A 56273-nucleotide genomic window follows, 5' to 3' on the forward strand; every position below is an offset into this window, starting at 1 on the left:
CCCCCCTTCCACAGGGGGGCGGCGCTCCGGCCGTCACGGGTCTCCTTCAGTCGCCGGCGGTCGTGATCCGGGCGCAGGCCTTCACGACCTCGTGGAGGTCCATGCCCTCGTCGCGCAGGGCGCGCTGGCGGTCCGCCCCGCCGCCCCGGGCCAGGTGCGCGGCGATCCCCTTGCGGGCCTCGTCGAGGTCGCCGGTGTCCGCCAGGGCCTCCTCCACGTGGGAGAGAAGGGCTTCGAACGCCTCCTCGGAGGGGGTCTCCCGCAGGGTGAGGGGGTGGAGGAGCGGTCCCCCGAGCCCGGACCGGGCGGCGCGCCAGGACGCGAGGCGCAGGAGGCCGGCGGAGACGGGGGCCGGGGGCTCGCCGTTCCGCCAGGCGCGGGCGGCGGTCTCCACCAGGCCCCGGGCGAGGGTCGCGACGAGCACGGTGGTGTCGGGCTCCAGGCAGACGTCGGCGACCCGGATCTCCACGGTCGGGTAGTTCGCGGAGAGGCGGGCGTCGAAGTAGATCATGCCGGAGTCCTTCAGGACGCCGGTCCCCACCATGGCCTCGACCTGCTGGTGGTACACGGCCGGGGTGCCGAAGAGCTCGTACGGGCCGGCCGACGGCCAGCGGTTCCAGACCCGGCTGCGGTAGCTGCTGTACCCGCTGTCCTCCCCCTGCCAGAACGGGGAGTTCGCGCTGAGCGCGTTCAGGAGGTAGAGCCAGGGCCGGATCCGGTCGAGGACGGCGACCCCCTCCTCGTCGGAGTCCACGGCCACGTGGACGTGGCAGCCGCAGGTGAGCTGCTCCTTGGTGGTGAGGGCGAACTGCTCGGCCATCCACCGGTACCTCTCGCCCCGGTGGCGGGACGGCTCGACGGGGACGGGCGAGGTCGCGAGGGCGGCGACGACCGCGTCGGACTCCCGGGCGTACCGCAGCGCCTCGCCCCGCCAGCGCACGATCTCCTTCCGCATCTCCCCCATGTCCGTCAGCGGCTGGGTGGAGAACTCCAGCTGCTCCTGGTGCAGCTCCTTCTCGAAGACCTCCCCCGCCTCGTCGCCGTGCAGGGCCGCCGACGCCAGTACCGCCGACGACACGGCGAACGGCTCGCCCGTCCTGGCGTTGACGAGCATCAGCTCTTCCTCGACTCCTACCGTGCGCATCGACTCTCCCCTACGTCAGTGGACGCTTATGTCAGTGGGCGCCCCGCGCCGCCGGCCGCCGCCGGAAGGGGCGGCGAGCGGGGCGGGGCGAAGAACTCTCTCCCGCGTATGCCCGCTTCCGCGTCCGTGACGCGCCTCGCGCCACCCCTCTCAGCAGGAGTTTTCAACTCCGCCGGTACGGAACCGAGTCGGGGGCGCCCCGGATCTCCGGACGCCCCGGAAACCGATGTCGCGGCGGCGCCGCGCCGTGCCGGAACCCGGCGCACGGCCCTTCGCTGCCCACGTCCCCTGCGCCCCGGTGACCGCGTCGGTGTCACCGCTCCGTCGAGCGGGGTCCCGAAGGAGCCGCGGGCGCGCCTCGACGTGGCGATCCCCGAGGTGCGGGAGTTCACGCTGGACGCGTCCGGCGGGTGGACCGGGCTGGACGCGGACGGGGACGTGGAGGCCGAGGGTCGCCTGATCGGGGGCTGCGTCGAGATGCTGTGCAACCTCGCGGGGACGCCCTGCCTCGACGTCCGGGAGTTCGCGCGGACCGAGTCCCCGGAAGGCCTCCCGGTGTACGTGGAGGCGGGGGGCGACGACGCGTTCGCCATCTGCCGGAACCTGCACGGGATGAGGCCGGCCGGGTTCTTCGACCCGGCGAACGCGGTCCTCGTCGGCCGGACCCCGGCGCCCGGCACCGCCTCGCTCACCCAGCACGAGGCCGTGCTCGACGCGCTCGGGCCGCTGGGCGTGCCGGTCGTCGCCGACGTCGAGCGCGGGCACGTCCCCGCCGTACCTGCCCTGGTCAACGGGGCGCGGGGGCGGGTCGTGCACACCTCGGCGCGCAGCGAGCCGACCCGGACGCCGGACCGACGCTCCGGGCCCCGGCACAGGCCGGGAGCACCGGCTCAGCCGTAGGTGACGGTGACCTTCTCGAAGCCGAGGGCGCGCAGGAGGCCCTGGAGCATGGCGGTGGTGTTGCGTTCCGACCGGGTGGTGAGGTCGCTCTCCTTCGCCGCTTCGCCGATGCGCTGGGCGGCCAGGACGTTCACGGCCTGCTCGCCCGCCGGGTTGTCGGAGAAGAGGTCGCCGAGCCGGTCGAGGAGGCCCCGCTGCTTGGAGACCGTGTAGGACCGCTCGGGGTCGAGGTACGGCCGGTCGAGCCGGGCGTGCGGCAGGCGGAGGGTGGCGGTGGTGCGCTCCTCGTCGACCGTGACGGCGTCCTTGGCGAGGCCCGAGAAGTCGACGTGGGCGCCGACGCTGCCGCTGGCGACGTACAGCGTGCGGGTGCCGCGGATCGCGTCGGGCAGGAACCGGGCGTCCTTCTCCAGGTCGACCACGACCTGGTAGGTGCCGACGGCCCCCTCGTGGCGGTTCATGTCCTGGATCGACTTCAGGACGGCGGGACCGGAGCGGTCCTTGGTCTCGCTCCCGAACAGGTCGCCCAGGCCCGGCGGCTGGAAGAACCGGCCCACCAGGACCAGCACCAGGATCAGGGCGAGGAGCGCGGCCGCGAGGGGCCACCCGCGGGTGGCGCGTCCGGACCGCCGGGGCTCGCGCGAGGGTCTGCTCTCCGTGTCGTGTTCCATGCGCGTCTCGTGCCCGCTGCGCTTCCGGCCATGCGGAACCCGGCCCGGTTCACGGCTTGTTGGGGTGTACGGGACGGCTGTGGCCCTTGTCGTGCCGGCCCGGCGCGCAGGGACATACGGGGCGCCTGTGGCCGTTGCCGCGCAGGCCCGGCGCACATGGGTTGCGGCGTCGCTTCCCGGGTAGCCGCAACCCCTCGGAGAGGCCTGACGATGGGGGCGGAACATGAGGACGTGGAGACGGGACCGGAGCGCGGAGGGAACGACGGAGAAGGGCGGTCCCGTGCCCGCCCCGCCTCCCGTGGCGCCCGAGCCGCCCCGGGAGGCGGAGGAGCGGCGGGGACCGGGCAGGGCGGTCCGGGTGCTGGTGGCGCTGGTCGGTCTCATGGGGATGGTGGCGTTCGCGATCGTCCTGGCGAGGCTCACCCTGAACGCGTCGCCGGCGTCCGTGCCCCTCACCCACAGCAATCTGACCCCGGGCAGTTCCATCCGGGCGTACCTGGAGCAGCCGGCGTTCCTGGAGACGGTGAAGCAGCTCGGCGGCAACGTCCTGCTGGGCGTGCCGTTCGGCGTCCTGCTGCCGCTGCTGTCGCGCCGGACCCGCGGTCTGGTGCGGGTGGCCCTGCTCACGATCGTGACGATGCTGTTCGTCGAGCTGGTGCAGGGCGCCCTCATCACGGGGCGCGCCTTCGACATCGACGACGTCATGCTCAACACCACCGGCGCGCTGCTCGGCTATCTGCTCATCGGCCGGCGCCTGGGCCGCGCGGTGCACCCCCGCGTCCGGCGCCGGTGGTGGCAGCGGCGCACCGTCCGGCGGAAGGGTGCCGAACAGGCCCTGGTCGCCGACAGATAAGTTCGCGGGCATGTCGGACGACTGGCGGAAGGACCGGATCGGGGCCGCGCTGCGCGGCGAGAACCCCACGGTGCTGCGGCGCCTCGACGCGGCCTTCGCGGTGAGCCTCGACTCGGCCTTCGCCGTGATCGGCGACGAGCCGGACCGGCCGCGGGCGGCGGTCTGACGGCCGGGATCAGGGACCGGTGACGAGCCGGCCGAGCCGCGGGGCCAGCCACGGCTTGCGGCCGCCGGCCCGCATCCGGCCGCTCGCCACCGCCTTCCAGATCGGCGTGCGCCGGAAGGAGACCAGGAGGAAGGCGGCCGGCGCCGCGACGATCCGGCAGTCGTAGGCGCGCGGCGGGGCGTCGCGGGTGACCGTCACGGTCCCGTCGTCGACGACGACCGCGAGGCGCGGGCCGCCCTTGATGGCGAGGTCGAACGCGATGCGCACGCCCCGCGCCCTCACCGGGTCCAGGGCCGCCGCCATCATCGTCGGCATCGACTGCCCCAGGACGAGGCGGGCCTCGTCGTCGCCGATCGGCCACGGGAGGCGGGCGCCGCGCGCGACGTCCAGGCCGTGGACGAGGGTCTCGCTGAGCAGCAGACCGGTCACCGTCGCCAGGGTGAACGGCACCTCCCCGTACCAGGGCGCGGAGACGGGGGTGTCCGGGGCGAGCCCTTCGGTGACGCGCAGGAACGTCTCGCCCCGCTCGGCGACGAAGTCGGGCACCTTCGCGCGGTCCTCACCGCCGAACAGGGTCACGGACCGCGCGTTCATGGCCGTGATCCGCTCGACGAACGTGCCCCCGCCGGACGTCCCCTCGCCGGAGGGCAGAACGCCGTCCCACTCCACCGCCTCGTCGGGCGAGACGAGGGAGGTGTACGCGAGGTACACGGCCGCCAGGTGGGCACCGACGTCGCCGACCGTCCACTCGGGGACGCCCGACCCCGCGTCCGGGTCGGGCACGGCGCGCAGCAGCGCGACCAGGCGCGGGACCGCGGCGGCGAGCGCGGCGCGGGTCCTCTCGTGCTCGGTGACGGGATCGAACGTCGTGACGGTGCCCATACCACTCCCCCAAGTCGTGGACGGAGCCGCACATTACCGCCGAGTAGCACGGCTGCGACAGTCCTCGCGCACCACGGATCCCGCGTCCGGCCCGGACACCGGCCACGCACCCTTCGGACACCGGCCACGCACCCTTCGGACGGCGGCGACGGCGGCAGCGGAGGCGGGGGCGACCGGGGCGTGTCCCGCGGATCGGCGGATCACGGTCCCGGCCACCCACCGGGCACGCCCCGGGGCCGCCCTTTCGGCCCAATGGCGGTCCGGCCGGCGGCGCGGCGCCGCCCGGGGCCGGAGCGCCGGGTCCGGGCGGCGCCGCACCGGCGCGGGCCGCGGCCGGAGCGGTCCCGGCCGACTGGCGGGCGGGGCGGGCGGAGAGATGATGGAGGTCCGGCCCCGTGCAGCGAGGAGCCCGGTGTGACATGGAGGAAACGCTCAAGGTGAGCCCGCGCGGGGATGCCGTGTCGTGTGAGGGAGGCAGAGCACGAGGTGGACGACGAGATCCCGCCCTTCGCACCGGAGTACCGGGGGCTGCCCTTCGCCGGTGAGGCCGCAGGGGCTCTGCTCGACGCCGGGGGCAGGATCATCGGGTGGACGCGCGCGGCGGAGGAGCTGCTCTCCCTGTCCGCCGACCGGGCCTGCGGGCTGCACATCGGAGACCTGCTGAAGGACCCGGACACCCGGCACGTGCCGCCGTCCGACCGGTGGCCGGAGGCCTGGTCCGGTGTGGCCGTGACGCTCACGGGCACCGGCGAGGAGCTGAGGGTCGACTTCCAGGTCCTGCCGCTCACGGACGCCGGCGCGTGCGCCGGGGCGTCCCGGTACTTCGTCCTCGCGGCCCCGGAGGGGACGGCGGCCCGGTGGCGGCAGGACCAGGCGTTCACCACGGAGCTGTTCCTCCAGGACCGGCTCGGCCTGGCCGTCTTCGACCTGGACCTGCGGCTGGTCAGGACCAACACCCACCTCCTCCCGTACACCGGGCTCGCGCCGGACCTGCGGGGACGGCGGCTCATGGACTTCCTGTACGCGGAGGACGCGGCGGCCGTCGAGCGGCAGCTGCACGAGGTGCTGCGGACGGGGCTGCCGCTCGTGCGGGCGGAGCAGACGGTCCGCACCCTCCAGGAGCCCGGGGGCGGAGCGGTGATGGCCATCTCCGCGTTCCGGCTGCAGGCGCCCGACGGACAGGTGTTCGGGGTGACCGCGCTGTTCACGGACGTCACCGAACTGCGCCGCACCAGCGAGCGCCTGTCCGTGCTGCACCGCGTGACCGCGGCGGTCGGCGGCTCGCTGTCGGTCGTCGGCACCGCCGAGGACCTGGCGGCGGCGCTGGTGCCGGCGGTGGGCGACCTCGCCGTGGTGGAGATCGCGGAGGAGGTGTTCACCGGCGAGGAGCCCACCCCGGCCCCGGACGGCAGCATGCCCCTGCGCCGGACCGCCGTGGCCGGGCACAGGACGGCGGAGGCGCCCCTCGACCACGTCGTCCTGGCCAGGCCCGACGCCCCCGCGGCACCGGCCGACCCGCTCACCTCGATGACGGTCGCGCTGCGTGCCCGGGGCAGCGTCCTCGGGCGCATGACCGTCCACCGGGACGCCGGGAAACCGCCGTACGAGGCGGCCGACCTGCATCTGCTGCACGAGATCGCCGGCCATGCCGCGCTCGCCCTGGACAACGCCCGCCGCTACACCCGCGAGCACCGCGCGTCGGTGGGGCTCCAGCGGAGTCTGCTGCCGCCCTCGGAGGCGGAGAACGTCGCCGTGACCACCGCCGGGGTCTATCTGCCCGCCGACACCGGGACCGGCGTCGGCGGGGACTGGTTCGACGTCATCCCGCTCTCGTCCGCCCGGGTCGCCCTGGTCGCCGGCGACGTCGTCGGCCACGGGCTCTCGGCCACGGCGATGATGGGGCGGCTGCGGACCGCCGTGCGCACCCTGGCCGACCTCGACCTGGAGCCGGACGAGCTGCTCGTGCACCTCGACGACCTGGTCTCCCAGCTCGGCGTGGAGACCGACGGGAGCGACGAGTCCGACGACGCGACGGGGCCCGCCCGGCCCCGGACCGACCCGATCGGCGCGACCTGTCTGTACGCGATCTACGACCCGGTGTCCCGGCGGCTCGCGATGGCCTCCGCCGGGCATCCGCCGCCGGCCGTGGCGGCCCCGGACGGGAGCGTCGCGTTCGTCCCCGTGAACCCGGGACCGCCCCTGGGCGTGAGCGGGCTGCCCTTCGAGATCGCCGAGGTCGACGTGGAGCCGGGGAGCATCCTCGCCCTCTACACCGACGGCCTGATCGAGAGCCGCGAGCGCGACGTCGACGAGGGCATGGCCGACCTCGCCCGCCGTCTCGCGGAGCCGGGCGTCTTCGACACCCCGCTGCGGAGGCTCGGGCGCGAGATCGTCGCCGGCCGTCCCGCGCACCACCTCACCGACGACATCACCCTGCTGCTCGCCCGCACCCGCGCGGTGCCGTCGTACGACCACGTCGTCTGGCCGGTGGACGCCGATCCGGCCGCCGTGGCCGAGGTGCGCGGGGCCGCGGCCCGGCAGCTGGACGACTGGGGCCTGACGGAGCTGGCCTTCACCACCGAGCTCGTCCTGAGCGAGCTGGTCACCAACGCGATCCGCTACGCCGGCGGTCCGGTGGAGGTGCGGTTGATCCGGGCGGGCCGGCTGGTCTGCGAGGTGTCCGACCCGAGCGCCACCCAGCCCCGCATGCGCCGGGCCCTGCTCACCGACGAGGGTGGCCGCGGCCTGTACCTGGTCGCCCAGCTCACCACCCGGTGGGGCTGCCGCTACACGCGGCACGGCAAGACGATCTGGGCGGAGCAGGAGATCCCGGACGGGGCGGACGCGGCGCGGTAGCGGAACCGCGCGGCGGTGGAAACGCGTGGTAGGGGTTGCACGTCAACCGGCCTTCCCGCGAGGGTCATTCACTCCCGAACTTATCCGAAACCGACCAAATCGCTGCTACCGTCGGGCGCTCGACAGCTCCCGGCGCGTGATCGGCGCGCCGGGTCCGACCCGGGAGAAGCGCACATGAAGGTACTGATCACCGGCGGGGCCGGGTTCATCGGCTCCACCGTCGCGGCGGCCTGTCTCGACGAGGGGATCGACGTCGTGGTCCTCGACAACCTGTCGGCGGGCCGCGCCGAGTTCGTCGAGGGGCGGACCTGGTACCGCGGCGACATCGCCGACGGGGAGCTGATCGACCGGATCTTCGCCGAACACCCCGACATCCACGCCACCGTCGGGTGCGCGGCGAAGATCGTCGTCCCCGAGTCCGTGGCGCGGCCGCTGCACTACTACACGGAGAACGTCACCAAGGGCCTGGCGCTCCTGGGACACCTGGTCCGCAACGGCTGCGAGCGCTTCCTGTTCTCCTCGTCGGCCGCGATCTACGAACCGGGGCAGGGCATCACCGAGTCCTCGCCGCTCCGCCCGGCGAGCCCCTACGCCCGGACGAAGGCCCACTTCGAGAACGTGCTGGAGGACGTCGCCGCCGGCACGCCGCTGCGCGCGGTCTCCCTGCGGTACTTCAACCCGATCGGCTGCGACCCCGAGTTCCGCTCGGGCCTCCAGGTCAGGCGGCCCACCCACGCCCTCGGCGTGATGATCGACGCCTTCCACGAGGGGCGCCCGTTCCCCGTCACCGGGACCGACTGGGAGACCCGGGACGGTTCCGGGATCCGCGACTACGTCCACGTCCACGACCTGGCGCGCGCCCACGTCGCGGCCCTCCGCCGCTTCGACGCGATCACGTCGCGGGACGCCGGCGGCACTCCGTACCGGCCCGTCAACCTGGGGACCGGGCACGGCACCACCGTCTTCGAGCTGATCCGGGCGTTCGAGAACGTCACCGGCAAGCCGCTGCCCACCGAGGTGGCGGGCCGCCGGCCCGGTGACAACGCGGGCGCCTACCCCGACATCGCCCTCGCCCGCGAACTCCTGGACTGGGAGCCGGTCCTCTCCGTGGAGCGGGGCATCGCGGACTCGCTGGCCTGGCACGCCCGCCGCGACCTCGTCCTCGCGGCGGACGCGGACGACTGACCCCCGGTCGCGGTCACGGGCGGCGCCGGCGCGCCGGCAGGAGCCGGCGCTGCTGCGGCGGGTCCGGTACGGGGACCTCGACGGCGCCCTCGTGGACGGCCCGTTCGGCCGTGTCGTCGTCGACGCCCGCGAAGACCAGGACGTCCCGGGCGACCAGCCGCACGCTCTCCCACACGGTGACCGTGGGGGTGAGTCCGGCGTCCGGGGCGTCCCGGACGGCGTCGAGGACACAGCGGGTCGCGTGCCGGCGGACCGCGCGGCTTCCGGGCGCCGCCGCGAGCGCGTCCAGGGCCCCCGACAGGGCCCGCAGCGTGGGGGCGAACTCCTGGCGGTGCCGGGTGTCCAGGGCGAGGGCGCGGCGGACGAGGGTGAAGCAGCTGTTGCCGAGCAGGTCCAGGTGGAGCGCGGTGACCGTCTCCCGGGTGAGGTGCTCCCTGCCGCCGCGCCGGTGGAGGGTGCGGCCGGCGACGGCGGCGCTGTCGGTGCGCGCCTGGCCCAGCTCGTCGAGCAGCGTGTAGACCGTGCGCACCTCGTCCCAGGTGCGGGAGGTCCGTTCGTCGTCCCCGGCATCCATCTCGCGCGCCGTGAGGCCGAGGGCGTCCGCCAGGCCGGACAGGGTGGTGGACTCGGCCCTCCTCAGCAGGGCGAGGGGGTGCACGGGGAAGAGGAGCTGGCTGAAGACGAGGGCGACGGCGCCGCCGATGAGCGCGTCCAGGACGCGGTCGATGCCGGCCTGCTGTCCGGCGGCGACGCAGATGACGGCGCCGACGGCCGCCTGGGCCATGGTGATGCGCCGGCCGTCGAGGACGAGCGCGACGAGGAGCGCGCACAGCACGGCCGCTCCGACGGTGACGGCGCCGTGGTCGTGGCCGAGGAGGGTGAAGGCGAGCTGTCCGACGACGACGCCGCTGATGACGCCGACCAGGACCCGCACGGTGTTGGTGCCGCGCCCGCCCAGGGGGGTGTTGAGGGCGACGAGCGTGGCGATCGGGGCGAACAGGGGGACGTGGTGGTCGATGAGGTCGTCCGCGATCCACCAGGACAGGGCCGCGGCCACGGCCTGCTGGAGCACCGGCCACAGGTTGTCCTCCACGCGCCTGCGGAGCTTGGCCATCGTCCCCTTTCCGCCCGTCTCCCGCCGGACCCTCCGGCGGGGTGCCGGTCCGTCAGTCGACGTCCTCGAAGAGGCGCCGTCCCGGCTGGTGCCAGTGCTCCAGCTCGGGGAGCCGGTCGGCCGCCTCCGGGCCCCAGGTGCCGGGGGCGTACGGCAGGGGCGGCTCGGCGGGGTCGAGGACGGGTCCGACGATCCGCCAGCACTCCAGGATCGTGGGGAAGAAGGCGAAGGCCTCGGGGTCGCCGACGACGGCGCCCCTGAGGATGTTCTCGTACGGCAGTTCCTGCCGCCCGAGGACCTTGGCGAAGTCGACGCCGATGGGCACGGTCACCGGGCGTTCCACGCCCTCCTCGGGCTTGCGGAGCATCAGGTCGGCCCGGATGCCGGTGTCGCCGTCGATGCGGAAGCGGATGAGGTTGGGCGGGGTCTCCGAGGCGTCGCCGCCGAAGAGTTCGAGGGGCGGGGTGCGGAGCTGGACGATCACCTCGGTGGCGGTGACGGCCAGGGCCTTGCCGCTGCGCAGGTAGAAGGGGACGCCGGCCCAGCGCCAGTTGTCGATGAACAGACGGGTGGCGAAGTACGTCTCGGTGGTGGAGTCCGGCTTGACGCCCTCGACGTCGAGGTAGCCCTCGTACTGGCCGCGGACGGTGGCGGCGGGCTCCATGGTGCGGGCGGCGTGCAGGACCCGCCACTTCTCCAGGCCCTGGGCGCGGGCGTTGGAGACGCTGGGCGGGTCCATCGCGAGGAAGGCGAGGACCTGGAGCAGGTGGTTCTGGACGACGTCGCGCAGGCAGCCGACGGCGTCGTAGAAGGAGCCGCGGTCGGCGACGTCGAAGTCCTCGGCGAGGGTGATCTGGACGTTGTCGACGTAGGAGCGGTGCCAGATCGGGGCGAGGAGGGTGTTGGCGAAGCGGGCGACCATCAGGCTCTCCACGGCGCTGTTGCCGAGGAAGTGGTCGACCCGCAGCAGGTGGTGGTCGTCGAAGCAGGTGTTCAGCTCCTCCTGGAGCGTGCGCGCGGACTCCAGGTCGTGCCCGAACGGCTTCTCGACCACCAGGCGGGCGTCGCGGTTCAGGCCGGCCTCGGCGAGGGCGCGGGCGACGGTGGTGAACAGGGACGGCGGGATCGCCAGGTAGTGGGCGACGAAGCCGTGCCCGGCGACGGCCTCGCGGAGCCGGTCGAAGGTGGCCTTGTCGGTGAAGTCCCCGGTGACGATGGAGAGGTTCGCCGCGAGCCGGGCGAAGACCTCCTCGTCGAGGTCCGGGACGGCGGCGGCGACCGCCTCCCGGGCGTGCCGGCGCAGTGCCTCGTCGTCCCAGTCGCCGGCGGCCACGCCGATGACGGGGACGGTGAGCCGGCCGTCCTCGACGAGCCGGTAGAGGGCGGGCAGCAGCATCTTCTTGGCGAGGTCGCCGGTGATGCCGAAGAGGACGAGGGCGTCGGCCGTCTCCAGGTCGGCGGGGCCGAGGAGGGTGTCGCTCATCGCGAGCGTCCTTTCTGCGGGGATGCGGTCCCCCGGGGGCCGTCGGAGCGGTCCGGGCGGTCCGGCTCGTGCTTGAAGCGGGCGTCGAGGGCCTCTTCGATCTGCTCGGGGTCGCGACCGCGGGTCTCGGGCAGGTACCGGCCGACGAAGAGGAACGCGAACAGGCAGATCCCCGCGAAGATCCAGAAGGTCTCGCCCTGGCCGATGAGGTTGGCCAGGGGCAGGAAGGCGAGGCTGACGACGAAGTTGGACACCCAGTTGACGGCGGTGGAGAGGCTCGATCCCTCGGCCCTGACGGACGGCGGGAAGATCTCGCCGATCAGCGTCCAGAAGACGGGGCCGAGGCCGCCCGCGAAGGCGGCGATGTAGATCACCATGAACACCAGGGTCAGTTCCGAGTTCATGCCCACGACGAACGCCAGTCCCAGCATGAAGATCGAGACCGTCATCAGGCCGAGCGAGACGAGGACCATGGGCCGTCGTCCCACCCGGTCCACCAGTCTGATCGCCACCAGCGTCATGACGAGGTTGATCAGGCCGATGAAGACCGAGTAGAGGATGGCGTTCGAGGCGTCGAGTCCGGTCTGCTGGATGATGGTCGGCGCGTAGTAGATGATCGTGTTGATGCCGCCGAACTGCTGTACGGCGGCGAGGGTGAGTCCGACGATCAGGGCCGGCCGCACGTCGGGGGCCAGCAGCCGCCGGGTCCCCTTCTCACCCGCCTGCTCGTTCCGCTTCTGCTTCTCGCGGTCCTCGGCCATGCGCTGCCGGGCCCGCCGGACCAGCTCGTCGGCCGTCGGCCCGTCGGTCAGGGCGGCGATCCCCCGGCGGGCGACGTCCTCCTGCCCGTGGGCGATCAGCCACTGCGGGGACTCGGGCAGCAGCCACAGCGTGGCGGCGATCATGAGGAGGGCGGGGATCGCGCCGACGGCGAACATCGCCCGCCAGGCCTCGCTGCTCGCGAAGGCGAGGTTGACGAGGTACGCGACGAGGATGCCGATCGTGATCATGAGCTGGTTCATGGTGAGCAGCCGGCCGCGGATCTTCGTCGGCGAGATCTCCGAGAGGTAGACCGGCACCGTGGCGGAGGCGGCGCCGACGGAGAGTCCGAGGACGATCCGGCCCGCCATGAGCGTCAGGTAGCCGTTCGCCAGGGCGGCGATCGCGGTGCCGACGACGAACACGACGCCGATGAGGCGCAGGGCCTTGCGTCTGCCGAGCCGGTCGGCGAGGCGGCCCGCCGAGGTGGCGCCGACCACGGCGCCGATGAGCAGGACGCTGACCACGCTGCCCTGTTCGAAGGAGTTGAGGTCGAAGTCCTCCTTGATGTAGAGCAGCGCGCCGGAGACGACGCCGGTGTCGAAGCCGAACAGGAAGCCGCCCAGCGCGATCGCGGCGGCCCAGAGGGTGATCCTCCGTATGCCCTCCGGCGCGACCTCGGTGAGCGGACCGTGGGTCCCCGGTTCTCTGGAAAATCCCTGGACCATGCGACGCCCTCGTCTCCCGGACGCACGCCTTCCCGACGCACGTCTTCTCGGTGGCCTTTGCGATCATCGTCACCGCGCGGCGGTGGTGGCGACATCTGTGCGGGCGATCGGGTGACGCGGGAAGGCGCCTCGCGTGTCGGTGGGTGGCCGTAGGTTGGGGCCGACCCGGCACCGACCGGCAGCACACGCGAACAGGACGATCCGCATCGTGGGAATCCCCTCCGCCGAGCACGGCGTTCCGCTGACCGACCGCGTCATCGCCTCCGTCCGCGCCGATCCCGGGCGGCCGGTGCTGGACCACGACGCGTGGGCGGGGCCCTGGCTGGCGGGAGCGGCGGAGCCGCTGGACGACGACGTGCTCGCGGCGGCCGTGTTCCCCAGCGGGCGTCCGCTGCCGCCCAGTCTGCGCCGGTGGCTGGCGTTCGACAGCGGTCTGCTGCGCCGGTTCGGCTGGTTCGACTCCGGGTCGGGCTTCACTCCGCGGACGCTCGGGCGGATCGGCCGGGACGAGTTCGGCGACGGCTGGGGAGCGCCGTTCGAGGCGCTGTCGGAGCGTTTCGACGAGTGCTTCCTGCTGCCCGGCGGTTCCGACTCCCGCCGGGTCCTCGCCACGGGTGAGCCGGACGCGTTCGGCGAGTACCCGGTGTTCGCGCTCGACGTGGACGACCTGCCGTGCGTCGAGCTGATGTACCCGGGTCTCGACGTCCACCTCGCGGACACGGCGGGCCTCGTCGCGCGGCCGGAGGGCGGCTACTCCTCGCTCGCCTCGGATCCCGTGTACGGCCCGAGGATGCGGGCCCACGCGCGGAACGTCTTCGCCGGGAGGTTCCACGAGGAGTGCCTGGACTGGCCGGACGCGTGAACCGGACCGGCCGGTCCCGGGCCCGCGCCTTCGGGACCGGCCGTGATCCGCCGGACGGGCCCTATCCGACGGCGGGGACCTGGGTGACGAGGCCGAAGGCGTTGTGGACGATCCGCACGCGCCTCTCGTTGTAGTCCATGGTGACCATCGCGCCCTCGGGGACGTGCACGATCTCCAGATCGGGCCGGTCGCGCAGGATCACCCGCTCGGCCCAGGCCTTCGGCAGCCCGAGGGTCTCGGGCCAGCTGGTCCGCTCCCCGGCGGGGTCCGTCGTGCGGGCGCCGGGCAGGGCGGCCGCGTCGAGGACGGCGGGGGCCGCCGCGGCGGTGGTGGCGGTGGCGTCGGCGGTCTCCGGGGCCGCGGTGGCGGCGGCCGGAGCGATCAGGGCGGTGGCGGAGGCGGCGGCGAGGGCCGCCAGAAGCATCTTCTTCACGTCCGACAGAACGATTCTCCGCTCCGGCGGTCACCGCGTACGGGCTCCCGGTCGCCTGTACGGCCCATCCGGCGGCGCCTCCGGGCGGGCGCCGCCGAACGGGTCCGGGCGTCAGATCCGCGTCGAGAGCGGGACCGTGATCCGCTTCAGCCAGCGGCCGGCCGCGAAGTCCCGCGCCCTGACGACGACGCGGTCGTGGAAGACCTCGACCTGGAGCCCCTGGTTGAACGTGCCGGGGACGGAGACCTCGCCGCCCTTGCCGTCGTCCGTGAAGCCCGTCTGCACGGCCCCCGTGTTGACGACGGAGAAGCCGTCCAGGTTGGCGGTGCCGGGGACGACCCTGCGGACGTACCAGTCGGACAGGGCGAGGTCCCAGTGGGTGTGCCCGCAGAAGAGGAAGACGTCGCGGTGGCGGCCGAGGATCCCGAGGAGCCGGTCCGCCTGGAGGTAGTCGCGGGAGTACAGCCGGTTGTGGCTGCCGGAGACGGTGTTCGGGAGGGGGTGGTGGGTGACGACCATGACGGGCTTGCGGCGGCGCGCCCAGTACGCGAGGCGCTGTTCGAGCCAGGTGAGCTGCGCCTCGCTCAGCCACACCTCGTCCCAGAGCTTCGGGTCGTGGTAGTGCATGTACTTCTCGGTGCCGAGGCTCAGCACCGGGATGCCGCCGAAGGAGTGCTCGGCGTGCACCGTGTCGCGGCGGGCGAAGCGGTAGAAGCTCCGGAAGAGGGAGTCCTCGGTGGTGCCGTTGGGCCAGGTGTCCTGCGCGAGGGTCGACGGGTCGCGCCACTTGGGGACGTAGAACTCGTGGTTGCCGATGGCCCAGGCGACCGTACGGGCGTGGGTGTGGCGCGCGAGTTCGGCGGAGACCTCCGCGTACTCGGCGTCGTAGCCGCGCGGGGTGATGTCTCCGGCGACGGCGAGGCCCGAGCTCCGGGGGTTGGTGCGGTTCATGTCCTCCAGGGCCACTCCGAGGTCCCCGAGGTCGCCCTGGATGTCGCTGATGACGTTGAAGGCGGTGATGGGCCGCTCCGGGCCGGCGTGCGCGGGCGACGCCGCGCTCGCCGGGGCCGGGGAGACGGCGACCGCGCCCACCGCGCCCGTCGCGGCGGTGAGGAGAGACCTGCGATCCACAGAGGGTTCCTTCCGGTTGCGGCGGTGCCGCCGGCGGGCCCCCGCCCCGACGCCGGCGCCTGCCCGGGCGCCGCGCGCGTCCGGGGCACCGCCCTTCGAACTGGACCCGTCATACGTACGCGACCTTGTTGGACCGCCGTCCGGCTCCGGGTGTCCGAAGCGTGAACGCGTTCCGGCGGGGAGGCGCCGGCGCCCGTTCGCGCGGGCTCACGCGGGGACCGCCCGGTCCCCGGGGGCGGGGACGGCGAAGAAGGCGAGGGCCGCGACGAGGACGCCGGGGTGACCGAGGAGGGCCGCGGCCGGGAGGGCGGCCTGCACGAGGGCGCCGGTCCAGAGGATCGTGTCGGGGGCGATCGCGCGCGGGAAGCGGGCGAGTACGGCGCTGGCCGCCAGGGCGGAGGCCGCCGTGCAGGAGAGGAGCATCGCGCCGCGTCCGGCCCCGCCCAGGACCCGCTCGCCCAGGAGGGCGAGAACAGGGCTTCGCGCTGAGCCCTTTCACCACCGGCGCCGCGCGGCGCGCCGCCGGCCGGGGGCGGGTCCGTTCCCGGGCGCCGATCGCGTCGGGGAGACTCAGCCGGGCTCGTCGCCCAGTTCGCTCCTGACGACCTCGCTCACCAGACCGCGCAGCCAGGCATGGGCGGGGTCGGCCTCGTAGCGGGGGTGCCAGGCGAGGGAGAGGCTCAGGGCCGGCAGGTCGAGGGGGATCGGGAAGGTGGCCAGGCCGAAGCGGCGGGCCGTGGCCGAGTGGACGTGTTTCCCGAGGATGCCGACGAAGTCGGTGTCGAGCAGGGCGAGGAGGGCCGAGGCGAAGGTCGGGTAGACGGCCACGACCCGCCGGGTCAGGCCGTGTTCGGCCAGGGCCGTGTCGATCGGGCCGGTGAACCGGCCCCGGCGCGAGTGGTTGAGGTGGTCGGCGGCGGCGAACCCGGCGAGGGTGACCCCGCCGTCCAGGAGCGGGTGTCCGGCGCGGACGACGCCCACGAAGCGGTCCTCCAGGAGCGGTTCGATCCGGGTCTCGGGGCCGGTGCCGGCGATGTGGCCGAGTTCCAGGTCGGCCAGGTCCTCACGGAGGAACTGCACGTCCTGCGGCCCCTCGCCCAGGAACCGGAGGGAGACGCCCGGGGCCTCGGCGCGCATCCGGGTCAGGAGCGGCGCGCCGAGGCGGACGACCAGGGACTCGTCCGCCTGGACGGTGAAGACCCGTTCGAGGAGGGCCGGTTCGATCGCGCCGGCCGGCGCGAAGACGGCGCGGGCCCGTACGACCAGTTCGTGGACCTCGGCCCGTACGGCCAGGGCGCGCGGGGTGGGGACCATGGACCGCCCGGACCGGACCAGTACGGGATCGCCGAGGGCGCGCCGGATGCGGCCGAGGGTGCGGCTCATCGCGGGCGACGACAGGCCGAGCCGGTCGGCGGCGCCGCCGACGCTGCCCTCCTCCAGGAGGGCGTCCAGGGCGACCAGCAGGTTCAGATCCAGGTTCAGTTGCATGGCGTGCACTTATCTCTTCGCGAAGTTGCATTTGAAGGCAAGTCCGGTGCGACCCTACCGTGGCAGTGCGGCCGGCCGGCCCGCCTTCGGTTCTTCTCCGGTTCTTCTCCTCACCGGTTCCTCTCCGGTTCTCCTCCGGTCTCTTCGAACGAAAGATCCTTCCCATGCTCCTGGATGAAGTGCGTTCCGCGCCGCGTCCCGTCGGCCGCCGGACCGTGTACGCCGTCATGGCGGCGTGCTCCGTGCTGGTGGTGTCGCTGGTGGCGGCGGTCAACCTGGCGGTCCCGAAGCTGGCGGCGAGCGCGCTCGCACCCTCCCCCGGCCAACTGCTCTGGATCGTCGACGCCTATGTGCTGGTGTTCGGCTGCCTGCTGATCCCCGCCGGCGCGCTCGGCGACCGGTACGGCCGCAAGGGCGCGCTGCTGACCGGTCTCGCCCTGGTCGCGGCCGGTGCCCTGGTCTCCGCGGCGGCTCCGGGCGTGGCCGTCCTGATCGCGGGCCGGGTCGTCACCGGCGCCGGGGCGGCGCTCGTCATGCCGGCCACCCTGTCGCTGATGCTGGAGGTGACCGAACCGGCCGGGCGGCCGCAGGCGGTCGCCGTCTGGACGGCCGCGACCGGCGTCGCCGGTGTCGTCGGGAACGTCGGCGGGGGCCTGCCCCTCCAGTACCTGCCGTGGCAGGGCCTGTTCCTGTCGGTCGCGCCGCTCGCCGCCGTCCTCGGCCTGCTCGCGGCCCGTTTCGCCCCGCGCGGCGAACGGCGGCCCGCGACCCTGGACCCGGTCGGCTCGGTCCTGCTCGTCGCGGGCGTCGGGGCCCTGCTGTACGGGATCGTGGAGGGGCCCTCGTCCGGCTGGGTCTCCGTGCCGGTGGTCGGCGGACTGCTCGTGTCGGCCGCCCTGCTCGCGCTGTTCGCGGTGCGCTCGCTGCGCTCGGACCGTCCGCTGCTCGATCCGCGCGTCTTCCGCGTCCGCAGGCTGCGGGCCGGCTCCCTCGGCGTCGGGACCGCGTTCTTCGGCCTGTTCTCCCTCTTCTACGTCAACGCCCAGTACCTCCAGTACGCCAAGGGGTACTCGCCGCTGGTGGCGGGCTGCGCGATCGTCCCCCTCGCGGTCGGCATGACGGTCGCCTCGCGTCACAGCGTCCGGCTGGCCGCCCGCTTCGGCGACGGCGTCGTCGCCGTCGGGCAGGCCGGCATCGTCGGCGGGCTCGTCCTGATGTCCTTCGCCACCGCCTCCACCCCGTACCCCCTCTACGCCCTCTGCCTCCTGGTCCTCTCCCTGGGCATGGGCCTGTGCGTGCCCGTCCTCTCGGCCGCCGTCATGACCTCCCTGCCGCAGGCCCGGGCGGGTCTGGGGTCGGGCCTGAACGGCGCGGCCCGTGAGATCGGCAGCGCGCTGGGCGTCGCCGTCATGGGGACGTCCCTCTCCTCGCACGGCTCGGAGGTCTTCTCCACCGCGATGTCCTTCGGCTTCCGGGTCGTCGCCGGGATCGTCCTGGCCGTGTCCCTCGTCACCCTCGCGTGGTGGCGCGGCGGTGACGGGGCGCCAGGGACGGCCCCGGCGGGGTGGTCCGGGGAGGTCGGACGCGGTCCGGCGGGGTGATCCGGGCACGTCGGACGCGGTCCGGCGGAGTGGTCCCGGCACGTCGGGTGCGGTCCGGCGGGATGTTTGGGGTGCCGGTCGACGGTCAGGCGTAGTCGACGAACCTGTTCGTCTCATCGACTGGGGAGCACATGGAGAGCGTTCTTCGGCTGGCGGCGTCCGTCGGCGGCTCGGCACTCGTGGCGTTCGTCGTGGTCCGCGCGGTGGACGTGCTGGCGCGCCATGCGGACGCGCGTCACCACGAGACACCCTTGTGGGGGCTGCTGCGCCGCTGCCGTACGCCGTTGTTCGTCGTCCTGCTGACGGCCCTGCTCCGCTGGACCTACCCGGCGTCGACCTTCGCCGTGCTCGAGGAGCACGCCCAAGTGGTGGGCCACGTGCTGCTGCTGTGCCTGATAGGCGGCGGCGCCTGGCTGACGATCCGGGCGGCCTCGGCCGTCGTCGAGTCCTCGTACGCGCGCTACGCCGTGCGTGCGCGGGACGCCGCGCGGCTGCGCCGGGTCCGTACCCAGGTGACGCTGATCATGCGGGTGGTGTCGGTCGCCGTCGGGGTGCTCGCCGCCGCCGTCGCCCTCGTCACCTTCCCCTCCTTCCGCACCCTCGGCACGTCCCTGCTCGCCTCGGCCGGCATCATCGGCATCGTGGCGGGCGTGGCGGCGCAGTCGACGCTCGGCAACCTCTTCGCCGGCTTCCAGATCGCCTTCGGCGACATGGTCCGCATCGGGGACACGGTCGTCGTCGACGGCGAGTGGGGCATGGTGGAGGAGGTGACGCTGACCTTCCTCACGGTCAGGACCTGGGACGAGCGCCGGGTGACGCTGCCCGTCTCGTACTTCACCTCGCGGCCCTTCGAGAACTGGTCGCGGGGCGGGGCCCAGATGACGGGGTCGGTCTTCGTCCACTGCGACCACTCCACGCCCGTCGCGCTGATGCGGGCCCATCTGCGCGAGTTCCTCGCCGCCTGCCCGACCTGGGACGAGCGGGGCTGGGACCTCGCCGTCACCGACACCTCGCCGACCTCCATCACGGTCCGGGCGATCGTGACCGCCAAGGACGCCGACGACCTGTGGACGACCCGCTGCGCCGTACGGGAGGAGCTCGTGCGCTGGCTCGCGCGGGAGCACCCGGGCGCCCTGCCGAAGGTCGTCACCGCTTCCGCGCCCGGCGAAGCGGACGAGAGGGCGGCCTGATACCCCGCGCGTCCGGGCGGCGGCTCAGAGAGCGACGTGCGGGTGGTCCGGAGTGAGGTGCCGGACGGCGGTCCGCTCCGCGTGCGGGGCGAGCAGGTCGCGCAGTTCGTCCGCGGCGGTGTCGAGGAGTCGGCCGTCGCGGTCGGCGCGGAGGGTCTCCAGGGCGAAGACGACGCGGGTGGAGTCCTCGGTGACGCGGGTGCGGTGGGCGTCGCGGTGGTTCCAGTGGCGGGTGAGGACGCCGGCGGCGTCCGCGTAGACGATCTCGCCGGGCCGGGGGGCCTCGACGGTGTCGGGCTCGCCGAGCGGGGTGAAGGCCTCGGTGCCGTGGGCGGGGCGGATGTCGACGTCGCCGGTGACGTGGTCGAGGTCGAAGGCGCCGGCGGGCAGGCCGTGGCGGACGGAGACGGTGTTGTAGGAGTCCACGGCCGGGTTGATCCGCGGCAGCACCCCCTTCTTGGCGAGACGGCGGCCGAGGGCGTCGACGCTGGGGCGGACGCGGCGGGGGTTGGTGCCGAAGGAGCGGTACGCGGCGTGCCAGGCCTCGATGCGGGGGTCGGTCTCGTCGGCGGGGAGCCAGGTGCGGTCGGCGAGCCGCCGTTCGAGCTCGGCCACGGCTCCGGCGGTGCGGGGCCAGGGCTCGCGGCCGCGCAGGCCGGTGGCGGTGACCAGGGCGATGCGGGTGCCGGGGAAGGCCTCGGCGACGGCGGGGGCGAGGCGGAAGGCGGTCATGGGATTTCCGTTCCGTGCGGGGGCGAAGGCGGTCTTCGTACGGGACGTCCCGGCCCTCAGGCCAGGGCGAGGAGGCCGACGGCGACGGCGGCCGTGCCGAGGCCGACGAGCTGGGCCCGGTGGATGCGCTCGGCGAGGACGCCGCGGGCGAGCAGGACCGTGCCTGCCGGGTAGAGGGCGGTGACCACGGCGACGACGGCGAGGTCACCGCCGCGGACGGCGAGCAGGAAGAGCAGGTTCGCCACGGAGTCCAGCGCTCCGGCGGCGGCCGAGACGGCGTACGCGGGCTTCTCGGGGCCCAGCCTGCGGTACATCAGCCCGGCGGCGACCAGGGTGACGGCCGAGGAGACCGCCCGGCCCACGATCAGCGGGGCCACTCCGCTGTCGGAGGGCGCTTGGTGGAGGAAGACCAGTTGGAGGGCGATGGCGGCGCCCGCGCCGAGGGCGAGCAGCAGGGCCGTACGGGAGGGGCGGACGGCTCCGGCGCCGTGCCCGGCGCTGACGAGCACCACCGCCGCCAGCGCGAGCGGCAGGCCGAGGAGACCGGCGGCGCCCAGGTGCTCGCCCTGGAGGAGCCCGACGCCGACGGGAAGCACGGCGGACACCAGGGCGGTCACGGGCGACAGGACGCTCATCGGGCCGATGGCCAGGGTCCGGTAGAGCAGGGCGAACGCGGCGGCCGAGGCGACGCCGGACGCGGCTCCCCAGGCGAGGGCGCCGGGGCTGAACGAGGTGCCGAGGAACGGCCACAGCAGCAGCTCGACCGCGAGGGAGGCGGGGGCGGCGACCATCACGGTGCGCAGGACGTGGGCCTTGCGGGCTCCCAGGCCGCCGAGGAAGTCGGCGCAGCCGTAGGCGAGGGAGCTGCCCAGGGCCAGCAGCAGAGCGATCACGGATGACATCCCTAGTTTTCTCAATGGAACGACCGAACCGTACAACAGACCGACCGACATGCGTCAACCGATCGACCGGGCGGTACATTCCAGTGATCCGCTCGCGAGAACCGGGCGGGGGTCGGGCGGAGAACGGGAAGGGTGATCGAATTGGCCGAGACAGAGGCGGCCCTGCGGACGCTCGCGCACAACGTCAGGACGGCCCGCGTCCGCGCGGGCCTGTCCCTCGACGAGCTCGGACGGCGCGCCAAGGTCAGCAAGGGTGCCCTGGTGGGCCTGGAGAAGGCCCAGGGCAACCCCAACTTCGCCACCCTGGTCCGGCTGGCCGACACCCTCGGGGTCTCGGTGTCCGCCCTGATGGAGGGCCCGACGGAGGGCCGGGTCCGCGTGGTGGACGCCGCCGGCGTCGCACCGCTGTGGACCGGCGAGGAGGGCGGCGAGGCCCGCCTCATGCTGACGACCTCGGGCCCGGCGCCGGTCGAGGTCTGGCGCTGGAGGCTGGAACCGGGCGAGGAGTACCCCAGCCACCCCCACCGGGCCGGGGTCGTCGAGACCGTCAGCGTCACCTCGGGCCGGATGACCCTGGTCGTCGACGGCGTCGAGCACTCCGTGGGCACCGGCCAGACAGCCGCCTTCGACGGCGATACCACCCACACCTACCGCGGCGCCGGCACCGACACCTGCCGCCTGATCATGACGGTCCACCTGCCCCCGGGCCCGGCTTCCACGTACTGAGGGAGCGACGGACCGACGGGCACCCGTCGGACGCTCCGGGGCCGCACGGGTCCCGAAGATGGGTGGTGGCACCCATGACGTGAGAGGCCCGGTGGGTCAAGCTGTCCTCGGTCGAGAGCGTCGTCGCAGGTCAGGTCGTTCGGAGGGTGGGACGGGGGCCGCGCGCGTCCGGTCCGTGGGGGCCGGGCGGTGCACCACGGCGTTCGCCCCCCGTTCCGTCCGTCCCTTCCGGAGAAGCCCCGATGCTCGTCCTCATCGCCCTCTCGGCCGTCGCCCTGTTCGGCTCCCTCGTCCTGTGCACCGTGACCGTCGCACGGATGCGGGAGCTTCCGGCGTGGCGGCGCTTCCTCCCCCTGAGCCTCTTCCTGATCGCGCTGGCCGCGAGCCTCCTGCGCGCCGTCGACGTCCGCGAGATCGCCGACGCGATCGCCTTCCCCCTCAACGCGGCGGCCGTTCTCCTGTCCGTGCGCGAGATCCGCGCCCGGCGGCTCCGGAACGCGGCCGGGGCTTCCTAGGGCCCGACCCGCCGGACGCGCCTCGGGGACGTACTCCCCCGGACGGCACGGCAGTTCGGGGTGGACTTACTAGGACGCCCAACTATATGTTCGTGGCACAAGGTCCGCGGTGCAGGGAAGCCGGTGTGAATCCGGCACGGTCCCGCCACTGTGACCGGGGAGCGTGCTGCCGTCCACACGTCACTGACGAGGTCCGTCGGGAAGACGGGCGGCACGCGGGGATCCGGGAGTCAGGATACCGGCCGCGGAGCGTTCCGTGTTGTCCACGAGGATGGAGCAGACACGCATGGCACCGGTCCGTACCCACGACCCTGGTGATCCGGCGGAGCGAGCGGCGACCCCCGCGTTCACATAGCTCTTCGGCGGCCCCGCGCCGCCCTGTCCCACGGCGTTCCCCCTCGGCGCACCCACCCGGTGCGACCGGCGGTCCGCCGTGCCGTCCCCGGATCCGACCTGACGAGAGCAGGCACCCATGGTCCGTGAACTCACCCATTTCATCGGCGGGAAGCACACCGCCGGCACGTCCGGCCTCTTCGGCGACGTGTACGACCCCAACACCGGCACCGTCCAGGCCCGCGTCCCGCTCGCGGGCCGCGCCGACACCGAGCACGCGATCGCGGACGCGGTCGCCGCCCAGCGGGAGTGGGGCGCCTGGAACCCGCAGCGGCGCGCCCGCGTCCTGCTGCGGTTCCTCCAGCTCGTCGAGGACGAGCGCGACGCGCTGGCGAGGCTGCTGTCGGCCGAGCACGGCAAGACCGTCGCGGACGCCCACGGCGATCTGCAACGCGGTCTCGAAGTAGTGGAGTTCGCCGCCGGCATCCCCCATCTCCTCAAGGGGGAGTTCACCGACAACGCCGGAACGGGCATCGACGTGCACTCCCTGCGCAGCCCGCTCGGCGTCGTCGCCGGCATCACCCCGTTCAACTTCCCCGCGATGATCCCGCTGTGGCAGGCCGCGCCCGCGCTTGCCTGCGGCAACGCCTTCCTCCTCAAGCCGTCCGAACGCGACCCCTCCGTACCGCTCCGGCTCGCGGAGCTGTTCCTGGAGGCGGGGCTCCCGGCCGGCGTCCTCAACGTCGTCAACGGCGGCGAGGAGGCCGTCACCACCCTCCTCGAAGACCCCCGCGTGCAGGCCCTCGGCTTCGTCGGCTCCACCCCGATCGCCGCGCACATCTACGCGACGGCCGCCGCCCACGGCAAGCGCGCCCAGTGCTTCGGCGGCGCCAAGAACCACATGATCGTGATGCCCGACGCGGATCTCGACCAGGCCGTCGACGCCCTGGTGGGGGCCGGTTACGGCTCGGCGGGCGAGCGCTGCATGGCGATCTCCGTCGCCGTGCCCGTCGGCGAGGAGACCGCCGACCGGCTGGTGGCCGCGCTGAAGGAGCGCGTCGCCGCCCTCCGGATCGGCCGCTCCGACGACCCGGAGGCCGACTTCGGGCCGCTGGTGAGCCGGGACGCCCTGGAACGGGTCACCCGCTACGTCGACATCGGCGTGGAGGAGGGCGCCGAACTCGTCGTCGACGGGCGCGGCTTCACCCTGCCCGGCCACGAGGACGGCTTCTTCGCAGGGGCCTCCCTCTTCGACCGGGTCACCCCGGAGATGCGGATCCACCGGGAGGAGATCTTCGGCCCGGTGCTGTGCGTCGTGCGCGCCGCCGACTTCGAGGAGGCACTGCGGCTGCCCAGCGAGCACGCGTACGGGAACGGCGTCGCCGTCTTCACCCGGGACGGCGACACCGCCCGCGAGTTCGCGCGCCGGGTCGACACCGGCATGGTCGGCGTCAACGTCCCGATCCCGGTCCCGGTGGCGTACCACACCTTCGGGGGCTGGAAGGCGTCCGGGTTCGGCGACCTGAACCAGCACGGGCCCGACTCGATCCGCTTCTACACCCGCACCAAGACCGTCACCTCGCGCTGGCCCTCCGGGGTCAAGGAGGGCGCGAGCTTCACCATGCCGACGATGGGGTGAACGGAGTGTCCACCAGCATGCTCACGAAGGACCAGCTCGCCCTGGCGGAGGTCACCCTCGACTTCGCGCAGGAGCAGCTCGGCCCGCACGCGGTCGCCTGGGACCGGGACAAGCACTTCCCGGTCGACGTCCTGCGCAGGGCCGCGGGGCTCGGCCTCGGCGGCGTCTACGTCCGCGAGGAGCACGGCGGTTCCGGTCTCGGCCGGGTCGACGGCGTCCTCGTCTTCGAGGCCCTGGCCACCGGCTGCCCCTCCATCGCCGGATACCTCTCCATCCACAACATGGTCGCCTGGATGATCGACCGGTACGGCGACGACGCCCAGCGCGGGCGCTGGCTCCCCGACCTGTGCTCGGCGCACCGGCTCGGCAGCTACTGCCTGACCGAGCCCGGGGCCGGGTCCGACGCCGCCGCCCTGCGCACCCGGGCCGAACGGGTCGGCGACGACTACGTCCTGACGGGGGTGAAGCAGTTCGTCTCCGGGGCGGGCGCCTCCGACGTGTACGTCGTCATGGCCCGTACGGGCGCCGAGGGCCCCGGCGGGATCACCGCCTTCGTCGTCGAGCGCGACGACCCGGGCGTCTCCTTCGGCGCGAACGAGCGGAAGATGGGCTGGAACGCGCAGCCCACCCGGCAGGTCGTCCTCGACGGGGTGCGGATCCCCGCCGCCCGGCGCCTCGGCGCCGAGGGCGAGGGCTTCCGCATCGCCATGAACGGGCTCAACGGCGGCCGGCTCGGCATCGCCGCCTGCTCGCTCGGCGGCGCGCAGAGCGCCCTGGACCGCAGCCTGGCGCACCTCGCGGACCGGGAGGCCTTCGGGGCCCGGCTCCTCGACGCGCAGGCGCTGCAGTTCCGGCTCGCGGACATGGCCACCGAACTGGCCGCCGCCCGCGCGCTGGTGCGGCAGGCGGCGGACGCCCTGGACCGGAGCGACCCGCAGGCCCCGCGGTTGTGCGCGATGGCCAAGCGGTTCGCCACCGACACCGGGTACGCGGTCGCCGACCGGGCGCTCCAGCTCCACGGCGGCTACGGCTATCTGAACGAGTACGGCATCGAGAAGATCGTCCGCGATCTGCGGGTGCACCGGATCCTGGAAGGAACGAACGAGATCATGCAGGTCATCGTCGCCCGGGGGCTCACGGAGGCGCTGCGGTGAGCGCCGGAGAGCACGATTCCGGGGACGTCCTCGTCCGGATCGAGGGGCGGGCCGGGTACCTCACCCTGAACCGTCCGAAGGCGCTCAACGCGCTCACCCACGCGATGGTCCTCCGTATCGACGAGGCCCTGACCGCGTGGGAGCACGACCCGGCCGTGGAGACGGTCGTGATCCGGGGAGCGGGCGAACGGGGGCTGTGCGCGGGCGGCGACATCCGTGCCATCCACGAGGACGCCCGTACGGGCGGGACGGCGTCGGCGGACTTCTGGCGGGACGAGTACCGGCTCAACGCCCGGATCGCCCGCTACCCCAAGCCGTACGTGGCGCTGATGGACGGGATCGTCATGGGCGGCGGCGTGGGCGTCTCCGCCCACGGCACGGTCCGGGTCGTCACCGAGCGTTCCAGGGTGGCCATGCCGGAGACCGGCATCGGCTTCGTGCCGGACGTCGGCGGCACGTACCTCCTCGGGCTCGCGCCGGGCGAGCTGGGCGTCCACCTCGCCCTGACCGGTGCCGTCGTCGGCGCGGCCGACGCCCTGCTGTGCGGGCTCGCGGACCACTTCGTCCCCTCGGACCGGCTGCCGGAGCTGGCCGGCGACCTCGCGCGGACCTCCGTCCACGGCGCCCTCGCCCGGCACGTCCAGACGCCCCCGCCGGGCGGACTGGCCGCCGCGCGGGAATGGATCGACCCCTGCTGCGCGGCGGACACCGTGGAGGAGATCCACGCCCGGCTGCTCGACAGCGGCGTCCCGGCCGCGAAGCAGACCGCCGACCTGCTCCTGGCCAAGTCCCCGACCGCGCTCAAGGTGACCCTGGCCTCGGTGCGCCGTGCGCGGCGGCTCGGCCCGCTGGAACGGGTCCTGGAGCAGGAGTACCGCGTCTCCTGCGCCGCCCTGGCCTCTCCCGACCTGGTGGAGGGCATCCGGGCCCAGGTGATCGACAAGGACCGCGCCCCCCGCTGGTCCCCCGCGACGCTCGCCGAGGTGGGCGCGGCGGACGTGGACCGGTTCTTCGCCCCGCTCGGCGACCGCGAACTGCGGCTCGCCGGGCCCGCTTCCCTCCAGGAGGTCCCGTGGTGACCCGTACCGTCGCCTTCGTCGGGCTCGGCCGCATGGGCGGGCCGATGGCCGCCAACCTCGTCAGGGCAGGACACCGCGTCCTCGGGTACGACGTGGTGCCGGAGTCCGTGGCCGCCGCCGCCTCCTCCGGGGTGGAGCCCGCCGGGTCCGCGGCCGGGGCCGCGGCGGAGGCGGACGCCGTGGTCACCATGCTGCCGACCGGCCGGCACGTCCTGGACCTCTACGGCGCGCAGGGGCTGCTCGCCGCGGCGCGGCCCGGCACGCTGTTCGTCGACTGCTCCACCATCGACGTGGCCGACGCCCGCGCCGCGCACGGGGCGGCCCGCGCCGCCGGGCACCGGGCGCTCGACGCGCCCGTGTCCGGCGGGGTGATGGGGGCGGAGGCCGGGACGCTCACCTTCATGGCGGGCGGCGGGGCGGAGGAGTTCGCGGAGGCCGAGCCGCTCCTGTCGGCCATGGGCCGGAAGGTCGTGCGCTGCGGGGCGGCCGGGGCCGGGCAGGCGGCGAAGATCTGCAACAACATGATCCTCGGGATCTCGATGATCGGCGTCAGCGAGGCGTTCGTCCTCGCCGAGAGCCTGGGCCTGGACCACCAGGCGCTGTACGACGTGGCGTCCACCGCGTCCGGGCAGTGCTGGGCGCTCACCGTCAACTGCCCGGTGCCCGGCCCGGTGCCGGGCAGCCCGGCGAACCGCGCCTACGAGCCGGGCTTCGCGGCGCCCCTGATGGCCAAGGACCTGAACCTCGCCGCCGACGCCCTGCGGGCCGGCGGCGTGGACGCCCAACTCGGCCTGAAGGCTGCCGAGTTGTACGCGGCCTTCGCGGAGGGGGACGGCGCCGGGCTGGACTTCTCGGCGATCGTACGGACGATCCGGGGAGCCGGGGCATCCACGGCATCCACGGCATCCACGAAGGAAACGACTACGGACGGAACGGCCCCATGACCTACGAGACCATCCTGGTCGAGCGCAAGGACCGCGGCGCGCTCGTCACCCTCGACCGCCCCAAGGCCCTCAACGCCCTGAACCTCCGGTTGATGGAGGAGGTCGTGGCGGCCGTCGAGGAGCTGGACCGGGACCCCGGCGTGGGCTGCGTCGTCCTGACGGGCTCGGAGAAGGCGTTCGCCGCGGGCGCCGACATCAAGGAGATGCGCCCGCGGAGCTACATGGACATGTACCTCTCCGACTGGTTCACGGCCTGGGACCGGCTCGGGCAGGTCCGTACGCCCACGGTCGCGGCGGTCGCCGGGTACGCGCTGGGCGGCGGCTGCGAGCTGGCGATGCTCTGCGACGTCCTGCTGGCCGCCGACACGGCGGTCTTCGGGCAGCCGGAGATCAGGCTCGGGGTGATCCCCGGCATCGGTGGCTCCCAGCGGCTGACCCGGGCCGTCGGCAAGGCGAAGGCCATGGAGCTGTGTCTGACCGGCCGGACCATGGACGCCGCCGAGGCCGAGCGGGCCGGGCTGGTGTCCCGGATCGTGCCGGCGGACCGGCTCCTCGCCGAGGCGTGGGAGGTCGCCGGCACGGTGGCGGCGATGTCCAAGCCGGTCGCGATGATGGCGAAGGAGTCCGTGAACCGCGCCTTCGAGACCACGCTCGCCGAGGGCGTGCGCTTCGAACGGCGCCTGTTCCACGCGGTGTTCGCCACGGAGGACCAGAAGGAGGGCATGTCCGCGTTCGTGGAGAAGCGCCCGCCGGAGTTCGTCCACGGCTGATCCGTGCCCGGCCGGGCGAGGGCCCTCCCCCGCCCGGCCGGGCGTCCTCCCGCCTCAGGTCACGGGCGTCGCGCCGCGTCGGGACCCTCGCCACGACGGGAGGTGGTGGAAGAACAGGTTGAGGACGACCGCGGTGAGCGTCCCCAGCATGATGCCGCTCTCGAAGAGGACCTGGAGCTGCCGGGTCGGCATGTGCTCGGCGAACTGGGGATACGCAGTGGGCAGGAAGCCGATGCCGAGGCTCGCGGCCACCAGGACCGTGTTCCGCGCCCCCGACAGGTCGGCCTTGACGAGGATCTGCATGCCCACGACGGCGATCGTCGAGAACAGGACGACGGTGGCACCGCCCAGGACGGCCGGCGGCATCGCCGCGACCACCGCGCCCACCTTGGGAACCGTACCGAGGACCAGCATGATCACCCCTCCGGTCGCGACGACCCCGCGGGACGTCACCCCGGTCAGCCGCAGCAGCCCCACGTTCTGGCTGTAGACCGTGGTGGGGAAGGAGTTGAGCAGCCCCGACGCCACCGTGGCCAGGCCGTCGGCGCGCAGCGCACGGGCGATGGCGCGCTCGTCCACCTCGCGTCCGGCGATCTCCCCGACGGCGAAGAACTGGCCGATCGACTCCACCGCGATGATCACCATGACGAGGACGATCGCGAGGACCGCCATCACGTCGAAGCGGGGCACGCCGTAGTGCAGCGGGGCCTGCATCCCGAACCAGGCGGCGTCGCCGACGCGGGAGAAGTCGGCCCGTCCGGCCAGCGCCGCGACCGCCGTGCTCGCCGCCAGGCCGAGCAGGACGGCGACCGAGGCGACGAAGCCCTTCGCGAACCGGTACAGCACGACGACGACCACGAGGGTGACGGCGGCCAGAGCGAGCTGGACGGGAGCCCCGAAGCCGGCCGCGTCCGGGTCGCCACCGCCCACCTGCCGGGCGGCCACCGCCATCAGGGTCACCCCGACGACGGTGACGATCGTGCCGGTGACCAGGGGCGGGAAGAATCGCACCAGCCGGCCGAAGACCGGGGCCACCAGGAAGAGCACGAGTCCGGCCACGATCACCGCCCCGAACACCGTGGGCAGCCCGGCGCGCGCACCGCCCGCCGCCACGCCGACGGACACCAGGGACGGCACGGCCGCCGTCGACATGCCCTGCACCACCGGCAGCCGGATGCCGACGCCGGGCAGGCCCACGGTCTGCAGCAGGGTGGCCACACCACAGGCGACCAGCGCGGTGTTCACGAGGGAGGCGGTGTCGGCCTCGGACAGCCCCATGCCCTGCGCGACCAGGAGCGGCATGACCACGGCTCCCGCGTAGAAGGCCAGCACGTGCTGCAGGCCCAGCGCCGCCACCCGCCACCACGCGGCGCCGGACGGGCCGGGGACGTCCGGCGGGCCCGCGCGGTCGGGCGGGGCCGAAGTGCTCGGCAGGTCCGTCCTCCCCGGCGAGCCCGTGGTGTCCGCGGCGCGCGGTGCGGCGGTTCCGCCCGGTGACTGCGTCACATCCGTCATGAGGTCCTCCCCGGTCGTCGCGCCCGGTGCCGCCACGGCACGGTCAGCGGGCCGAATCCGGCCCGTTCCACCAGGCGGCTCGCCCGCTCGCGGGCCCGCGCGCCCAGTGCCTCCTCGTCGATGCCGGGGCAGTGGCCGTCCTGGTAGACGACCCTCCCGCCGACCAGTGTCATCACCACGTCGCCCGCCCGGGCCGTGTACACCAGCGCCGACACGGCCCGGTGCATGGGCTGCACCGCCGTGTGCGAGAGGTCCACGACCGCCAGGTCCGCGAGGGCCCCGGGGCGGATGACGCCGGCGTCCCGGACGCCCGCGTACCGGGCCCCGTCACGGGTGGCCGCCTCCAGGACGTCCTCGCAGCGCACCCCGGCCGGATCGAGCGTGGCCAGCCGCTGCGCGAACAGCGTCTGTTTCATCACCTCGAACATGTCCTGCCGGCCGCCGGCGCTCGGCCCGTCCGTGCCGAGGGCCACGACCGCTCCCGCCTCGCGCAACGGCAGCCAGGGCATCGTGCCGGAGGCCAGATAGGCGTTGGAGCAGGGGTTGTGGGCGACGCCGGCGCCCGCCGCGCCGACCGCGGCCGTCTCCTCCTCGTCCAGCCAGACGGCGTGGGCGAGCGTCGCCCGCGCGTCGAGCAGGCCCTCGCGCGCCAGCCAGGTCACCGGGCGGACGCCGTGGGCCTCCAGGTAGCTCCGCGGGTCCCCGGCGCCCTCGCTGCAGTGGGTGTGCCAGCGGACCCCGTGCTCCCGGGCCAGGGCGACCGCGCCGCCGATCAGGTCCCGGTCGCCGTAGGAGAGGTTGAGCGGGGCCGGCCAGACGCGGACGCGCGCGTCGGGACCGCGGTCCTTCACGCACTGCCGGGTCAGCTCCAGTTCCTCGGCGGTGCCGTAGCGGTACAGCGCGTCGGGCAGGCCGCGCGCATCGGCGATCTTCGTACGGTCACCGAGCATGCCCCGGGCGACCGCGCCGCGCAGGCCGACCTCCTCGACGGCGTCGGCCACGGCGAGGACGGTCTCGGGATCGGTGGGCGCGTAGTGGTGGTCGACGACGGTGGTGATGCCGGCACGGGCCGCCTCGACGGCGCCCAGGCGTACAGCGGTGAGGGCGTCCTCCGCGTCGAGGTGGACGGCGTAGGGCCACATGAAGTGGTTGAGCCAGGGCCGGATCGGTTCGCCGTCACCGATGCCGCGGGCGAAGGACTGGAAGAGGTGGGTGTGGGCGTCGGTGAAGCCGGGCAGGATCGCGCGGCCCCGGCAGTCGACGGTGCGGCGGGGGTGCCAGCGGGCCTCGACCTCGCGGGCCGGGCCGACGTCGACGATCCGGTCGCCGTCGACGGCCACCGAGCCGGAGGTGTATACGGTCCGCTCGTCGTCGACGGTGACGACCTGGGCACCGGACAGCAGGAGCGCGCAGGGGCGTGGTGCGGGCAGGGGGTGCAGGGGGTCGGAAGACTGGTCGGGCATGGGTGTGTCCCGCTTTCGGTCCGGGGGCGCCGGGGCCGCCGCCGCGACCCGCGCGTGGCTGCGGGGCGGGGCGGTCGGCCTCCGGGAAGGGGATGGAGACGAGGGGGAGGCTCAGCCCCCGAAGTTGGCGGCGATGCGCTGCCTCAGGTAGTCCTCGGCGGTGATCGGCGCGTGGCGTCCGTCCGGCGAGGTGATCACGGCGTCCCGGTCGGCCTGCGCGAAGTAGGCGATCGAGTGGCGCGGGCCCTGGTCGCCGTCGGGTGCGGGCGGGGCGACGCGGTGGAAGTTGGACAGCAGCCGGTCGCCGCTCCACCGCATCAGCATGTCGCCGATGTTGCAGGTGACCAGGTCGGCGCGGGCGGGGACCGGGGTCCAGGCCCGGGTGTCGGCCTCGCCGCCGGGGCAGACCTGCAGTCCGTCCTGTCCGTCCCGCTGGAACAGCAGGGTCAGGCAGTCGAAGTCGGTGTGCGCGCCGGCCCGCCAGGCGCCGTCGGACCGCCCGCGGGCCGCCTCGGGTACCGCGTAGTAGTGCAGCAGCCGCAGCGTGCTCTGGTGCAGCGGGCCGGCCGGGTCGTGGCGCTCGGCGAAGAAGTCCCTCTCGAATCCGAGGCGTTCGGCGAAGCAGGACAGGACCCGCTGGGCGAGGGCGTGGCAGCGCGCCTCGAAGGACAGGAGCGTGTCGCGGAACCCCGGCAGTTCCTCCTCGTCCGGCCACAGGCCCGCCATGTGCGGACGGGTGAGCTGGTAGGACTCCTTCTCGTCCGGCGTACCGGTGGAGGGGCGCACCTGACTGCGGTACTCCCAGCCGGCGTTGAGCCCCTTCTTCAGCGCGTGCCCGCGCTTGGTCTCCTCCGGCAGCGCGAAGTAGGCCTCGGCCGCCGCGAACGCGGCGTCGGTCTCGGCGCGGGTGAGTCCGTGTCCGGAGAGCTGGAAGAAGCCGGTCTCCGTGGCGGCCCGCCACAGCTCCTCGGTGATCCGGGCGCGCCGGTCCTCGAAGTCCGTCAGATCGACGACCTTGATCTCCCGGGCCGTCGTCGCGGTGCCCGCGGCGCGGCCCATGCGCCGCTCCCGGTCGAGTTCCGCGTCGGCGTTCGGGGTGCGCGGGGCGTGGTGCTGGGTGGTCAACGTGGTTCTCCCTGTCCGGGGCGCGTCCGGTACCGTGCCGGACGCGCGGGGGAACGAAGCGCGGTCACCGCCCCCGGCGCTTCCACCGGTCCGCTCGCGGCGGACCGGGCACGCTCGCGCACGGCCTTGCTGCCGACGCGTCGTGAACTGGCAGCCCCCCGGCCCTCCTCCGGGCCTCCGGGCGCTGCGCGATGCCGAGAAGTCTCCCGGCCCGGTGTTACGGGCCCGCTGCGCCCGGTGTCGCTCGCGTAAACGGTCGCCCGGCCCCGGCTTCCGCGCCCGGGCGCGGAAGCCGGGCCTTCGGTTCAGGCGCCGGCCACGACCCGGGGGAGGTCCGCCAGGATCGCGGCCAGGTCCCCGGCGGGGACGCCTCCGCCCTGGGCGATCTCCGGCGAGCCGCCGCCCCGGCCGCCGAGGAGCTGCTTGACGGTCGCGGAGGCGTTCCGGCCGGCCTCGCGGGCCGGGGCGTTGACGGTCAGGACGAGTCCGCCCGAGGAGGTGGCGACGGCCACCACGCCGGGGCGGGCGTGCGGGAGGCGGTCGCGGACCGCGAGGGCGAGCGCGCGGGCCTCGTCGGCGGCGCCGTCGACGGTCGCGGTGACGACCAGCGCGTCCCCCGCCTCGACGGCCCCTCCGGCGAGTTCGGCGGCGCGGGTCGCCGTGGCCTTGGCCCTGAGGCGGGCGTTCTCGCGGTCGGCGGCCTTGAGCCGGTCGAGGAGTCCGGCGATCTTCTCGGGGAGTTCGGCGCGGGGCGCGTTCAGCTGTTCGGCGATCCGGCCCACGAGGTCGCGCTCGCGGGCGAGGTAGCCGAAGCCCTCGATGCCGACGGCCGCCTCCAGGCGGCGCATGCCGGCGCCGACGGAGGACTCGGCGGTGAGGGCGACCGTGCCGATCTGGGAGGCGTGGTCGACGTGGGTGCCGCCGCACAGTTCGCGCGACCAGGGGCCGCCGATCTCGACGACCCGGACCTTCTCGCCGTACGTCTCGTCGAAGAGGGCGAGGGCACCCTGCTCCTTGGCCTCCGGCAGCGTCATCCAGCGGACGCCGACCGGGAGGTCCCGCCGCAGTGCCCGGTTGGCGGCCTCCTCGACCTCGCTCCGGACGGCCGGGGAGAGGGCGCCGCGCCAGGGGAAGTCGAGGCGGAGGTAGCCGGGCCGGTTGTAGGAGCCGGACTGGAGGGCGGTGGGGCCGAGGACCTCGCGCAGGGCGGCGTGCAGGACGTGGGTGCCGGAGTGGGCCTGGCGGGCGCCGAGGCGCCATTCGGGGTCGACGGCGGCGTGCACGGTGTCGTCGACGGCCAGTTCGCCCGCCGTGATCCTGATCCGGTGGACGACGAGGCCGGGCAGGGGCCGCTGGACGTCGACGACCTCGGCCTCGGCCGAGGCCCCGGAGAGCAGGCCCGCGTCGCTGTCCTGGCCGCCGGACTCGGCGTAGAAGGGGGTGCGGTCGAGGACGGCGGTGACGACGTCGCCGGTGCGGGCCGCCGGGACGGGGCCCTCGGCGCCGAGGAGGGCGAGGACGCGGGACTCGGTGGTGAGGGTGGACCACGCCCGCCAGTCGGTGGGGCCGTGCGCGTCCAGGACGGTGCGGAGGGCGGCGGTGTCCGCGGTGCCGCCGGACTTGCGGGCGCGGGCGTCGGCGCGGGCCCGCTCGCGCTGTTCGTTCATGAGGGCGGTGAAGCCCTCGCGGTCGACCTCGACGCCCTGTTCGGCGGCCATCTCCAGGGTGAGGTCGACGGGGAAGCCGTAGGTGTCGTGGAGGAGGAAGGCCTGCGCGCCGGGCAGGGAGCGGCCGCCCTCCTTCCGCACCTCGGCGACGGCGGTGTCAAGGACGGTGGTGCCCTGCTTGAGGGTGGCGCGGAAGGCGTCCTCCTCGCCGTACGCCTGGTCGGAGATCCGGGCGTAGGACTCGACGACCTCGGGGTAGCCGGGGGCCATGCAGTCGCGGGCGACGGGCAGCAGTTCGGGCAGGGCGGGGTCCTGGAAGCCGAGCTGGCGCAGGGAGCGGACCGAGCGGCGCAGGATGCGGCGCAGGACGTAGCCGCGGCCCTCGTTGCCGGGGGCGGTGCCGTCGGCGAGGAGCATGAGCGCGGTGCGGACGTGGTCGGCGACGACCCGGAGCCGTACGTCGGACTCCGCATCGGCCCCGTACCGTACGCCCGCCAGGTCGGCGGCCCGGTCGAGGACCGGGCGGGTCTCGTCGATCTCGTAGAGGTTGTCGACGCCCTGGAGGAGGGTGGCCATCCGCTCCAGGCCCATGCCGGTGTCGATGTTGCGGCGGGGCAGTTCGCCGAGGATCGGGTAGCCGGTCTTGCCGGGGCCCTCGCCGCGCTCGTACTGCATGAAGACGAGGTTCCAGAACTCCGTGTACCGGTCCTCGTCGACGGCGGGTCCGCCCTCGCGGCCGAGGGCCGGGCCGCGGTCGTAGTACAGCTCGGAGCAGGGTCCGCAGGGGCCGGGGACGCCCATGGACCAGAAGTTGTCCTCGTCGCCGCGCGCCACGATCCGCTCGTCGGGCAGGCCGGCGACCTCGCGCCAGATGCCGCGGGCGTCGGTGTCGGAGTGGTGGACGGTCACCCAGATCTTCTCGGGGTCGAGCCCGTAGCCGCCCTCGGTCCACGGCTTGGTGGACAGGTCCCAGGCGAAGGCGATGGCCTCCTCCTTGAAGTAGTCCCCGAAGGAGAAGTTGCCGTTCATCTGGAAGAAGGAGCCGTGCCGGGTGGTCCTCCCGACCTCCTCGATGTCCAGGGTCCGCACGCACTTCTGCACGCTCGTGGCCCGCTGCCACAGGGGGGCCGCCTCGCCGGTGAAGTACGGCTTGAAGGGGACCATGCCGGCGTTGACGAACAGCAGGGTGGGATCGGGGGTGGGCAGCGGCGCGCTGGGCACGACGGTGTGTCCCCGGGCGGCGAAGTAGTCGAGGAAGCGCTGGCGGATGTCGGCGGTACGCAAGGTTCTCACTGCTTCCGGTGGAGGGGGACGGTCAGGCGGCCCGGGCGGAGGGGGCGGGGAGCGGGGTCAGGGAGGCGTACTCCAGGGGCGCGGACGGATCGATGGACACGTCCAGCGGGGCGGGCTCCGCTCCCGAGCGTACGAGGAGGTCGCCGACGGCGGCGATCATGGCGCCGTTGTCGGTGCACAGCGTCATCGGCGGGACGCGCAGCTCGACCCCGGCGGCGGCGCACCTCTGCTCGGTGAGGGCGCGGACGCGGGAGTTCGCGGCGACTCCGCCGACCACGATCAGCGTCTTCACGTCGTACGCCCGGCAGGCGGCGAGGGCCTTGCGGCTGAGGACGTCGGCGACGGCCTCCTGGAGCGCGGCGGCGCCGTCGGCGACGGGGACGTCCAGGCCCTGGAGGCGGTGCTTCTCGACCCAGCGGGCGGCGGCGGTCTTGAGCCCGGAGAAGGAGAAGGCGTACGGGTCGTCCCCGCCGCGGGTCAGCGGCCGGGGGAAGTCCACCGCGCGCGGGTCGCCGTCCCGGGCGGCCCGGTCGATGGCGGGCCCGCCCGGGTAGGGCAGCCCGAGGATGCGGGCCACCTTGTCGAAGCACTCCCCCGCCGCGTCGTCCAGGGTGTCGCCCAGGTGCAGGATCGGCTCGCGGACCAGGTCCCGGACCAGGAGCAGGGAGGTGTGGCCGCCGGAGACGATCAGGACGACGCAGGGGCTGGGCAGCGGGCCGTGCTCCAGGGTGTCGGCGGCGACGTGCCCGGCGAGGTGGTGCACGCCGTACAGCGGCACCCCGGCGGCGTAGGCCAGCGTCTTCGCCCCGGCCAGGCCGACCTGGAGGGCGCCGGAGAGGCCGGGGCCGGTGGTCACGGCGACCGCGTCGATCTGGCTGAGCCGCAGCCCGGCCCGGTCGAGGGCCTCCCGCACGACGGGGTTGAAGGAGTGCAGGTGCGCCCGCGCGGCGATCTCGGGCACGACCCCGCCGAACCGCGCGTGCTCGTCCATGCTGGTCGCGACGACGTGCGCGAGCAGCTTCCCGTCCCGCACGATCCCCGCTCCGGTCTCGTCGCACGAGGACTCGATCCCGAGGACTACTGGTCCGCCCACCGTTCCACTCCTTCTGCACTAGCTCTGCAACTGCAATATATGTGCAACAAGGGTGGTGGGGACGAACGGGTCGGAGCTCTCGAAGGCCCGGATCCCGGTGGCGTCCGGTGACATGATGATCGTCACGGGTGGGTGGCCGCGGCCGGCGGACCCGTACCGCCGCCCGCCCGCCGCCCGTGACGTCCGTCGGCTGCCATCGGAGGAGAGCACGTGGAAGACCGGATACGACCGGAAGGGGCCGGACGGTGAGCGCGCGGCAGGCCCCGCCGTCGCTGCCCTCCTGGGCCACCTGGTGGCAGCGGCCCTTCCCCGACGCCAACACGCTGCTGCTCCACGGGCGGCGGCCGGCCCTGGTCGACTCCGGTTTCACGGGGCACGCCGAGGAGACCGCCGCCTGGGTCCGCGAGCGGGCCGGGGAGGTCGAGCTCGTCGTGAACACCCACTGGCACTCCGACCACGTCGGCGGCAACGCCCTTCTCCAGGCGCGGGGCGCGGGCGTCGCCGCCGGGGCGCCGGAGGCCGAGGCGATCGCGCGCCGGGACCCGGGCTGCTGCGCGGCGGAGTACCTGGACCAGCCGGTGGCCCCGTACACGGTCGACGTGTCGCTCGACGACGGGCAGGTGCTCCGGCTCGGCGACGCCGACTGGGAGGTCGTCCGCACGCCCGGTCACACGCCGGGCCACCTGGCCCTGTGGCAGCCGGACGAGGGGCTGCTCGTGGTCGGGGACGCGCTGTCGGACTACGACGTCGGCTGGGTGAACCTCGCCCTCGACGGCCCCGGGGCGGCCGCCACCGCGCTCGCCTCCCTCAAGCGGATGGCCGACCTCGGCCCGCGCGTGGTCCTGCCGTCCCACGGTCCGGTCCCCGCCGACCCGGCCGCCGCCTTCGCCGCCGCCCTGCGCCGGGCGCAGCGCCTCGTCGACGACCCCGCCGGAGCCGTCTGGTACGGCGCCCGCCGGATCTTCGCGTTCGCCCTGATGATCCGCGACGGCATCCCGGCCGGCGAGGTCGAGCCCTATCTGCGCGTCAGGGCCTGGCTGACCGACGCGGCCCGCCTCCTGGACCTCGCTCCGGAGGCACTGGCCACCGAACTGGTCACGTCAATGCTCGGCAGCGGCGCGGTCGTCCTGCGGGACGGGCGCCTGTACGCGTCCGCCGACCACACCCCCGTACCGGCCGGGTCGCTGCGGGTGCCGTACCCGCGCGCGTGGCCGGGTCCGGAGCCGCGCTGACGGCCGCCGCACGCCCCGGCCCCGGGTTCAGCCGGTCGTCCAGCGCAGCACCGTGTCCCCGTCGTGGGTGAGCCACGTGCCGTCGCCGAGCGGCAGGACGGAGACTCCCGGTGCACGCGGGTAGTCGAGCGCGGCGAGGGGCCTGAGCGTGCGGGCGTCGAGGAGGAGGTGGGTGCCCTCCTCCGCCCACTGCTCCTCGGCCGCCACGACCAGAACGCGCTCGCCGTCGACGAAGCCCGGGGTGTAGCCGACGAAGACCCATTCCTCGGGAAGGACCTCGCCGGCCTCGACGACGACGTCGGCGGCGCCCTCCTGCGTGCGGGTGAGGTATCCGCCACCGATGTCCTGGATGACCAGCGCCCCCTCCGGGCCGGTGCCGACGCACGCTTCGGTGACGGTGCCGGTCGCCCGCACGTGGAGCCCGTCGGCGGTGTGGGTGACCAGGAAGCACAGGGTGCCGTCCTGCCCCATGGAGGCGGTGAGGAGGACCTCGGGCCGTGCGTCGGGAAACCCCTGGAACTCGTACGCCGCGGCGCGGGACGGCAGGACGTGCTCGGCGAGCACCTCGCCGGTGGTCAGGTCGAGGGCCCGGCAGACGTCGCCCTCGGAAAGCCCGTCGGCTCCGAGGGGTCCGGCCGTGGTCGCCAGAAGGACCCGGCCGGCCGGGTCGGGGGCGCATGCGCCCGAGGCCTCGGGCGAATGGCGCCAGGTTGCGTGGCGGTGTTCCCAGCGGACGCTTCCGTCGGTCTCGTGAACGGTGATGCTCTCCCGGCCGCTGATGGCCAGAGCGCCGTCGGGCAGCGGCGAACAGTACGTGCCGGACGTGTGGGGGTCCGGGTCGTCCCACGTCACGCGGTCGGCGAGCACCCGGGTCGGATCGGGGTCGACCTTCCCGACGATGATCGTTCCCTCGCTCCGGGTGACGAGCCGGTGCGTCCTGTCGTGCAGCGGCAGAACGTCCAGGTTCCCGAAAGCCTCGGCGACGCCGGGTACGGGCTCACCGGCGAGCAGCCGTGCGGGGAGGCGGGGGTGGTTCATGTGCGCGTCCTAGTTCGTGTCCGGGGTGTGGCGGCTGGGCCAGTAGAACTGCCGCCGGTGGGTGGGATTGTCATCGCCGTAGGTGGGTCCCGCGAGCATGCCGTCGATACGGATGATAGGAGCGCAGAACTCGGGACAGACACTGCGCATCGCGGCCCCGTGAGTGGGCAGCCAGTCGTCCGACCCCTTGCTGTGCAGGCGGCTCAGGTAGTGCAGGATGTTCTGCTCCGCGTGCCCGCCCGGGACGTTCGGCGGTGTCGGCGGGAGGTACTGGTCGTTCGGGAGGGGGTACAGGCCCATCTCCTGAGCCAGCTTCCGCTGGGCCGGCGTCAGCTTGCTCTTGCTGGTCCCGGCGACGACGAGTACGTCCTTGTCGCCGTGGCGCGTGGCGATGATCGCGACGGTCTGGTGCTTCTGTCCGCGCGTGGGCAGCACTTGCGAGATCTTGTGCGCCATGTCCTCCAGCCCCTGCATACAGGGCGCCAGTCCGAGCGGATCGGCCTCGGTGGCGGGGTGGGTGACGTAGCCGGCGGGGTTGGGGGCCGGGTCCAGGCCGAGGGGGTCGGGGCTGACGTAGCGGCCGGCCTCGGGGTCGTAGTGGCGGAAGAAGTTGTGGTGCAGGCCCGTCTCGGGGTCGGCGTACTGGCCGGGGAAGCGCAGCGGGGTGTGTGCGACGGCGTCCCGGTTCCACGCGGTGGCGCCCCATTGGGTGGCGCGGCCCTGCCAGGCGGTGGCGCCCGTGGGGTCGACGAGTTCGGTGGGCGTGCCGACGAGGTCGGTGACGATCGCGAAGAAACGGGCGTCGACGGAATCCTGGCCGTCGCCGGAGTCCTGGTCGTCGCCGGAGTCCGGGCGCCGCGTCGTGCGGCGCTCGGCCTGGGCGATCGGGTGGTGGCCGTCGTACTCCCAGGTCAAGGTGGTGCCGGTGGCGGAGTCGGTCTGTTCCGCGAGGCGGCTGCCGTCCCAGGTGAAGAGGGTCTCGGCGACGACGGTCCCGTCGTCGGCGTGCCGTCGCTTGGCGGTGCGGCGGCCGAGCGGGTCGTAGCGGTAGGTCCACCGGGTGCCGTCGGGTGTGGTGCAGGCGGTCAACCGGTCGGCCGCGTCCCACTCGTAGCGCCAGACGTCCGGCTTGCGGGATATCCGCTTCTTGCGCCGCTCGACGACGCGGCCGGCCGCGTCGTAGGTGTAGTGGAGGGCGCCGGCGGATTCCAGTCGGTTGCCGTCGTACGCGCGTCGGCCGCGGGACTCGGGGTGCGGTGCCTTGTCGGGCCAGTGGGCGGAGGTCTGGTTGCCCTGACCGTCGTAGGCGTAGGTCTCGGTCCAGCCGTGGGACTCGACGCGCAGGGGGCGTCCTGCCGGGTCGAGTTCGTAGTGCCTGCGGTTGCCGGTCAGCCCGTCGGTGACGGTCTCCAGCCGGTCGTCGGCGCGGTAGGCGTAGAGGCGGCGGCTGAGGGTCCGGTCCTGGACGGTGAGGCGGTGTTCCCCGATCCGGCCCGTGGAGTCGTAGGCGGTGCCGAGGACCACGGGCCGCTCGGGACTGCCGAAGGACCGGCTCGTCTCACGGCCGGTGGCGTCGTGGGAGAAGGCGATGCCGTGGCCGTCGAGGGAGAGGTGGGTGCGGTTGCCCGCCTCGTCGTGGGCGAGGCGGGTGGTGGACCCGCCGGGGGTGACCCGCAGGATCCGGCGCGAGAGAGCGTCGTAGCCGTACCGGCTGGTGCGCCGGTCGACGGTCTCGGCGACGGTGCGGCCCATGGCGTCCCACTCCAGCGCGAGGACGGAGTCGGAGGAACGTGCCCCGGTGAGACGACCGGCCCGGTCGTAGGCGTAGGTGGTGACGGCGCCTTCGACGTCGCGGGCGGTGACGCGGCCGGCGTCGTCCAGGTGTGTGGTGACGGTCTGGCCCAGCGGGTTGGTGCGGCTGCGCGCGCGGCCGGAGGGATCGTAGCCGTAGGTCAGGGTGCGGCCGTCGAAGTCGGTCTCGGAGACCAGGCGTCCCACGGCGTCGTACGCGTAGTTCCAGGTCAGTCCGGCGGCGTTGCGCACCTCTGCGAGCCGCAGTTCGGTGTCGTAGCGGAATTCGTGGCGGGCGCCGTCGGGGGTGGTGCGGGAGGCGGGCTGGTCGAAGTGGGTGTACTCGTACCGGGTGACGCCGCCGTGGGCGTCGGTCTCGGTGAGGCAGTTGCCCTCCCCGTCGTACGTCCACCGCCGGGTGGCGCCGTCGGGGCGGGTGTGCGAGGCGAGCCGTCCTTCGACGGTCCACGTGCACGTGGTGACACCGCCGTCGGCATCGGTGACGGCGACGGGTCGGCCGAACGCGTCGCGGACCAGGGTGGTCGTCCCGCCTCGGGCGTCCGTGTCGGCGAGAAGCATGCCGGCGCCGTCGGAGCGGTAGGTCCGTCGGACGCCCAGCGGGTCGGTGACCGCGGCGAGCGCGCCGTTAGGTTCGTACGCGTAGTGGGTGGTGGCCCCGTCCGGTGTGGTCAGGGTGACGTTGTTGCCGCGGTCGTCGTAGGTGCGGCGCCACACGCCTCCGTCGGCGGTGGTCACGACGGTGGGCAGACCCCGTTCGTCGTACCGGACGGTGGCGAGAGAGCCGTCGGGCTCGCGTACGGAAGTGGGGTTGCCGTCCTCGTCCCAGGTGTAGGTGACCGTACGGCCCTGGCTGTCGGTGCGGCTCTGGAGCCGGTCGTGGCGGTCCCATGTCTGGCTGACCGTGTTGCCCAGGGGGTCGGTCTCGGCGACGACCTGGAGGAGGTGATTGACCCGGAAGACGCTTGTGGCGCCGGTGGAGTCGGTGTGGCGGGTGATGCCCGTCCCGCTGTCGTAGGAGAAGCGCGACGACAGGAAACCGTCGGGTCCGACGGTCCGGACCACGCGGCCGGCGTCGTCGTAGACGTACCGGTAGGTGGACTGGTTGCGGTCGGTCCACGAGGTGATGCGGCCGGCGGGATCGTAGGTGAAACGCGTCGCCGTTCCGGAGGAGTCGGTGACGGCGTCGAGGTTGCCGTCCGCGTCGTACCCGTACGACATGACGGTGACCGGGCCCTGCGGGGTGTGCAGGCGCAGGGCGGTGATCCGCTCGTCGGCCACGTCGACCTCGGCCCTGTAGCCGCCGCTGTGGGACACCCGGGAGGGCGCGCCGTCCGGACGGCGGGTGAGGACGACGGTGTTGTCGTGACGGTCCCTGAACTCGGCGAGCCAGTAGGCGGAGGAGGCGCGGTACGGACTCCCGGTGAACGAGCGGGTGAGACCGGAGGGATCGGACAGGACGTAGGTGGTCTCGTCCTCGTACGCGCCACCGTGAGCGAGGGCGATCCGGGGCCCCTCCGTGGGCCAGACCCGGTCTTCGCCGGGCTGCGGGAGGCGGGGGTAGACGAGGCACGATCCGTCGCCGCGGGCCCAGACGACGCCCGGTCCCACGGGGTCGGCCTCCAGGCGCTCGTCGAACAGCGAGGACCAGCTGCGGCCGAACCAGTGACCGTAGCGGTAGTTCGACAGGTGGGTACGGCCCACGACGAGGAGAAGCACTCCGGGCAGGGAGAGATCGGCCTGCGGCAGGATCATCTCCCCCGTCGCGATGTCGACCGGGTCGGCCCTGCACGTCTTGCGGTCCAGTGGGATGGAGTTGCGGCGCGCGTCGTCGCGGGCTTCGCGCAGCCCGTTCGGCCTCGTTCGGGCACTGTCGCCGCCACCGCGATCACTACGGTGGTCACCCGCGTCGCGAGCACCGTTCCGGCCCCGGCCGTCGCCGTCCTTGTGCAGGCCGGCGAAGCGGTCGCGGATGTCGTCGTCGTTCTTCCTGTGGTCCTTGGATATCTGCTTGACGGCCTTGGGCAGCGCCTCGCCGATGTGGTCGCCCATGGTCCTGGCCGACTTCACCAGGGCGCCCATGGCCTTCTCGATGACCGGGTCCAGGGCGTCGGCGATGTCGTCGCGGCCCTTGTTGCGGCCCTGGGCCGTCTTCGCCTTCGTCAGTCTGCCGGCGGTCCTGCCGTGGATGCCGACGCTCACGCCGTTCAGCTTCGTGCCGGCCCGGTCGTGCTCGTCGTGCTCGATGTGGACGCCCTTGCCGTCCCCACCGCCGCCTCCGCCGCCTCCGCCGCCTCCGCCGGTGGAGGCCAGGTTCAGGCCCTCCTTGGCGCCCTGGACGCCCTGGTCGAAGCCCTCCTTCCCGGCCTGCCCCGTCCGGTTGAGGTCCACGCCCTCCTGGACGCCCAGGGCGTCCATGCCGACCTGGACCACCAGGTCCGCCGCCATGTTCTCCAGCGCCGCCACGGCCGGCTCGGTCATCACCGAGACGATGTGACCGACCGCCTCCTCCATCGCGCCCGTGATCAGCTTCAGCAGCTGCTTCTTCGTGAAGGCGATCGCACCGGCGCCCAGCAGCGCGGACAGACCGCCGGTCACCGGGATCAGCGCCATCGCGAGCCCGGTCTGACCGGCCAGGATCCCGAGTTCGGCGACCGCCTTCCACTTCATGGCCTCGATCGCGCCCGCCGCCGTGTCCAGCGCGCCCGCGATCGTCCGGGCCGCGGACACGACGTCCTTCAGGTGCTTGCCCTTGACCTTGGTCCAGTGCCGGTTCAGCGCGTCCATCGCCTCGCCCTGACCGGACGACAGCAGGCGCTCCATGTGGTTGTTGGCGAGCTGGCCGTCGTCGGAGAGGTCGTCCGCGAACTCCCGCAGCGCGTCCGCCATCTCCCGGTAGGCGTCCTCGTCCACGTTGGGCCAGTTGACACCGACCAGGTCCAGCAGCGTGTCCGCCCAGTCCGGCACCGTGACAGCCATGACCTCGAATCCCCCGTCAGACGTACGACATCAAGGCGAACAGTCCTATCACGGAAGCGAACCCCGGTTCGATTCTCGATCGCAATCCAACTTTTCCCGCGGGTAGGCTGGTTACCCGCCGATCCTCGACTCGTCGCAGCTCAGTCACGCGTCTCCCGGCACAGCACGTGTTCTGCGGGTCGTCACAGACGCGATGCCGTTCCGGTCGCACGCCCCGTTCGTGGTCGTCGGGGTCGTCGGTGTCGTCGGAGACGTCAGTGACGTCGGACAGTCGGCGGCTCAAGCGGAGGAACCCGGTTCGACGCCCCCGCCGCTTCCCCCGGCCGCCCGTCCCGCCGGATACTTCTGCGATGCCGCAGACGCCGCCCACTCCGGAGCCCGAGCCCGTGTCGGCCGAGCCTCCGTCCCGTGCGCACCGCACCCTGCTCACCCAGTCCTGGCTGGACCTGGCGTTCCTGCACTGGCCGGTGGAGCCCGCGGAGGTGGCGCCGCTGCTGCCGGCCGGGACCGTGCCCGACACCCTCGACGGGGTCACGTACGTGGGGCTCGTCGCCTTCCGGATGCACCGCGTCGGATGGTTCCGGCTGCCGGGGCTGCCCTATCTCGGGACCTTTCCGGAGACCAACGTGCGGCTGTACTCCGTGGACGCCCACGGGCGCCGGGGCGTCGTCTTCCGGTCCCTCGACGCGTCCCGGCTGGTGCCCGTGGCCGTGGGGCGGTGGGCCTTCCGCATCCCGTACGTGTGGTCGCGGATGTCCGTCCGGTACGACGGTTCGACCGTCGCGTACGAGAGCAGCCGGCGGTGGCCCGGACCGCGCGGGGCGCGCAGTTCGATCGCCGTGGAGGTCGGGGAGCCGGTCGGGGAGCCCACCGCGCTCGAACACTTCCTGACCGCCCGCTGGGGCATGCACAGCTCGTTCCGCGGGCGCCCGCTCTATCTGCCCAACACCCATCCCCGCTGGCCGCTGCACCGGGCCCGGCTGCTCCACTGCGACGAGACGCTGCTCGCGGCCGCCGGTCTCCGCCGGCCGCTCGGGGAGCCCGTCAGCGTGCTCTACTCGCCGGGCGTGCCGGTGCGGTTCGGCGCTCCGCCCCGGCTCCCGGCCGGGGTCTCCGTGCCGCGTCCCCGGCCGGACGGAGGCCGGGCCGTCAGCGGGGAGGGATCGCCGCCTCGGCCGCTGCCCTGATCCGGGCGCCGAAGGCGTCGGCGTCCTTGCGGACGGCGGCGAGCGCGAGACCGACGAGGAGCTTGCCGATCCCGTGGCCCTCCAGGACGTTGAAGATGCGGACCCGCGTCCCCCCGTCCGGGAGGGGCTCCAGGTCGTAGCCGCCCTCGCGGGCCGTCACGCTGTTCTTCGAGACCTCGGCCCACCGGATCCGCGTCGGGGCGTCGAGGGCGGTGACGCGGAACTCCCGCGCGGACTTCATCCCGGCGTCCTTGACGGTGCTCCGGAAGACCGTGCCCACGGCGGTCGGGCCCTCGGGGACCCGGTCGATCCGCAGGACCCTGGGGCTGAACTGCGGGTCGTTGCGCCCGTCGGCGAGGTACGCGAACACGTCCTCGATCGGCCGGTCGATCTCGGTCGTCGCTTCGAACTGTCCTGACACGGGTCTCCTCCGGTCGGCCGGGCCGTGCCCCTCCCCCGCGTCGTACCTCCGGTCCGGTCGCGACGGCACCGCGACCCTATGCGAGCTCCGGGCCGCCCGCACGGCGAGCGGCGTGCGGGGGAGGGGGCCGACCCCGGCTCAGTCCAGGTAGTCGGCGACCAGGGTCGCGAAGTCCTCCGGGGTGAGGACCTCGACGCCCGCCTCCTGCGCCTTGACCGCCTTGGAGCTCGGCTTGCCGCCGGCCGTCGGGGCGGCGACCAGGAAGGCGGTCCGGGAGTTGACGCCGCTGCCCATCCGGCCGCCGGCCTTCTCGATGAGGGCGCCCATCTCGGAGCGTCCCCAGCCGTCGAGGGGGCCGGTCATCCTCCCCGTCACGACGACGGTCTTCCCGCTCAGCGGTCCCTCGACGGCGTCCTCCGCCCGCTCCGGCCGCGGCTCGGTCATGCCGACGCCGGCCGCGATCAGCTTGTCGATCACGGGGGCGAGCGCGGCGACCTGCTCGACGACGACCGGGGCCTTCTCCGGGCCTATGCCCTCGACGTCCTGGAGGGTGTCGGCGTCGGCCGCGCGGATGGCCTCCATCGTGCCGAAGTGGGCGGCGATGCGCCGGGACATGCTGCGGCCGGTGCCGGGGATGCCGAGGGCGCAGAAGACGCGGCTCAGCGGGCGGGCCTTGGCGAGGCGGATCTGCTCGGCCAGTCTGGCGCCGCGCTTGGCGCTGCCGGAGGCGGTGGTGAGCTGCTCCTCCGTGAGGGTGAACAGGTCGGCGACGTCACCGACGTCGCCGGAGGCGATCAGCGCGTCGACGTACTTCCTGCCGAGGCCGTCGATGTCGAGGATGTCGCGCCCCGCGGCGTACTCGATGAGCGGGGCGAGCGCGCAGGCGGTGCCCTTCGCGCAGCGCCACCGCTCCTGGCTCTTGTCGATGCCGCCGCCGCAGTGGGGGCACTCGTGGGGCAGCGGGACGGGGACGGCGTCCCGCGGGCGGAGCTCGACGACGGCCGCCTGGACGCGCGGGATGATGTCGCCCGCCTTGTAGACCGTCACGGTGTCGCCGATGTGGAGGTCGCGCCGGAGGATGTCGGCCGGGTTGTGGAGGGTGGCGCGGGTGACCGTGGAGCCGTCGAGCTCCACCGGGGCGAGCACCGCGGTGGGGGCGAGCACGCCCGTGCGGCCGACCTCCCAGAACACGTCCTGGAGGACGGTCTGCCGTTCGACGGCGGGCAGCTTGTAGGCGACGGCCCAGTAGGGGAAGCGGGTGCCGAAGCCGGCCGTGGCCTGCTCGGTGGCACTGTCGGCCTTGACGACGACGCCGTCGATGCCGAACGGCAGGCTCGCGCGCAGCGCGGCGATCGCGTCGACCTTCTCCTGCGCCTCGGCGAGCGTGGCGACCGTGTGCAGCCCGGCCGGGGTGTCCGCCGTGGTCCGCACGCCCGCCCGCGCGACGGCGGCGAGGGTCTCGGCGTGGCCGGCGCCGGCGGGCAGGAAGGGCACGCCGTCCAGTTCGACGGCGCCGTACGCCCAGAAGGTCATGGCGAGGCGGTACGGGCGGTCCTTCGCCCGCAGGGTGCCGGCCGTCCCGTTGCGCGGGTTGGCGAAGACGCCGGCGCCGTGCGCGGCCCGTGTCTCGTTCGCCGCCTCGAACTGCTCCTGGGTGAACAGGACTTCGCCCCGGGCCTCGAAGGTGGCGGGCACGGACAGCTGCTCGGGGAGGCCCACGACGGTGCCGATGACGTGGCTGACGTCCTCGCCGTGGGTGCCGTCGCCGCGCGTGATGATCTGCACGAGCCGGCCGTCGCGGTAGCGGGCGGCGACGGCCGCGCCGTCCATCTTCGGCTCGACGGTGAACCCGCCCGCCGGCTCGTGCCCCAGGCGGCGCTGGAGCGACGCGCCCCAGGCCGTGAGCTGTTCGGGGGCGAAGACGTTGTCGAGGCTGAGGAGGCGCGAGGTGTGGGCGACGTCGCCCGCGGGGGCGGCGCCGTCGGCGACCTGGTCCGTGGGCGAGTCCGGGCCGGTCTCGTCGGGGTGCTCCGCCTCCCAGTCCAGCACCGCCAGGCGCAGCCGGTCGTACGCGGCGTCGTCCATGAGGCTGTAGCCCGCCCCGTAATAGGTGCGGGACGCCTCGCGCAGGCGCTGGACGGCGGCCTCGTACGCGGCGCGGCCGGACATGCTGAAAGACGCCTCGACGGCGGAGATGTTCGTCATGGGAACATCCTTGCCCATGGGTCTGACAACGCCCCGGGACGCCGTTCCGGGGCGTCGTCGCGGGGCGTTGTCACGGTGCGTTGTCGCGTGGTCCGCCGCGGAGTTCGGTGCCGCCGCGCGAGGTCTCCTCTCGCGGAACGGGACCCGTCGGGAAGCGCGGCGGAGTCGCCTCACGCCACGGCGGTCCCCTCCAACTCGACCAGCTGGCCGGGGATCGCCAGTCGCGTCACCCCGAGCATCGTGGTGGTCGGCGCCACCCCGGCGGCGCCCAACCGGGCCGCCAGCACGCCGTAGTGCGGGAAGAGCAGGTCGACGTCGGTGGTGTAGACGTTGAGGCGCACGAGGTTCGCGAGGGTCATGCCGGCCCCGGCGAGCACGGCCTCCAGGTTGTCGACGCTCAGCGCCAGCTGCGCCGCCATGTCGCCCTCGTGCTCGGGCTTCCCCTCGGCGTTCGTCGCGGTCTGCCCCGAGACGTACAGGGTCCGTGAGTGTCCGGAGACGACCTCTCCCTGGTTGAAGCCGATCTCCTGCGACCACGTCACCGGGTTGACCGCCGTTCGTTCCATCGCCACATCAGCTCTTTCCGTTAGGAGGGCACGCGCCGGCGGCCCGGTGGGCGCCGGCCTTCGCGTCGTGGTGACGAGCCTTCCGGCAATACGTGACACCCTCCGTCATGTATTCGGTACGGTTCCCGGATGCGCGCGGATCGGCTGGTCTCCCTGGTGCTCCTGCTGCGCCGGCACGGCCGGCTGACCGCGGACGCGCTGGCCCGCGAGCTGGAGGTGTCCACCCGTACCGTGCTCCGCGACATCGAGGCGCTGTCCGCGGCCGGCGTCCCGGTCTACGCCGAGCGCGGCCGGTACGGCGGTTTCGCGCTGCTGCCCGGCTTCCGGACCGAGCTGACCGGTCTGAACCACGACGAGACCCTCGCCCTGCTCGCGGCCGGATCGGGGCGCGGCGAGCAGGTGTTCGGCCTCGGTCCGGCACTCGCCTCGGCCCTGCGGAAGGTGGTCGACGCGCTGCCCGAGGGACACCGGGCCACGGCGGACGACGCGGCCCGGCGCTTCCTCGTCGACCCGGAGACCGACCTGCTCTCCCGCCGGCTAGCCACCGACGAGGTGCCCGGCACCACGATGGGCGCGGTCCGGCGCGCCGTGCTCGCCGGGCGCAGGCTGCGCATCCACTACGCGGCCACGGGCCAGGAGCCGCGGTGGCGCACGGTGGACCCGATCGGCCTGGTCACCGTGCGCGACCGGGCCTACCTGCTGGCCACGCGGTCGGGCGAGGACCGCACCTACCGGCTGTCGCGGGTGCTGACGGCCGAGGAGCTGCCCGAAACGGCGCAGCGGCCGGACCGGGTCGACCTGGACCGGATCTGGCGGGAGCGCTCCGCGCGGTTCCTCTCCGGCGGTGACCACCTCACCGTGCTGGTGCGGGTGGACCCGGCACGGCGGGAGGAACTCCTCGACACCGCGCTCGCCGTCCGCGCGGAAGAGCCGGACGCGGACGGGCGGTTGCGGCTGGAGGTGACCTTCCAGGACTTCCGGCACGCCGTATGGGCGCTGTGGCGGCTCGGCACGGACGCGGAGGCCCTGACCCCGCCGTCGCTGCGCGCCTCCCTGCGCGACCGCGCCGCCGAACTGGTCTCCCGCTACGGGGATCCGTCCTGAGGAGAGCGCCGGGATAGCTCGTACCGCCGTTCGGAAGGCCGCCCGGAATGCCGTCCGGAACGGTCCGTGCCGCCGTCCGGAACGGCCCGTGGCACCCCCCGGAAAGGCCGTCGGCGGCGCTCGGAAGGCCGTCGGCACCACTTTCCCCTGTGACCTGCGTCACGCGTTAAAAGTCCTTTAAGAAACAAGGTCTCAGAAGGACCGTTTCGGCCTGTTCTGAGATCAGTTGACGCTTGCTTTGAACAGCGATCAATATCTCCACGACTTCACCACCCCCCTCCCTCGGCTTCACCTCATCTGGAGCACTTCGATGCGCAACAGGGCTGCCCCGAACACGGCCGTCACTTCCGGCACTCGCGAACCGACGGGCGTGGAACACCGGGGCGACCGGGTCTTCGGGAAGGTCGCGGAGCCGAACCGGGACGGCACGGGGGCGCGGGGGCAGGACATCGAGCTCTTCGACGCGACCGTCCGGCTGCCGAAGGTCCCCGCCCGGGACACGGCGGCGCCCGCCCGCGCGTCACGACGGTCCCGGCGCGCCCGCGCGACGGCTCCGGCGTGGCGGTCCATGCCGCTTCCCCTGATGCTCGCCGGCGCGCTCTCCGCCGGGATCGGCGCCGCGGTGGCGGTGTGGGTCTCCGCCGAGCCCGACTCCGTACCGGCGTCGCACCCGTCCCTCTCGCTCCCCGTCCTCGCGACGCGCGTCCCGGCCCCCGCCCGCAACACCGCCTCCGACACGCCCCAGTCCCCCGTGGCGAGCACCGCGCGGACGACGCCCTCCGCCTCGTCCCCGGCCCGCCCCTCCGCCTCCGGGACCCCCGCCCCCGACACCACCACGGCCTCCCCCACGCCCTCCCCCACCCGCGCGGCCACCGCCTCCCCCGTGACCGCCCCGACGCCCACGCCGTCCTCGTCGCACCGCCACCACCGCCCCTCGCGCCCCGGCCGGGACGAGGGCGGGCGGGACGAAGTCGGACGGGGAAGCACCGGTCCCGAGGTCGTCGACCTCCAACGGCGGCTCCAGCGGCTCCGGTTGTACGTCGGTCCGGCCGACGGGGTCTTCGGCGGGTCCGTAGAAACGGCCCTGCGCCGCTACCAGGTGTCCCGGTACATCCCGCAGGAGGACGGGACCTACGGCCCGCTCACCCGCGCCGTGCTGCGGGCCGAGACCGACTGAAACAGCCTCCGTCCCCACCCCCTCACAGGAAAATCCAGAAAGGTTCACGCACATGAGCGACACCGGAAGAGCACGCACGCGGCTGAGCAGCGCCGTCGCCGTCGCGCTCGTCCTCGGCCTCACCACCGCGGGCAACGCCCTTGCCGTGCCCTCCGCCCCCGCCACGGGGGCCGCCCGGACGTGCCCGGCCCCCGGCCAGGAGCCCCGGATCGGTCACGAGCCGCGGTTCCTCGACGCCAACGTTGCGCTCTACGCCGGCGGCGACTACACCGCCGACGGCGCGACCGCCGAGGCCGAGGGCCTGCTCGTCATCGGCGGGAACGCCACCTTCGCCAAAGGGTCCGGCGGCACCTTCAACGTGGGCCGCGTCGGCGCCGGTTCCGGCATCCTGCCCGACTCCGGAGCGGTCATGCTCTCCGTGGGCGGGAACCTGACGATCGCCGAGGGCACGCGGGTCGACGTCGGCCACGGCCTCACGGCCGGCCCCCGCTACGGCGGCGCGGTCCGCGTCGGCGGGAAGATCGACGACAAGGGCGACCTGGAGACGAACGGCGGCAGCCGCGCCTCGGGGCTGGGCGCGCGGGGCGCCCTCACCCCGTACGACACCTTCGGCGACACCGTACGGGGCGAGTCGGCGTCCCTGGGCGCGCTGAAGCCCACGGGCACGAGCGTGCGCTCGGGCGGCACCGTCACCTTCACGGGCGGTGGTTCCGGCGGTCCGCAGGTGTTCGAGATCTCCGCCGAGAAGCTCGACGGCGCCTCGTCCTTCGACTTCCGGTCGATCCCCGGGGGCGCGTCGGTCGTGGTGAACGTGACGGGCGGCGGGGCGGTCGGCATCTCCCCGCTGTCCGCCGCGTTCAACGGCGAGCGCGTGGACGTGTACGACTCCGCGCGCTTCGGCGAGGCCGCGTCCCGGATCCTCTACAACTTCGAGGCGTCCCCGTCGCTCACCCTCGGCGGTGGCGGGAACTTCATGGGATCGATCCTCGCGCCCGAGGCGTCCGCCGACCTGACGGCCAGCACGAACGGCCGCGTCTACGTCGGCGGCGACCTGCGGACCCACGGCTCGGGCAACGAGACCCACAACTACCCGTGGAACGGCTCCTCCACCTTCGCCTGCAAGCCGACGCCGGGCGGCCCGGGCACCACGCCCGCGCCGACTCCGACGTCCACGCCGCCCGGGACCGAGCCCTCCGCCCCGGCGCCCTCCGCCACGCCTCCGACCGGCGAAGTCACCACCCCCGGCACCCCGGAGACGACGGCGCCGGGGACCTCCGAGCCCTCCGCCCCGCCCACCGAGGACGCCTCCGCGCCCGCCGTGCCGGGCACGACGGCGCCCTCGCCGTCCTCGACCGACGACGGCTCGCTCGCCACCACGGGGGCGCGGTTCACCCCGTACGCGGTGGCCGCCGGCGTCCTCGGCGCCGCCGGCGCCGGGATCCTGGTGCTCACCCGTCGCCGCCGGGCCACGGACCGGCACTGATCCCGGCCCCGTCCGCTCCGGAGAACGGATTTCCCCCTCCGGAGCGGACGGAGCGGGGTGCGGGCGGACGGCGGGACGGATTATCGGCCACTCCTGACATCGGGTCAGGCGGGGTTTCCACGGCCCGATCGGGCACCCCGCTCCCCCTTTCGAGCGAGGCGAACCCGCGGGAACACGGGGAAGACGGAAGGGACGGGGCCATTCCGGTGGATTGGCCGAACTACGCGTAGACCGGATAGGTGCCTGAGGCATGTAGTGGAGGAGGAAACGACGTCGGAGCCGCCGATCCTCCTCCCCTCAGCGAGGTCCCCGTGACGCATCCCGTGACGCGCGCCATGACACCACCCGTGGCGTTCCCCCAGAGCCGCACCTGCCCCTACCACCCGCCCACCGCCTACCCCCGTGCCGAGGACGAGGGCCCGCTGTCGCGGGTGACCCTCTGGGACGGGCGGGCGGTGTGGCTCGTCTCCGGGCACGCGACCGCCCGGGCGCTGCTCGCCGACCAGCGCCTGTCGACCGACTCCACCCGGGACGACTTCCCGCTGCCGACCGAGCGGGTCGCGAGCCTCCGCAGGCGGCGGCGCGCGGCGCTGCTCGGCTGGGACGACCCCGAGCACAACGTCCAGCGCAGGATGCTGATCCCGAGCTTCACCCTCAAGCGCGCCGAACGCCTCCGGCCCCGCATCCAGGAGACCGTGGACCGGCTGCTCGACGCGATGGAGGCCCAGGGCCCGCCGGCCGAGCTGGTGAGCGCGTTCGCGCTGCCCGTGCCGTCGATCGTCATCTGCGACCTGCTGGGCGTGCCGTACGCGGACCACGACTTCTTCGAGGAGCAGTCGCGGCGGCTGCTGCGCGGGCCGACGGGCGCGGACACCGAGGAGGCGCTCGCCCGGCTCGAGGGCTACCTCGGCGACCTGATCGACCGCAAGCGGAAGGACCCCGGCGAGGGCGTCCTCGACGACCTGGTGGCACGCGGGGCGGCCGAGGACGGCGGGCCCGACCGGCAGGAGCTGGTGCAGCTCGCCACGATCCTCCTCGTCGCGGGGCACGAGACCACGGCGAACATGATCTCCCTCGGCACGTACACGCTGCTGCGCCACCCCGAGCGGCTGGCCGAGCTGCGGGCCGACCCCGGGCTCGTGCCCGCCGCCGTGGAGGAGCTGCTGCGGTTCCTGTCCATCGCGGACGGTCTGCTGCGGGTCGCGCGCGAGGACGTCGACGTCGCCGGGACGCTGATCCGGGCGGGCGAGGGCGTGGTGTTCTCGACCTCCGTCATCAACCGGGACGCCGCCGCCTACAGCGATCCGGACACCCTCGACTGGGAGCGCTCGGCCCGCCACCACGTGGCGTTCGGCTTCGGCATCCACCAGTGCCTGGGACAGAACCTGGCCCGCGCGGAGCTGGAGATCGCGCTCGGGACGCTCCTGCGCCGGCTGCCGGGGCTGCGGCTCGCCGTCCCCGCCGAGGAGATCCCGTTCAAGCCGGGCGACACGATCCAGGGGATGCTCGAACTCCCCGTCATCTGGTGAGAGGGGCGACACGCGTGCATGTCTCGATCGACGGGGGCGTCTGCATCGGCGCCGGGCAGTGCGCCCTGACCTCGCCGGACGTCTTCGCCCAGGACGACGACGGGTTCGGGACGGTCCTGCCGGGCCGGGAGGACGGCCGCGGGACGCTGGTCCGCGAGGCCGCCCGCGCCTGCCCCGTACAGGCGATCACCCTCGACGGTCCCGGCGGCGCGCCGGGGGCGTGAGCCGGTGGGCCACGGCCCCGTCCGGGCGCCCCGGGGCCGGTGCCGGTCGCGGCGCGCCGACCACGTACCCTCGCCTCGGTACGGCGTGGCCGGGGTGAGCGGGGACGGAAGATGGGCGAGGGGTCCGGCGGGGACGAGCGGGCGCGGTCCGCGACCGTGCGCGTGTTCATCGCGCTCGCGCCGCCCGACGACGCGAAGGACGAGCTGGCCGACGCGCTGGGCCCGGCTTACGCGGCGTACCCCCGCATGCGGTGGAACCGCATCGAGGACTGGCACATCACGCTGGCGTTCCTCGGCGAGCTCCCGGTCGCGACCGTTCCGCTCCTCCGGCCGCCGCTCGCGGACCTCGCGGCCGCGCGCCGGCCGGTCGAACTGGCGCTGCGCGGCGGCGGGCACTTCGACGACCGGGTGCTGTGGAGCGGGATCGACGGGGACCTGGAGGGGCTGCACGGGCTCGCGACCGAGGTGCGCGCGGTGGTCGCGGAGTGCGGGATCCCCTTCGAGGGCCGCCCGCTGCGCCCGCACCTGACGCTGGCCCGCGCCCGCCGCGACGATCCGTCCTCCGTGCTGGAGGCCGCCACCGGACTCGCCGGATTCACCGGGCGCCGGTGGCGGGCCGGGCGGCTGCACCTGGTCGGCAGCGACTTCGGGCGCGGCCCGGGGCCGATCCGCTACCGCGACATCGAGTCCTGGCCCTTCGGCGAGGCCTGAAGCCGCCCTTCCGGAGGCGTGCGCTCAACGCCCGTACATCTGGCGGCAGAGGTCGGCCGCGCCCATCGGGGCATCGATCTGCCGGGCCTGGCGGCAGAGCCGGCGCAGCTCGGGCCGGCCGTCGGCGGGGACGGTCGGGCGGCTGCGGGGACGGAGGGGCGGGGCCTTCTTCGGGGGCCGGGGGACGGCCCTCGTCCGGCTCTTCTCCGTTCCCTCCTTCCTCCGCGTCCCCTCCTTCCGGGTCCCCGTCTTCTGCGTTGTCTTCGTCTTCTGTGTTGTCTTCGTCTTCTTGGGAGCCTGGGCTCCCGTTCCCTTCCTTCCCGTCGTCGGCCGGCGGGAGGCCGGAGCTCGGGCGGGTTCGTCCCCGGGCTCCGTGGTGGCGAGCGCCTCGCGCGGCGTCCCCTCCGTGGGCTCCGGCCGGGCGGGCAGCGGCGAGGGGGCGCGTTCGGCGGCCGGGGCGAGGGCTGCGGGGCGGTCCGGCGGGCCCGGGTCGGGGCCGTGCGGGACGGCCACGCAACCGGCCGTGAGGAGCGCGGCGGTCAGGAGGTACGCGGTGCGGCGGGCGTGCATGGGGCCACGCTGCCCGACCCCGTACGGGACGGGGAGGCGGCGCGGCCCGTGTCACCGTGACGAGTGAACCGGGCCCGTCGAGGGACGGCCGCCACCGCGTGGGCGGTGGCCGGGTGGCGGTCCGCCAGGGCCGGCGGGCCGGGAGCCGCGCCGGCCGGGGCCCAGGCTCCGTCGCAGCCCAGGAGCCGCGCCGGGGCGTCGCAGGTGTCCGGGTGCGCGGGCAGGAGCGCCGCGCCGGTCGCGTCCGGGGGCGGTCCGCCGGCCGGTGCCCACTCCTGCGCGCAGCCCAGGAGCCGTGCCAGGGCGTCGCAGGTCGCCGGGTGCGCGGGCAGGAGCGCGGCGCCGCGCGGGGCGACGATCGCCGGGCCGGGGCGGGCGGAGCGGGGCGGAGCCTGGGGCAGGCGCCGACGACGGTGTCCGGCTCGGGCGCGGACACCGCGGCCCGGACCAGGCGGGGCGCCGTTCCGTCGGCGGGCTCGAACACCGCGTGGACCTGTGCCTGTGCGGCGGTGGCGTGTTCCTGGAGGTCGACGCCGAGCGGCAGGAGGCGGCCGGTCGCCGTGGAGACGGCGGCGGGCCGGGTGACGCCGGGCAGGGTGAGGAGCAGGGCGCGCGCCCACAGGTCGGCCCAGCGGCGCACCGGGACGCGCTCCAGGGTCGCTCCCGGGCAGGAGGCGGCGAGTTCGGCCGTGAATCCCTCGTGGAGCGTGGCCTGTCGGCGCAGCGGCGGGTCCGGGAGCACGGCGGAGACGACGGGTGCGACGCCGCCGACGAGGTCGTGGTCGCTGCCCCGCCAGCCGGCGCGGGCGAGGTCGCACAGCCAGACGCGGGCGGCGGCCGGTACGTTCGCGGCGGGCTCCTCCCCCTCGGCCTCCTCCGTGACCGTCGGCCCGGAGCCGGGCGGCTTCTACGCCCGGAGAGTGGAACCCGGTGGGTGGGTCGGATCTTGAACGGGCCCGCGCGGTAACTGTGGGGGCGGTCCCGCGTCGAGACGGGACGATCCACAGTGAGGACGACCATGCGTGCGCGAGCAGTGCTGATCTCCCTGATCGCGGCGGGTTCGATGCTGGGCCAGGCCGCGCCCGCCCAGGCCGACGCCGTCGGCGACGTCGTCGTCTTCTCCACCGAGGCGCAGGCGCTGGACGTCTACCGCGACCCGGCCGGCTGCCACCGGCTGCCCACGGTCGCGCACGTGCTGACGAACCGGACCGACAAGCCGGTGAGGATCTACGGCAACCCGTTCTGCCTCGGTCCCCCGGTGACCGTCCAGCCCGGATACGGGACCCATGTGCCGGGCGGCGCGGGGTCGTTCTCGGCCTGACGCGGCGTCGGGGAAGGCGCGTTCCCGCCCCGGCCCGCGGGTCCTCGGACGGAGTCCGGGCGGCGGCCTCGTGGATCCGCGCCGTCGGGCGGGCTCAGCCGGACGGCGCGGCCGCGGGCCGCGCGCCGGACCACTGCTCGGCGCCGTACTCCTCGAACCGTTCCACCTCGGTGAACCCGAGCTTCGCCGCGAGGCGCATCGCGCGGGCGTTGGCGGTCCGGGTGCGGAGCGCCAACGGCTCCCCGGGGAACGCGCCGGCGAACCAGTCGAGCGCCGCCGCGCACGCCTCGGCGGCGTACCCGCGCCCCCACGCCTCCGGCA

General features: G+C 74.1%; 46 protein-coding genes, 3 pseudogenes and 1 riboswitch (1 of these 50 running past the window's edge). Of the genes and pseudogenes, 24 read left to right on the forward strand and 25 right to left on the reverse strand.

Going from position 1 to position 56273, the window contains the following annotated elements; genetic code table 11:
* Nucleotides 1–46: 46 nt before the first annotated feature.
* Nucleotides 47–1144, reverse strand: a complete 1098-nt coding sequence (locus ACWGSR_RS00005) for a glutamate--cysteine ligase (protein ID WP_376247182.1) — start codon at nucleotides 1142–1144, stop codon at nucleotides 47–49.
* A 372-nt stretch (nucleotides 1145–1516) separates the two neighbouring features.
* On the opposite strand from ACWGSR_RS00005, the pseudogene ACWGSR_RS00010 reads away from it, so the two are divergent.
* A pseudogene (locus tag ACWGSR_RS00010) lies at nucleotides 1517–2044 on the forward strand (LD-carboxypeptidase); the annotation flags it as partial.
* Here the strand turns inward: ACWGSR_RS00010 and ACWGSR_RS00015 are convergent.
* A complete protein-coding gene (locus tag ACWGSR_RS00015; protein ID WP_376247185.1) occupies nucleotides 2035–2715 on the reverse strand; it encodes a DUF4230 domain-containing protein in 681 nt (226 codons plus the stop codon). The pseudogene ACWGSR_RS00010 and the gene ACWGSR_RS00015 sit on opposite strands and share 10 nt — an antisense overlap.
* 280 nt (nucleotides 2716–2995) lie before the next feature.
* On the opposite strand from ACWGSR_RS00015, the gene ACWGSR_RS00020 reads away from it, so the two are divergent.
* On the forward strand, nucleotides 2996–3568 hold the full coding sequence (locus tag ACWGSR_RS00020) for a VanZ family protein (RefSeq protein WP_453562565.1): 573 nt from the start codon (nucleotides 2996–2998) through the stop codon (nucleotides 3566–3568).
* Between the two features lie 10 nt (nucleotides 3569–3578).
* Nucleotides 3579–3689: pseudogene (locus ACWGSR_RS00025) on the forward strand (diadenosine tetraphosphate hydrolase); the annotation flags it as partial.
* 54 nt (nucleotides 3690–3743) lie between these two features.
* Here ACWGSR_RS00025 and ACWGSR_RS00030 read toward each other — a convergent pair.
* Entirely contained in the window at nucleotides 3744–4616 is an 873-nt protein-coding gene (locus ACWGSR_RS00030) for a maleylpyruvate isomerase N-terminal domain-containing protein (protein WP_453562567.1), read from the reverse strand.
* Nucleotides 4617–5081: 465 nt separating this feature from the next.
* Between ACWGSR_RS00030 and ACWGSR_RS00035 the strand changes: the two genes are divergently transcribed.
* Together ACWGSR_RS00035 and galE are read left to right on the forward strand one after the other, a co-directional pair.
* Entirely contained in the window at nucleotides 5082–7472 is a 2391-nt protein-coding gene (locus tag ACWGSR_RS00035; RefSeq protein ID WP_376243052.1) for an ATP-binding SpoIIE family protein phosphatase, read from the forward strand.
* A 174-nt stretch (nucleotides 7473–7646) separates the two neighbouring features.
* Nucleotides 7647–8657, forward strand: a complete 1011-nt coding sequence (gene galE, locus ACWGSR_RS00040; protein WP_453562569.1) for a UDP-glucose 4-epimerase GalE — start codon at nucleotides 7647–7649, stop codon at nucleotides 8655–8657.
* Nucleotides 8658–8670: 13 nt separating this feature from the next.
* Here galE and ACWGSR_RS00045 read toward each other — a convergent pair whose 3' ends face one another.
* The 3 genes from ACWGSR_RS00045 to ACWGSR_RS00055 are packed head-to-tail and all read right to left on the reverse strand — an operon-like array spanning nucleotide 8671 to nucleotide 12741.
* A complete protein-coding gene (locus ACWGSR_RS00045; RefSeq protein WP_376243048.1) occupies nucleotides 8671–9771 on the reverse strand; it encodes an FUSC family protein in 1101 nt (366 codons plus the stop codon).
* Nucleotides 9772–9823: 52 nt separating this feature from the next.
* Nucleotides 9824–11254, reverse strand: a complete 1431-nt coding sequence (gene zwf, locus ACWGSR_RS00050) for a glucose-6-phosphate dehydrogenase (RefSeq protein ID WP_453562571.1) — start codon at nucleotides 11252–11254, stop codon at nucleotides 9824–9826.
* Complete coding sequence (locus ACWGSR_RS00055; RefSeq protein ID WP_376243044.1) at nucleotides 11251–12741, reverse strand: sugar porter family MFS transporter; 1491 nt, start codon at nucleotides 12739–12741, stop codon at nucleotides 11251–11253. Before ACWGSR_RS00055 ends, zwf begins: the two co-directional genes overlap by 4 nt.
* A 208-nt stretch (nucleotides 12742–12949) precedes the next feature.
* Here ACWGSR_RS00055 and ACWGSR_RS00060 point away from each other — a divergent pair, with 208 nt between their 5' ends.
* Nucleotides 12950–13603, forward strand: a complete 654-nt coding sequence (locus tag ACWGSR_RS00060; protein ID WP_453562573.1) for a hypothetical protein — start codon at nucleotides 12950–12952, stop codon at nucleotides 13601–13603.
* A gap of 61 nt (nucleotides 13604–13664) precedes the next feature.
* Here ACWGSR_RS00060 and ACWGSR_RS00065 read toward each other — a convergent pair whose 3' ends face one another.
* The 4 genes from ACWGSR_RS00065 to ACWGSR_RS00080 form a co-directional block, all read right to left on the reverse strand.
* Nucleotides 13665–14027, reverse strand: a complete 363-nt coding sequence (locus ACWGSR_RS00065; protein ID WP_432128244.1) for a serine protease inhibitor — start codon at nucleotides 14025–14027, stop codon at nucleotides 13665–13667.
* Nucleotides 14028–14147: 120 nt separating this feature from the next.
* On the reverse strand, nucleotides 14148–15167 hold the full coding sequence (locus tag ACWGSR_RS00070) for a metallophosphoesterase family protein (protein ID WP_453562575.1): 1020 nt from the start codon (nucleotides 15165–15167) through the stop codon (nucleotides 14148–14150).
* 207 nt (nucleotides 15168–15374) lie between these two features.
* Entirely contained in the window at nucleotides 15375–15590 is a 216-nt protein-coding gene (locus tag ACWGSR_RS00075) for a hypothetical protein (protein WP_453562577.1), read from the reverse strand.
* Nucleotides 15591–15737: 147 nt separating this feature from the next.
* Entirely contained in the window at nucleotides 15738–16655 is a 918-nt protein-coding gene (locus ACWGSR_RS00080; RefSeq protein WP_453562578.1) for a LysR family transcriptional regulator, read from the reverse strand.
* 164 nt (nucleotides 16656–16819) lie between these two features.
* Between ACWGSR_RS00080 and ACWGSR_RS00085 the strand changes: the two genes are divergently transcribed.
* On the forward strand, nucleotides 16820–18256 hold the full coding sequence (locus tag ACWGSR_RS00085; RefSeq protein ID WP_453562580.1) for an MFS transporter: 1437 nt from the start codon (nucleotides 16820–16822) through the stop codon (nucleotides 18254–18256).
* A 131-nt stretch (nucleotides 18257–18387) separates the two neighbouring features.
* Nucleotides 18388–19446, forward strand: coding sequence for a mechanosensitive ion channel family protein (locus ACWGSR_RS00090; RefSeq protein ID WP_453562582.1), 1059 nt, complete (start codon nucleotides 18388–18390; stop codon nucleotides 19444–19446).
* A 24-nt stretch (nucleotides 19447–19470) separates the two neighbouring features.
* Here ACWGSR_RS00090 and ACWGSR_RS00095 read toward each other — a convergent pair whose 3' ends face one another.
* On the reverse strand, nucleotides 19471–20178 hold the full coding sequence (locus tag ACWGSR_RS00095; protein WP_453562584.1) for a B3/B4 domain-containing protein: 708 nt from the start codon (nucleotides 20176–20178) through the stop codon (nucleotides 19471–19473).
* 56 nt (nucleotides 20179–20234) lie between these two features.
* Nucleotides 20235–21071 carry an EamA family transporter gene (locus tag ACWGSR_RS00100; RefSeq protein ID WP_453562586.1) on the reverse strand — a complete coding sequence of 279 codons (837 nt, stop codon included), beginning with the start codon at nucleotides 21069–21071 and terminating at the stop codon, nucleotides 20235–20237.
* A gap of 150 nt (nucleotides 21072–21221) precedes the next feature.
* Between ACWGSR_RS00100 and ACWGSR_RS00105 the strand changes: the two genes are divergently transcribed.
* The 7 genes from ACWGSR_RS00105 to ACWGSR_RS00135 all read left to right on the forward strand — a co-directional run bounded on the left by ACWGSR_RS00105 (nucleotide 21222) and on the right by ACWGSR_RS00135 (nucleotide 28240).
* Nucleotides 21222–21806: a helix-turn-helix domain-containing protein gene (locus ACWGSR_RS00105; RefSeq protein ID WP_453562588.1), complete on the forward strand. Its 585-nt coding sequence runs from the start codon at nucleotides 21222–21224 to the stop codon at nucleotides 21804–21806.
* Nucleotides 21807–22048: 242 nt separating this feature from the next.
* The gene (locus ACWGSR_RS00110; RefSeq protein WP_453562590.1) at nucleotides 22049–22321 is read left to right on the forward strand and encodes a hypothetical protein; all 273 of its coding nucleotides are present in this window, start codon (nucleotides 22049–22051) and stop codon (nucleotides 22319–22321) included.
* A 90-nt stretch (nucleotides 22322–22411) separates the two neighbouring features.
* A riboswitch (cobalamin riboswitch) is annotated at nucleotides 22412–22582 on the forward strand.
* A 211-nt stretch (nucleotides 22583–22793) separates the two neighbouring features.
* Nucleotides 22794–24293 (forward strand): CoA-acylating methylmalonate-semialdehyde dehydrogenase, encoded by a 1500-nt coding sequence (locus tag ACWGSR_RS00115; protein ID WP_453562592.1) that lies wholly within the window; start codon nucleotides 22794–22796, stop codon nucleotides 24291–24293.
* 17 nt (nucleotides 24294–24310) lie between these two features.
* On the forward strand, nucleotides 24311–25447 hold the full coding sequence (locus tag ACWGSR_RS00120) for an acyl-CoA dehydrogenase family protein (RefSeq protein WP_453562594.1): 1137 nt from the start codon (nucleotides 24311–24313) through the stop codon (nucleotides 25445–25447).
* On the forward strand, nucleotides 25444–26526 hold the full coding sequence (locus ACWGSR_RS00125) for an enoyl-CoA hydratase/isomerase family protein (protein WP_453562596.1): 1083 nt from the start codon (nucleotides 25444–25446) through the stop codon (nucleotides 26524–26526). Before ACWGSR_RS00120 ends, ACWGSR_RS00125 begins: the two co-directional genes overlap by 4 nt.
* Entirely contained in the window at nucleotides 26523–27470 is a 948-nt protein-coding gene (gene mmsB / locus ACWGSR_RS00130) for a 3-hydroxyisobutyrate dehydrogenase (protein WP_453563091.1), read from the forward strand. The genes ACWGSR_RS00125 and mmsB overlap by 4 nt, the downstream gene beginning before the upstream one ends.
* Complete coding sequence (locus ACWGSR_RS00135; protein WP_453562598.1) at nucleotides 27467–28240, forward strand: enoyl-CoA hydratase; 774 nt, start codon at nucleotides 27467–27469, stop codon at nucleotides 28238–28240. Before mmsB ends, ACWGSR_RS00135 begins: the two co-directional genes overlap by 4 nt.
* Nucleotides 28241–28294: 54 nt before the next feature.
* Here the strand turns inward: ACWGSR_RS00135 and ACWGSR_RS00140 are convergent, their stop codons facing one another.
* From ACWGSR_RS00140 to tsaD, 5 genes are all read right to left on the reverse strand, one after another.
* Nucleotides 28295–29755, reverse strand: a complete 1461-nt coding sequence (locus tag ACWGSR_RS00140; RefSeq protein WP_453562600.1) for a nucleobase:cation symporter-2 family protein — start codon at nucleotides 29753–29755, stop codon at nucleotides 28295–28297.
* Entirely contained in the window at nucleotides 29752–31218 is a 1467-nt protein-coding gene (locus tag ACWGSR_RS00145) for an amidohydrolase family protein (RefSeq protein ID WP_453562602.1), read from the reverse strand. Before ACWGSR_RS00145 ends, ACWGSR_RS00140 begins: the two co-directional genes overlap by 4 nt.
* 111 nt (nucleotides 31219–31329) lie before the next feature.
* Entirely contained in the window at nucleotides 31330–32277 is a 948-nt protein-coding gene (locus ACWGSR_RS00150; RefSeq protein WP_376243054.1) for a 2OG-Fe(II) oxygenase family protein, read from the reverse strand.
* A gap of 371 nt (nucleotides 32278–32648) precedes the next feature.
* On the reverse strand, nucleotides 32649–35294 hold the full coding sequence (alaS, locus tag ACWGSR_RS00155) for an alanine--tRNA ligase (protein WP_453562603.1): 2646 nt from the start codon (nucleotides 35292–35294) through the stop codon (nucleotides 32649–32651).
* A 31-nt stretch (nucleotides 35295–35325) separates the two neighbouring features.
* Entirely contained in the window at nucleotides 35326–36396 is a 1071-nt protein-coding gene (gene tsaD / locus ACWGSR_RS00160; protein ID WP_453562605.1) for a tRNA (adenosine(37)-N6)-threonylcarbamoyltransferase complex transferase subunit TsaD, read from the reverse strand.
* A gap of 245 nt (nucleotides 36397–36641) precedes the next feature.
* Between tsaD and ACWGSR_RS00165 the strand changes: the two genes are divergently transcribed.
* Nucleotides 36642–37628 (forward strand): MBL fold metallo-hydrolase, encoded by a 987-nt coding sequence (locus ACWGSR_RS00165; RefSeq protein WP_453562607.1) that lies wholly within the window; start codon nucleotides 36642–36644, stop codon nucleotides 37626–37628.
* 27 nt (nucleotides 37629–37655) lie between these two features.
* Here the strand turns inward: ACWGSR_RS00165 and ACWGSR_RS00170 are convergent, their stop codons facing one another.
* Nucleotides 37656–38666, reverse strand: a complete 1011-nt coding sequence (locus ACWGSR_RS00170; RefSeq protein WP_453562609.1) for a hypothetical protein — start codon at nucleotides 38664–38666, stop codon at nucleotides 37656–37658.
* Between the two features lie 9 nt (nucleotides 38667–38675).
* The gene (locus ACWGSR_RS00175; RefSeq protein ID WP_453562611.1) at nucleotides 38676–43454 is read right to left on the reverse strand and encodes a DUF6531 domain-containing protein; all 4779 of its coding nucleotides are present in this window, start codon (nucleotides 43452–43454) and stop codon (nucleotides 38676–38678) included.
* A gap of 350 nt (nucleotides 43455–43804) precedes the next feature.
* On the opposite strand from ACWGSR_RS00175, the gene ACWGSR_RS00180 reads away from it, so the two are divergent.
* The gene (locus ACWGSR_RS00180; RefSeq protein ID WP_453562613.1) at nucleotides 43805–44641 is read left to right on the forward strand and encodes a YqjF family protein; all 837 of its coding nucleotides are present in this window, start codon (nucleotides 43805–43807) and stop codon (nucleotides 44639–44641) included.
* Here the strand turns inward: ACWGSR_RS00180 and ACWGSR_RS00185 are convergent.
* The 3 genes from ACWGSR_RS00185 to ACWGSR_RS00195 form a co-directional block, all read right to left on the reverse strand.
* Nucleotides 44604–45062, reverse strand: a complete 459-nt coding sequence (locus ACWGSR_RS00185; RefSeq protein WP_376245864.1) for an SRPBCC family protein — start codon at nucleotides 45060–45062, stop codon at nucleotides 44604–44606. The genes ACWGSR_RS00180 and ACWGSR_RS00185 overlap by 38 nt on opposite strands.
* Before the next feature lie 138 nt (nucleotides 45063–45200).
* Nucleotides 45201–47267: an NAD-dependent DNA ligase LigA gene (gene ligA / locus ACWGSR_RS00190; RefSeq protein WP_453562615.1), complete on the reverse strand. Its 2067-nt coding sequence runs from the start codon at nucleotides 47265–47267 to the stop codon at nucleotides 45201–45203.
* A 170-nt stretch (nucleotides 47268–47437) separates the two neighbouring features.
* Entirely contained in the window at nucleotides 47438–47833 is a 396-nt protein-coding gene (locus ACWGSR_RS00195; protein ID WP_376245859.1) for a RidA family protein, read from the reverse strand.
* 129 nt (nucleotides 47834–47962) lie between these two features.
* On the opposite strand from ACWGSR_RS00195, the gene ACWGSR_RS00200 reads away from it, so the two are divergent.
* From ACWGSR_RS00200 to thpR, 6 genes are all read left to right on the forward strand, one after another.
* Entirely contained in the window at nucleotides 47963–48937 is a 975-nt protein-coding gene (locus tag ACWGSR_RS00200; protein WP_453562617.1) for a helix-turn-helix transcriptional regulator, read from the forward strand.
* Between the two features lie 310 nt (nucleotides 48938–49247).
* Complete coding sequence (locus ACWGSR_RS00205) at nucleotides 49248–50114, forward strand: peptidoglycan-binding protein (protein WP_453562619.1); 867 nt, start codon at nucleotides 49248–49250, stop codon at nucleotides 50112–50114.
* Nucleotides 50115–50166: 52 nt separating this feature from the next.
* Entirely contained in the window at nucleotides 50167–51597 is a 1431-nt protein-coding gene (locus ACWGSR_RS00210; protein ID WP_453562621.1) for a choice-of-anchor A family protein, read from the forward strand.
* A gap of 335 nt (nucleotides 51598–51932) precedes the next feature.
* Entirely contained in the window at nucleotides 51933–53126 is a 1194-nt protein-coding gene (locus tag ACWGSR_RS00215; RefSeq protein ID WP_453563092.1) for a cytochrome P450, read from the forward strand.
* A gap of 14 nt (nucleotides 53127–53140) precedes the next feature.
* On the forward strand, nucleotides 53141–53350 hold the full coding sequence (locus ACWGSR_RS00220) for a ferredoxin (protein WP_453562622.1): 210 nt from the start codon (nucleotides 53141–53143) through the stop codon (nucleotides 53348–53350).
* A gap of 111 nt (nucleotides 53351–53461) precedes the next feature.
* The gene (thpR, locus tag ACWGSR_RS00225; RefSeq protein ID WP_453562624.1) at nucleotides 53462–54061 is read left to right on the forward strand and encodes an RNA 2',3'-cyclic phosphodiesterase; all 600 of its coding nucleotides are present in this window, start codon (nucleotides 53462–53464) and stop codon (nucleotides 54059–54061) included.
* A 24-nt stretch (nucleotides 54062–54085) separates the two neighbouring features.
* On the opposite strand, the gene ACWGSR_RS00230 is transcribed toward thpR, so the two are convergent.
* Nucleotides 54086–54631, reverse strand: coding sequence for a hypothetical protein (locus ACWGSR_RS00230; protein ID WP_453562626.1), 546 nt, complete (start codon nucleotides 54629–54631; stop codon nucleotides 54086–54088).
* Between the two features lie 400 nt (nucleotides 54632–55031).
* Nucleotides 55032–55502, reverse strand: a pseudogene (locus tag ACWGSR_RS00235) (hypothetical protein); the annotation flags it as partial.
* 147 nt (nucleotides 55503–55649) lie between these two features.
* Between ACWGSR_RS00235 and ACWGSR_RS00240 the strand changes: the two are divergent.
* The gene (locus ACWGSR_RS00240) at nucleotides 55650–55952 is read left to right on the forward strand and encodes a hypothetical protein (RefSeq protein WP_453562627.1); all 303 of its coding nucleotides are present in this window, start codon (nucleotides 55650–55652) and stop codon (nucleotides 55950–55952) included.
* Nucleotides 55953–56046: 94 nt separating this feature from the next.
* Here the strand turns inward: ACWGSR_RS00240 and ACWGSR_RS00245 are convergent, their stop codons facing one another.
* On the reverse strand, nucleotides 56047–56273 hold the 3' portion of the coding sequence (locus ACWGSR_RS00245; protein WP_453562629.1) for a GNAT family N-acetyltransferase. Its footprint extends 307 nt past the window's final position; only the last 227 of its 534 coding nucleotides appear in the window; its start codon lies beyond the right edge, outside the window; it ends in the stop codon at nucleotides 56047–56049.

This window comes from Streptomyces sp. NPDC055632 (genome assembly GCF_053618675.1).

Coding starts and splice junctions, on each gene's coding strand:
- ACWGSR_RS00005 (WP_376247182.1), bottom strand. CDS start 1,144: ATGCGCACGGTAGGAGTCGAGGAAGAGCTGATGCTCGTCAACGCCAGG.
- ACWGSR_RS00015 (WP_376247185.1), bottom strand. CDS start 2,715: ATGGAACACGACACGGAGAGCAGACCCTCGCGCGAGCCCCGGCGGTCC.
- ACWGSR_RS00030 (WP_453562567.1), bottom strand. CDS start 4,616: ATGGGCACCGTCACGACGTTCGATCCCGTCACCGAGCACGAGAGGACC.
- galE (WP_453562569.1), top strand. CDS start 7,647: ATGAAGGTACTGATCACCGGCGGGGCCGGGTTCATCGGCTCCACCGTC.
- ACWGSR_RS00045 (WP_376243048.1), bottom strand. CDS start 9,771: ATGGCCAAGCTCCGCAGGCGCGTGGAGGACAACCTGTGGCCGGTGCTC.
- zwf (WP_453562571.1), bottom strand. CDS start 11,254: ATGAGCGACACCCTCCTCGGCCCCGCCGACCTGGAGACGGCCGACGCC.
- ACWGSR_RS00055 (WP_376243044.1), bottom strand. CDS start 12,741: ATGGTCCAGGGATTTTCCAGAGAACCGGGGACCCACGGTCCGCTCACC.
- ACWGSR_RS00065 (WP_432128244.1), bottom strand. CDS start 14,027: ATGCTTCTGGCGGCCCTCGCCGCCGCCTCCGCCACCGCCCTGATCGCT.
- ACWGSR_RS00075 (WP_453562577.1), bottom strand. CDS start 15,590: ATGCTCCTCTCCTGCACGGCGGCCTCCGCCCTGGCGGCCAGCGCCGTA.
- ACWGSR_RS00080 (WP_453562578.1), bottom strand. CDS start 16,655: ATGCAACTGAACCTGGATCTGAACCTGCTGGTCGCCCTGGACGCCCTC.
- ACWGSR_RS00085 (WP_453562580.1), top strand. CDS start 16,820: ATGCTCCTGGATGAAGTGCGTTCCGCGCCGCGTCCCGTCGGCCGCCGG.
- ACWGSR_RS00090 (WP_453562582.1), top strand. CDS start 18,388: ATGGAGAGCGTTCTTCGGCTGGCGGCGTCCGTCGGCGGCTCGGCACTC.
- ACWGSR_RS00095 (WP_453562584.1), bottom strand. CDS start 20,178: ATGACCGCCTTCCGCCTCGCCCCCGCCGTCGCCGAGGCCTTCCCCGGC.
- ACWGSR_RS00110 (WP_453562590.1), top strand. CDS start 22,049: ATGCTCGTCCTCATCGCCCTCTCGGCCGTCGCCCTGTTCGGCTCCCTC.
- ACWGSR_RS00115 (WP_453562592.1), top strand. CDS start 22,794: ATGGTCCGTGAACTCACCCATTTCATCGGCGGGAAGCACACCGCCGGC.
- ACWGSR_RS00120 (WP_453562594.1), top strand. CDS start 24,311: ATGCTCACGAAGGACCAGCTCGCCCTGGCGGAGGTCACCCTCGACTTC.
- ACWGSR_RS00135 (WP_453562598.1), top strand. CDS start 27,467: ATGACCTACGAGACCATCCTGGTCGAGCGCAAGGACCGCGGCGCGCTC.
- ACWGSR_RS00140 (WP_453562600.1), bottom strand. CDS start 29,755: ATGACGGATGTGACGCAGTCACCGGGCGGAACCGCCGCACCGCGCGCC.
- ACWGSR_RS00145 (WP_453562602.1), bottom strand. CDS start 31,218: ATGCCCGACCAGTCTTCCGACCCCCTGCACCCCCTGCCCGCACCACGC.
- ACWGSR_RS00150 (WP_376243054.1), bottom strand. CDS start 32,277: ATGGGCCGCGCCGCGGGCACCGCGACGACGGCCCGGGAGATCAAGGTC.
- ACWGSR_RS00170 (WP_453562609.1), bottom strand. CDS start 38,666: ATGAACCACCCCCGCCTCCCCGCACGGCTGCTCGCCGGTGAGCCCGTA.
- ACWGSR_RS00175 (WP_453562611.1), bottom strand. CDS start 43,454: ATGGCTGTCACGGTGCCGGACTGGGCGGACACGCTGCTGGACCTGGTC.
- ACWGSR_RS00180 (WP_453562613.1), top strand. CDS start 43,805: ATGCCGCAGACGCCGCCCACTCCGGAGCCCGAGCCCGTGTCGGCCGAG.
- ligA (WP_453562615.1), bottom strand. CDS start 47,267: ATGACGAACATCTCCGCCGTCGAGGCGTCTTTCAGCATGTCCGGCCGC.
- ACWGSR_RS00195 (WP_376245859.1), bottom strand. CDS start 47,833: ATGGAACGAACGGCGGTCAACCCGGTGACGTGGTCGCAGGAGATCGGC.
- ACWGSR_RS00200 (WP_453562617.1), top strand. CDS start 47,963: ATGCGCGCGGATCGGCTGGTCTCCCTGGTGCTCCTGCTGCGCCGGCAC.
- ACWGSR_RS00205 (WP_453562619.1), top strand. CDS start 49,248: ATGCGCAACAGGGCTGCCCCGAACACGGCCGTCACTTCCGGCACTCGC.
- ACWGSR_RS00210 (WP_453562621.1), top strand. CDS start 50,167: ATGAGCGACACCGGAAGAGCACGCACGCGGCTGAGCAGCGCCGTCGCC.
- ACWGSR_RS00215 (WP_453563092.1), top strand. CDS start 51,933: ATGACACCACCCGTGGCGTTCCCCCAGAGCCGCACCTGCCCCTACCAC.
- thpR (WP_453562624.1), top strand. CDS start 53,462: ATGGGCGAGGGGTCCGGCGGGGACGAGCGGGCGCGGTCCGCGACCGTG.
- ACWGSR_RS00230 (WP_453562626.1), bottom strand. CDS start 54,631: ATGCACGCCCGCCGCACCGCGTACCTCCTGACCGCCGCGCTCCTCACG.
- ACWGSR_RS00240 (WP_453562627.1), top strand. CDS start 55,650: ATGCGTGCGCGAGCAGTGCTGATCTCCCTGATCGCGGCGGGTTCGATG.